The organism is Paenibacillus solani (assembly GCF_001277345.1).
GTDB classification, from domain to species: Bacteria; Bacillota; Bacilli; order Paenibacillales; family Paenibacillaceae; genus Paenibacillus_AQ; species Paenibacillus_AQ solani.
On record NZ_LIUT01000003.1, the window covers coordinates 26614 to 84284 of the forward strand.

Annotated in this window: 40 protein-coding genes, 1 tRNA gene and 7 pseudogenes (1 of these 48 running past the window's edge); 4 read left to right on the plus strand and 44 right to left on the minus strand. The window is 49.5% G+C overall.

Annotation, left to right across the window (positions count from 1 at the left end; genetic code table 11):
• The 14 genes and pseudogenes from AM231_RS30495 to AM231_RS17515 all read right to left on the minus strand — a co-directional run.
• A partial coding sequence (locus AM231_RS30495; protein ID WP_423212931.1) for a non-ribosomal peptide synthetase occupies positions 1-521 on the minus strand: 521 nt, incomplete at its 3' end.
• A gap of 120 nt (positions 522-641) precedes the next feature.
• Positions 642-1004: pseudogene (locus AM231_RS30500) on the minus strand (AMP-binding protein); the annotation flags it as partial.
• Position 1005: 1 nt separating this feature from the next.
• Positions 1006-3342: pseudogene (locus AM231_RS30505) on the minus strand (condensation domain-containing protein); the annotation flags it as partial.
• The coding region (locus AM231_RS29150) for a condensation domain-containing protein (RefSeq protein WP_242615225.1) at positions 3239-4546 on the minus strand (1308 nt) is incomplete at its 5' end. The pseudogene AM231_RS30505 and the gene AM231_RS29150, both read right to left, overlap by 104 nt.
• Position 4547: 1 nt before the next feature.
• A pseudogene (locus AM231_RS30510) lies at positions 4548-4924 on the minus strand (AMP-binding enzyme); the annotation flags it as partial.
• Positions 4925-4947: 23 nt separating this feature from the next.
• Positions 4948-5408: pseudogene (locus AM231_RS30515) on the minus strand (AMP-binding protein); the annotation flags it as partial.
• 1 nt (position 5409) lies between these two features.
• Positions 5410-6558 (minus strand): annotated as a pseudogene (locus AM231_RS30520) (non-ribosomal peptide synthetase); the annotation flags it as partial.
• Positions 6559-6645: 87 nt separating this feature from the next.
• A partial coding sequence (locus tag AM231_RS29650; protein ID WP_242615226.1) for a condensation domain-containing protein occupies positions 6646-8250 on the minus strand: 1605 nt, incomplete at its 5' end.
• A gap of 1 nt (position 8251) precedes the next feature.
• A pseudogene (locus AM231_RS30525) lies at positions 8252-12767 on the minus strand (amino acid adenylation domain-containing protein); the annotation flags it as partial.
• A 1-nt stretch (position 12768) separates the two neighbouring features.
• Positions 12769-14565: pseudogene (locus tag AM231_RS30530) on the minus strand (condensation domain-containing protein); the annotation flags it as partial.
• A 1097-nt stretch (positions 14566-15662) separates the two neighbouring features.
• The gene (locus AM231_RS17500; RefSeq protein ID WP_054403830.1) at positions 15663-17957 is read right to left on the minus strand and encodes a preprotein translocase subunit SecA; all 2295 of its coding nucleotides are present in this window, start codon (positions 17955-17957) and stop codon (positions 15663-15665) included.
• 1262 nt (positions 17958-19219) lie between these two features.
• Complete coding sequence (locus tag AM231_RS17505; RefSeq protein WP_054403831.1) at positions 19220-19933, minus strand: ABC transporter permease subunit; 714 nt, start codon at positions 19931-19933, stop codon at positions 19220-19222.
• On the minus strand, positions 19930-20775 hold the full coding sequence (locus AM231_RS17510) for an ABC transporter ATP-binding protein (RefSeq protein ID WP_054403832.1): 846 nt from the start codon (positions 20773-20775) through the stop codon (positions 19930-19932). Before AM231_RS17510 ends, AM231_RS17505 begins: the two co-directional genes overlap by 4 nt.
• A 138-nt stretch (positions 20776-20913) precedes the next feature.
• On the minus strand, positions 20914-21849 hold the full coding sequence (locus tag AM231_RS17515; RefSeq protein WP_054403833.1) for a LytTR family transcriptional regulator DNA-binding domain-containing protein: 936 nt from the start codon (positions 21847-21849) through the stop codon (positions 20914-20916).
• A gap of 734 nt (positions 21850-22583) precedes the next feature.
• Between AM231_RS17515 and AM231_RS30535 the strand changes: the two genes are divergently transcribed.
• Entirely contained in the window at positions 22584-22787 is a 204-nt protein-coding gene (locus AM231_RS30535; protein ID WP_423212932.1) for a tyrosine-type recombinase/integrase, read from the plus strand.
• Between the two features lie 148 nt (positions 22788-22935).
• On the opposite strand, the gene AM231_RS17525 is transcribed toward AM231_RS30535, so the two are convergent.
• Together AM231_RS17525 and nrdR are read right to left on the minus strand one after the other, a co-directional pair.
• Positions 22936-23008 (minus strand) — tRNA-Ala (locus AM231_RS17525).
• Between the two features lie 167 nt (positions 23009-23175).
• Entirely contained in the window at positions 23176-23655 is a 480-nt protein-coding gene (gene nrdR, locus AM231_RS17530) for a transcriptional regulator NrdR (RefSeq protein WP_053492023.1), read from the minus strand.
• 148 nt (positions 23656-23803) lie between these two features.
• Here nrdR and AM231_RS17535 point away from each other — a divergent pair, with 148 nt between their 5' ends.
• Entirely contained in the window at positions 23804-24031 is a 228-nt protein-coding gene (locus AM231_RS17535; RefSeq protein ID WP_053492022.1) for an alpha/beta-type small acid-soluble spore protein, read from the plus strand.
• Positions 24032-24099: 68 nt separating this feature from the next.
• Here AM231_RS17535 and AM231_RS17540 read toward each other — a convergent pair whose 3' ends face one another.
• The 15 genes from AM231_RS17540 to AM231_RS17610 form a co-directional block, all read right to left on the minus strand.
• Positions 24100-24666 carry a lytic transglycosylase domain-containing protein gene (locus AM231_RS17540; protein WP_054403835.1) on the minus strand — a complete coding sequence of 189 codons (567 nt, stop codon included), beginning with the start codon at positions 24664-24666 and terminating at the stop codon, positions 24100-24102.
• Complete coding sequence (gene coaE, locus AM231_RS17545) at positions 24663-25262, minus strand: dephospho-CoA kinase (protein ID WP_054403836.1); 600 nt, start codon at positions 25260-25262, stop codon at positions 24663-24665. Before coaE ends, AM231_RS17540 begins: the two co-directional genes overlap by 4 nt.
• Before the next feature lie 11 nt (positions 25263-25273).
• A complete protein-coding gene (gene ytaF, locus AM231_RS17550; RefSeq protein WP_054403837.1) occupies positions 25274-25975 on the minus strand; it encodes a sporulation membrane protein YtaF in 702 nt (233 codons plus the stop codon).
• Between the two features lie 117 nt (positions 25976-26092).
• Positions 26093-26926, minus strand: coding sequence for a DNA-formamidopyrimidine glycosylase (mutM, locus tag AM231_RS17555; protein ID WP_054403838.1), 834 nt, complete (start codon positions 26924-26926; stop codon positions 26093-26095).
• A 145-nt stretch (positions 26927-27071) separates the two neighbouring features.
• Positions 27072-29732 carry a DNA polymerase I gene (polA, locus tag AM231_RS17560; RefSeq protein WP_054403839.1) on the minus strand — a complete coding sequence of 887 codons (2661 nt, stop codon included), beginning with the start codon at positions 29730-29732 and terminating at the stop codon, positions 27072-27074.
• A gap of 150 nt (positions 29733-29882) precedes the next feature.
• Positions 29883-30542 carry a phosphate signaling complex protein PhoU gene (phoU, locus tag AM231_RS17565; protein ID WP_053492017.1) on the minus strand — a complete coding sequence of 220 codons (660 nt, stop codon included), beginning with the start codon at positions 30540-30542 and terminating at the stop codon, positions 29883-29885.
• Between the two features lie 55 nt (positions 30543-30597).
• Positions 30598-31353 (minus strand): phosphate ABC transporter ATP-binding protein PstB, encoded by a 756-nt coding sequence (gene pstB, locus AM231_RS17570; RefSeq protein WP_054403840.1) that lies wholly within the window; start codon positions 31351-31353, stop codon positions 30598-30600.
• A 50-nt stretch (positions 31354-31403) separates the two neighbouring features.
• Positions 31404-32279, minus strand: coding sequence for a phosphate ABC transporter permease PstA (gene pstA, locus AM231_RS17575; RefSeq protein ID WP_054403841.1), 876 nt, complete (start codon positions 32277-32279; stop codon positions 31404-31406).
• Positions 32280-33173: a phosphate ABC transporter permease subunit PstC gene (gene pstC, locus AM231_RS17580; protein WP_423212933.1), complete on the minus strand. Its 894-nt coding sequence runs from the start codon at positions 33171-33173 to the stop codon at positions 32280-32282. It abuts the gene before it with no gap.
• Between the two features lie 99 nt (positions 33174-33272).
• Complete coding sequence (locus AM231_RS17585) at positions 33273-34274, minus strand: PstS family phosphate ABC transporter substrate-binding protein (protein WP_053492013.1); 1002 nt, start codon at positions 34272-34274, stop codon at positions 33273-33275.
• A 128-nt stretch (positions 34275-34402) separates the two neighbouring features.
• Positions 34403-35602, minus strand: a complete 1200-nt coding sequence (locus AM231_RS17590; protein ID WP_053492012.1) for a methyl-accepting chemotaxis protein — start codon at positions 35600-35602, stop codon at positions 34403-34405.
• Between the two features lie 161 nt (positions 35603-35763).
• A complete protein-coding gene (locus tag AM231_RS17595; RefSeq protein WP_053492011.1) occupies positions 35764-36495 on the minus strand; it encodes a response regulator transcription factor in 732 nt (243 codons plus the stop codon).
• A gap of 70 nt (positions 36496-36565) precedes the next feature.
• Positions 36566-38380, minus strand: a complete 1815-nt coding sequence (pnpS, locus tag AM231_RS17600) for a two-component system histidine kinase PnpS (protein WP_054403842.1) — start codon at positions 38378-38380, stop codon at positions 36566-36568.
• A 25-nt stretch (positions 38381-38405) separates the two neighbouring features.
• Positions 38406-39377 (minus strand): bile acid:sodium symporter family protein, encoded by a 972-nt coding sequence (locus tag AM231_RS17605; protein WP_054404260.1) that lies wholly within the window; start codon positions 39375-39377, stop codon positions 38406-38408.
• 174 nt (positions 39378-39551) lie between these two features.
• The gene (locus AM231_RS17610) at positions 39552-41102 is read right to left on the minus strand and encodes a fumarate hydratase (RefSeq protein WP_054403843.1); all 1551 of its coding nucleotides are present in this window, start codon (positions 41100-41102) and stop codon (positions 39552-39554) included.
• A gap of 218 nt (positions 41103-41320) precedes the next feature.
• Here AM231_RS17610 and AM231_RS17615 point away from each other — a divergent pair, with 218 nt between their 5' ends.
• Complete coding sequence (locus AM231_RS17615; RefSeq protein WP_054403844.1) at positions 41321-41692, plus strand: hypothetical protein; 372 nt, start codon at positions 41321-41323, stop codon at positions 41690-41692.
• A 121-nt stretch (positions 41693-41813) separates the two neighbouring features.
• Here AM231_RS17615 and AM231_RS17620 read toward each other — a convergent pair whose 3' ends face one another.
• The 5 genes from AM231_RS17620 to citZ all read right to left on the minus strand — a co-directional run bounded on the left by AM231_RS17620 (position 41814) and on the right by citZ (position 46963).
• Complete coding sequence (locus AM231_RS17620) at positions 41814-42680, minus strand: SDR family oxidoreductase (RefSeq protein WP_054403845.1); 867 nt, start codon at positions 42678-42680, stop codon at positions 41814-41816.
• A 199-nt stretch (positions 42681-42879) separates the two neighbouring features.
• Positions 42880-43305: a hypothetical protein gene (locus AM231_RS17625; RefSeq protein ID WP_054403846.1), complete on the minus strand. Its 426-nt coding sequence runs from the start codon at positions 43303-43305 to the stop codon at positions 42880-42882.
• A 150-nt stretch (positions 43306-43455) separates the two neighbouring features.
• Positions 43456-44397 (minus strand): malate dehydrogenase, encoded by a 942-nt coding sequence (gene mdh, locus AM231_RS17630; RefSeq protein ID WP_054403847.1) that lies wholly within the window; start codon positions 44395-44397, stop codon positions 43456-43458.
• A 14-nt stretch (positions 44398-44411) separates the two neighbouring features.
• Positions 44412-45704, minus strand: a complete 1293-nt coding sequence (icd, locus tag AM231_RS17635) for an NADP-dependent isocitrate dehydrogenase (protein ID WP_054403848.1) — start codon at positions 45702-45704, stop codon at positions 44412-44414.
• Between the two features lie 146 nt (positions 45705-45850).
• The gene (citZ, locus tag AM231_RS17640; protein ID WP_053492003.1) at positions 45851-46963 is read right to left on the minus strand and encodes a citrate synthase; all 1113 of its coding nucleotides are present in this window, start codon (positions 46961-46963) and stop codon (positions 45851-45853) included.
• A gap of 380 nt (positions 46964-47343) precedes the next feature.
• On the opposite strand from citZ, the gene ytvI reads away from it, so the two are divergent.
• A complete protein-coding gene (gene ytvI, locus AM231_RS17645) occupies positions 47344-48462 on the plus strand; it encodes a sporulation integral membrane protein YtvI (RefSeq protein ID WP_054403849.1) in 1119 nt (372 codons plus the stop codon).
• Between the two features lie 151 nt (positions 48463-48613).
• On the opposite strand, the gene AM231_RS17650 is transcribed toward ytvI, so the two are convergent.
• The 8 genes from AM231_RS17650 to AM231_RS17685 all read right to left on the minus strand — a co-directional run.
• Complete coding sequence (locus AM231_RS17650; protein ID WP_053492001.1) at positions 48614-49006, minus strand: FxsA family protein; 393 nt, start codon at positions 49004-49006, stop codon at positions 48614-48616.
• Positions 49007-49010: 4 nt separating this feature from the next.
• Positions 49011-49526, minus strand: a complete 516-nt coding sequence (locus AM231_RS17655; RefSeq protein ID WP_054403850.1) for an acyl-CoA thioesterase — start codon at positions 49524-49526, stop codon at positions 49011-49013.
• A gap of 95 nt (positions 49527-49621) precedes the next feature.
• The gene (gene pyk / locus AM231_RS17660; protein WP_054403851.1) at positions 49622-51049 is read right to left on the minus strand and encodes a pyruvate kinase; all 1428 of its coding nucleotides are present in this window, start codon (positions 51047-51049) and stop codon (positions 49622-49624) included.
• A 114-nt stretch (positions 51050-51163) separates the two neighbouring features.
• Positions 51164-52147 carry an acetyl-CoA carboxylase carboxyltransferase subunit alpha gene (locus AM231_RS17665; protein ID WP_054403852.1) on the minus strand — a complete coding sequence of 328 codons (984 nt, stop codon included), beginning with the start codon at positions 52145-52147 and terminating at the stop codon, positions 51164-51166.
• Positions 52147-53040: an acetyl-CoA carboxylase, carboxyltransferase subunit beta gene (gene accD, locus AM231_RS17670; RefSeq protein WP_053491997.1), complete on the minus strand. Its 894-nt coding sequence runs from the start codon at positions 53038-53040 to the stop codon at positions 52147-52149. Before accD ends, AM231_RS17665 begins: the two co-directional genes overlap by 1 nt.
• Positions 53041-53130: 90 nt before the next feature.
• Complete coding sequence (locus AM231_RS17675; protein WP_006212044.1) at positions 53131-53319, minus strand: hypothetical protein; 189 nt, start codon at positions 53317-53319, stop codon at positions 53131-53133.
• Positions 53320-53474: 155 nt separating this feature from the next.
• Positions 53475-53969 (minus strand): phosphatidylglycerophosphatase A family protein, encoded by a 495-nt coding sequence (locus tag AM231_RS17680; RefSeq protein WP_053491996.1) that lies wholly within the window; start codon positions 53967-53969, stop codon positions 53475-53477.
• A 146-nt stretch (positions 53970-54115) separates the two neighbouring features.
• Positions 54116-57671, minus strand: the 3' portion of a protein-coding gene (locus AM231_RS17685) for a DNA polymerase III subunit alpha (RefSeq protein WP_054403853.1). The gene runs 149 nt beyond the window's last position; only the last 3556 of its 3705 coding nucleotides appear in the window; its start codon lies off the right edge, out of view; it ends in the stop codon at positions 54116-54118.

Below are 57671 nucleotides of genomic sequence, written 5' to 3' on the forward strand. Positions count from 1 at the left end.
ACCAGCTGCGTCGCTTTGAGCGAGTGGCCGCCCAGCTCGAAGAAGTTGTCCCGGATGCCCACCGGCTGCGAAAGGCCAAGCACATCCTGCCAAATCTCCGCCAGCTTTGCTTCCGTCTCGCTTCGCGGCGCCACGTATTCGCTTCCCGCCTGCACCAGCCCTTGCGGCTCCGGCAGCGCCTTCCGGTCCACCTTGCCGTTAGCCGTCAGCGGAATCCGCTCCACTTCTACCAGATACGACGGCACCATGTACTCTGGCAGGCTGCGCTTCAAATGCGAACGCAATTCAGATGCATCAAATGTACCGCAGCTCACCACGTACGCACACAGGTAAGCCTCGTCTCGCTCGTCCTTCCGGGCGACGACCACCGCTTCCTTCACGTCCGCGTGCTGCAGCAAACGGTGCACGATTTCGCCCGTCTCAATCCGGTACCCCCGGATTTTCACCTGCTCGTCGATCCGCCCCATGTACTCCAGGTTCCCGTCCGGCAGCCATCTTGCCAGGTCTCCCGTCCGGTACATCCGCTCGCCAGGTTCAAACGGATTGTCCACGAACTTCTCCGCGGTCAGCTCCGGACGGTTCAAGTAACCGCGCGCCAACCCGTATCCCGCGATGCACAGCTCCCCCGGCACCCCGATCGGCTGCAGCTTGTTCGCCCGGCCAACGACATACGTACGAACGTTCGGCAGCGGTTTGCCGATTCCAGCCTTCTCCGTATGCGTAGTAACCGCCTCTTGCGTCGCGTAGATCGTGGCCTCCGTCGGCCCGTAGATGTTCTCAATTCGGGCATGCGGCCACTGCTGGCAAGCTCGCCGTGCCATCTCCGCCGGGAACGCTTCGCCCGCGATAAACAGGTACTGCAACGATGGAGCTGCTCCCCCGCTCGTTTCCGCCTCCGCCATGAACAGCTGCAGCATGGAAGGTACAAAGTTGATATGCGTCACCCGGTTATCGCCAATGATCTGGAGCAGCTCCCGTGGATCTCTCTCGGCGTGCCGCCACGANCACTTTCCCTCCGCCTGGTATCCAGCCGAACAGTTCCGTCAAGGACACGTCGAACGTATAGCTCGTCTTCAGCAAATAAGCTTCCTCTTCCCCGCAAGGATATTTGCTATGCAGTGCAACCATCATGTTCGTTAAGCCGCCGTGCTCGACCATGACCCCTTTCGGCTGTCCCGTCGATCCCGACGTGTAGATGACGTATGCCAGATCGCTTGGCCCGCTTGCCGCTGGCAAGTTCGCGGTGTCGCCTGCGTACAGCGACGCGTCCACCAGGTTCAGCACCTCTCCTGCAAACCCAGACGGCACTTCCGCATTCCCACCGTATACAAGCAGAAGATCGGCGCCGCTGTCTTCCAGCATGTACGCGATCCGATCCGCCGGGTACGCCGGGTCGATCGGCAAGTATGCACCACCTGCCTTCAGAATCGCGAGAATGCCCACGACCATCTCAAGCGAACGCTCCGCCATGATCCCCACAACCCGGTCCGCTCCGACGCCACGCGAACGCAGCGCTTGCGCCAGTTGGTTCGCCTTCTCGTTCAGCTCCCCGTACGTCAACCGTTCAGACTCGAATACGACCGCCTCCGCTTCCGGCGTTCGCTCCGCCTGCTGCTCGAACAGCGCGTGAATCGGTTGGTGCTTCGGATAGTCCGCCTTCGTGTCGTTAAACGTCTCCAGCAGCTGACGCTTCTCTTCTTCCCCGACTAGCTCGATCTCGTCCAGCCGTATGTCCGGCCGTGCCGACACTTGCTCCAGAATGGTCTCCAAATGGCTGATGAATCGTTCGATGTTATCCCTGCGATGTTCCGACGCATTGAAATCGATTTTGATGGCGAGCCGGCTCGCATGTACATGCATCGTCACGCTTAATGAATAATTGGTATGCTCGAACATTTGAATATCCGTGATCTGAAAATCCTGATTCTCGGATTGCCCGCTTATTTCGTAAACTTCCGGATAGTTCTGAAAGATAAACAGATGGTCGATCAAGTTTTGTTTCAGATCCGATTGCGCTTGAATCTCGGCCAATGAAATGTAATCGTATTTCTCCGAATCCCTCGCTCTTTGCTGTAACCGTTTGACCGTTTCGATAAACGTGTCCACACGTTCATTCGGGCTTAGTCGAACGGGCAGCGTGTTGATAAACAGCCCAACCATATTCTCGACGCCCTCGATTTCCGCAGGACGCCCAGATACGACCGCACCGAACACCGCGTCATCGATATTATTGTAGCTGCGCAGCAACATGCCCCATGCCGTCTGCATCACGCTGTTCATCGTAACCTGATGGCCTTTGCTCAATTTCGTCAAACGCTCGGTCAATGTCTCCGAGAACGAATGATGAATTTCTCCCAGCGCGTACGGGTCATTGCTACGACTTCCGCTTGCAGGGATCGCCGCCCGATGCTCGTACCCCGACAAGTAATCTCTCCAGTAGCCCAGCGCTTCTTCGCGATCCTGCTCTTCCAACCACTCGATGAAGTGGATATAGGGCTTCACGGCAGGCAAATCTATCGATTGGCCGCTGCAAAGCTGCGTATACATATAGAAGAACTCTTTCAAGACGATGCCCATGCACCAGCCGTCCATCAGGATATGATGGTGGCTCCAAACGATCTCGTACCGGCTCTCTCCCGTCTTCAATACAGCAAATCGCAACAACGCATCTTTCGTGAGATCGAACCCTTGTTCCCGATCCGCTCGTTTGAACCGCTCCACGCTGATCTTGATTTCATCCTCCGTTAACCCTGTGTAATCTTCGAAAACGATCGATGGATTGCGCTTTTTGATTACGATCTGCAACGGCCTTTCCAATTCCTCATACATAAACACCGTTCGAAAAATATCGTGCCGTTCCAGCAGAAGGGAGAGGCTCTTCTCCAGATAAGCTTCATGCAGCGACCCTTGAATCACAAACGACATTTGTTCGAAATACGCGGACGACTGTGGCTCCCTTAACGCTTGGAACAGCATGCCTTCTTGCATCGGAGACAGCGGGTACATGGAAACCATCTCGCCGCTGCCGCTACTTGCCAATTGCTTGCGAAGTGTATCGAAAGTGACTAGCGGCATTGATACGCTGCCCACATCGCTCGGAGTCAGCTCAGTTTCGGTTTGCTGCATGCAATGCGCGACAACCGAAAGCAGTTGCTTCTTGTAATTGGCCATCAATGCTTGCATCGTGCTTTCGCGGTACTCCTGCTTGTCGTACGTCACGCTCAGCGTCAGTTTTCCGTCAATCACGTTTCCTACAATGTCCAGCGCACAAGCCCGTTCCGCTTGCAGACTCACCTGAACCCCAGTGGGTAGACCAGACATCGACATGGCCCCGGCATCCATTTCCCGATCCCATTGTCCCAAGTAGTTGAATTTCCGGCAACATTCCGCTTCCAATGCCGCTTTTCTCCGCAGGCGTCATATACTTCAGCACGCCGTATCCCACGCCCTTGTTCGGAATTCGTCTCAGCTTCTCCTTGAACGATTTGACCCAGTAGGATATCCCTTCCGCCTTGTTCAATTCGAAGACCACGGGATAAATACTCGTAAACCAACCTACCGTTCTCGTCACGTCTACGTCATCCAATACTTCTTCCCGGCCATGGCCTTCCAGGTGAACGGCCAGCGTCTCGTGCCCCGTCCATTCCTGCATGGCCAAACCGAGCGCTGCGAGCAGCACGTCGTTTATTTCGGTCTTGTACGCATGGTGCGTTCCCATCAGCAGGTTTTTCGTTTCCGTCTCGCTTAAGCTAATCGCTGTGTTTGTGCTGCTCGCCCATGTACGGGCTCCGCCGCCTTCCCCGTCCTTGGGGAGCGGTTGTACGTTGGCGCTTTGCTCCTGCCGCCAATATGCAGCTTCCCTCAGCAGTTCACGGCTCTGTGCATAGATCCCCATCCGCTCCGACCACGTCCGGTACGAATGCGTTTTGCCCGGCAAGGCGACAACCTCGCCCCGCAGCCGCTGCTCGTATCCCGCTGCGAAATCCTCCAACAAAATTCTCCAGGACACCCCGTCTACGACAAGGTGATGAATCGCGATCAGCAGATGATCGCCGCTGCCTGTCCGGAACAATCCAAGCTGCATCAACGGACCGGTTTCCAGATTCATTGCCTGCTGAACCAGCGTCGCCTCGCGCTCGACCGCCGCGCTGACGTCCGCTTCCGCTGAGACGTCAAATACATGCAGGCGGAATGCTTGGCCTTCCGTCCCCCGATTCATCTGCACGATTTCCCCTGCTTCCTGCCTGTACACCATCCGCAACGCGTCGTGGTGTTCCGTCAGCTTGACCGCGACTTCCTCCACGAGCGCTTCCCGGAAACCGTCCGCGCGGTACAGCATCATCGCCTGATTCCAATGATGGCTTTGTGAGATACGTTGCTCGAAAAACCAACGTTGGATCGGACTAAGCTCGACCTCGCCCTCCACAGTCCCTTCTTCGGCTGCTGCCTGGGTCGTGACCTGAAGATATCGGCTGACTTCCTCGATCGTCGGATGCGTGAACATATCCCGGACCACTAGCTTTAGGCCTTCCGAGCCTGGACACGANACGATCTGGATCGCTTTGATCGAATCGCCGCCCAGCTCGAAGAAGTTGTCTTGGATCCCAACTTGTTCGATTCGGAGCACGTCCTGCCAAATTGCCGCCATCTTCGCTTCCGTCTCGCTTCGCGGCGCGACGTATTCGCTTCCCGTCTGCACCAGCCCTTGCGGCTCCGGCAGCGCCTTCCGGTCCACCTTCCCGTTAGCCGTCAGCGAAATCCGCTCCACTTCTACCAGATACGACGGCACCATGTACTCCGGCATGTTAGCCTTCAAATGCGAACGCAACTCGGATGCGTCGAATTCTCCCACGCTCACCACGTACGCGCACAGGTACGCTTCTCCCCGCTCGTCTTTCCGGGCGACGACCACCGCTTCCTTCACGTCCGCGTGCTGGACGGTGCACNGCCCCGGATTTTCACCTGCTCGTCGATCCGGCCCATGTACTCCAGATTCCCGTCCGGCAGCCATCTGGCCAGGTCTCCCGTCCGGTACATCCGCTCACCAGGTTCAAACGGGTTGTCCACGAACTTCTCCGCCGTGAGCTCCGGACGGTTCAAGTACCCGCGCGCCAAGCCGTCTCCCGCGATGTACAGCTCCCCCGGCATTCCGATCGGCTGAAGTTGATTCGATTGATTCACCACATAAATCCGTACGTTCTGTATCGGCTTGCCGATTGAAGGAATCCCTTCTTCGGCTTCTACCCAGCCACTGGTCGCAACCACCGTATTCTCCGTTGGTCCGTAATTGTTGGATAACCGATACCCGGATCTCTTTGTTTTCCCTAATGTGTCACCGCCGGTAAGCAGCGCGCGAAGAGAATGGCCGGGTTGCTCCGCGAACTGCTCGTATACCGGCGTCGGCAGAANGTTCAAGTACCCGCGTGCCAAGCCGTCTCCCGCGATGCACAGCTCCCCCGGCACCCCGATCGGCGCTAGCTTGTTCGATTTATTCACCACATAAATCCGTACGTTCTGTATCGGCTTGCCGATTGAAGGAACCCCTTCTTCGGCTTCTACCCAGCCGCTGGTCGCAACCACCGTATTCTCCGTTGGTCCGTAATTGTTGGATAACCGATACCCGGATCTCTTCGTTTTCCCTAATGTGTCGCCGCCGGTAAGCAGCGCGCGAAGAGAATGACCGGGTTGCTCCGCGAACTGCTCGTATACCGGCGTCGGCAGAAACGAGACCGTAATCCCATTCTCCTGGTAAAACCGGCTTAACGCCTCGAGATCCATACGAATATGCGGACTGACCAAATAGATCGCCGCCCCGCTCACGAGATAAGGGAATATTTCCCATACAGCAGCATCAAAGCCGAATCCCGCATACTGCGCCGCGCGGTCCGTATCCCTCACTTCAAAGTAACGACAGTGCCATGTCGACAAATTCACCAGCGAAACATGCTCGACCATGACCCCCTTCGGCTGTCCCGTCGATCCTGATGTATAGATGACATACGCCATGTCGTTCGGCCCGCTTGCCGCTGGCAGGTTCGAGGTGTCGCCTGCGTACAGCGACGCGTCCTCCAGATTCAGCACCTGTCCCGGATACCCAGGCAGTACTTCCACGTCCCCATATACGAGCAGTAGTCTTGCGCCGCTGTCTTCCAGCATATACGCGATCCGATCCGCCGGGTACGCCGGGTCGATCGGCAAGTACGCGCCTCCCGCCTTCAGAATCGCGAGGATCCCTACGATCATCTCCACCGAGCGCTCCGCCATGATCCCCACGATCCGGTCCGCACCGACGCCACACGAACGCAGCGCTTGCGCCAACTGGTTCGCCTTCGCGTTCAGCTCTCCATACGTCATTCGCGCAGACTCGAATATGAGTGCCGCAGCTTCCGGCGTCCTTTCCGCCTGCTGCTCAAACAGCGCGTGGATCGTCTTGTCCCTCGGATAGTCGGCCTTTGTATCATTAAACGTCTCCAGCAGTTGACGCCTCTCTTCTTTCTCGAGAAAATCGTCGCTTAGGATCGTCCTACTCGAACCTATGGTCATTTTACCCGCAGCCATTCTCAACTCTCCCTTCACTTTGGCATAAGCATTCCGCTAGATTGACTACTGACAAGACAAATCTTTCATATTGAATATTCAGAATAACTACTCCTCTGCGTGCAAATTTCCTAGCTCAGCTGCCATCATACGTAATGCTCGCTCAAAATACTGAAGCAGCTTGAGGACGACCTCTTCCGGATAGAAAGATACGATTCTTAGCGCCAGCCCATTGAAGGTGGTCGATACGGAAAAATCCAATTTGGTATTCGTACGCTCATAGCTTAATCCCGGCGGACCATTCGAGATGATTGACGTTTCCTGCAAAGATTCGTAAATATGAAAATCAACAAAATTGAATATCGTGTCAAAAAACGGGTTGCCATCATCAGACGTCACGCCTGCTGCGCGCATAATATCCCGCAGCGGATATCTTCCGAAGTTTTTCATCTCCATGCATTTGGCGTGAACGTTCTGAATCCATTCCAACCATGTCATTTCCTCATCGATCTTCATTTGCACCGGCACCGTATTTAAGAAACAGCCCAGTATTTTATCGCCGTCTTCACGAACAGGCCGTCCATTTTCTACGAGTCCGGTTAATACTTCATTGTCGTAGGTAAACATAGACAGACTGTACAAATACGCCGCAAAACAGATGGAACGCAGGCTTGTACCGCTATTCCTCGCCGAATACTTGAGATCTTCCAGCAACCCGTTTTCCAAGGCGTGCGTATACACACCGTTCTGTTTCAAGCCTGATTGTACCGCCTCCGGGAGTTCCAGCCGCTTGTACTCCCTCAATTCCTCCTGCCAGAACGTTTGGAAATCGAGACGATTTTTGACCGCGAGCTGTTCAATCACATAATCCTTATACGTGCTCTTCAAAGCGGCCTCTGCATGCCGGTCGAATGTCCCGGCGCCCAGCATCCCGTATACGTTCAGCAGCTCCGTCACGAACGACGCGACGCTCCAACCGTCCAAGATGGCATGATGGAAAATCCAGCTTAAATACAAGCGGCCCCCGCCGAGCAAAAAGACCTGCATCCGCCAAAGTGGCGCCGTCCCGATGTCAAACGGACGCTTGCGATCTTCCGCCAGCCAACGCTTCACAAAATCGTCTTGATCGTTCCCGCTCAGTCCGGATAAATCATCCAGCCCGATGCAGGCCTCCACGTGCTTGCGCACGATTTGAACGGGATAAGCATCTGTCTCCAGATAAAAATCGGTTCGTAAGATCGGATGCTTCCGGATCATAAAACGCAATGCTTCCCGCAATCTCTCCAGTTGGAAGCCTTCGTCCTTGAGCCCATATACAAACTGATCGTGATATACCGCTTCCTCGGATTGCATGAGGGTATGGAAAATCATCCCTTGCTCAATATCGCTCATCGGATAGAAGTCCTCAACTTCGCCCGCCAGCGATGCGGGGCCGGACAAGATTCGGTCCCGCAGCTTCTCCATATCGGCCGCTAACGCCCGTTCGGCAGCCGCGAGGTCCAAGTGATCGCTCGTGGAAAGGTTCGCCAAGAAGGACTCGATCGTCGGATATTGGTACAGATGATGGAGATTTGTTTTTTGCCCAATCGCTTGCTCCTTCCTCGCGATCAGACGGAGAGCTCGAATCGAGTCCCCACCCAGCTCGAAGAAGTTGTCCCGGATGCCCACCGGCTGCGAAAGGCCAAGCACGTCCTGCCAAATCTCTGCCAGCTTNACCGCCGCCACTTCCAAATACCCCGCAAGCTCCTCTACTGTCGGGCTTGCGAACACTTCGCCCAGCGGCACACTCGCATCCAATTGCTTCTGGATACGCGACACCAGCTGCGTCGCTTTGAGCGAGTGGCCGCCCAGCTCGAAGAAGTTGTCACGGATGCCCACCGGCTGCGAAAGGCCAAGCACGTCCTGCCAAATTGCCGCCAGCTTCGCTTCCGTCTCGCTTCGCGGCGCCACGTATTCGCTTCCTGCCTGCACTAGCCCTTGCGGCTCCGGCAGCGCCTTTCGGTCCACCTTGCCGTTGGCCGTCAGCGGGATCCACTCCACTTCCACCAGATACGAAGGCACCATGTACTCCGGCACGCTGCGCTTCAAATACGAACGCAGCTCGGACGCATCGAATACTCCCACGCTCACCACGTACGCGCACAGATACGCTTCGCCCCACTCGTCTTTCCGGGCGACGATCACCGCTTCCTTCACGTCCGTGTGCTGCAGCAGACGGTGCACGATTTCACCCGTCTCGATCCGGTACCCCCGGATTTTCACCTGCTGGTCGATCCGCCCCATGTACTCCAGGTTCCCGTCCGGCAGCCATCTGGCGAGGTCTCCCGTCCGGTACATCCGCTCGCCAGGTTCAAACGGATTGTCCACGAACTTCTCTGCCGTGAGCTCTGGACGGTTCAAGTAACCCCGCGCCAAGCTATCTCCCGCGATGCACAGCTCCCCCGGCACCCCGATCGGCTGCAGCCAGTTATAGCGGTTCACAATGTACAAAGCTGTATTCTTAATAGGCGATCCGATTGGCGGCAGAAGCGAATAGCCGTTGTCCGCGCCCATCGTATAGGTCGATACGACATGGCTTTCTGTTGGGCCGTAATGGTTATGGACAAGCACATTCATATGGCGGGCCGTCTGAACGAAATCATCGTCCAAAACGAGCTGCTCTCCGGCGACAACGAGATGTTCTATCGTTTCCAGCAAATCCCGACACAAATTCCGGTCGGAAATGACGTACTTCAAATAAGCGGTCGGTAAAAAGACGGTACGGATTTTATGGGTGCGAACGTACTCGATTAATCGATGCGGATTGCGCTTCATTTCTTCATCCGTAACAAACAGCGTGCCGCCGGACAGCAAGACGGAAAACAGCTCCTGCGCGCAAACGTCAAAGCTGAAAGCGGCAAACTGCAACGTACGAGCAAACGCCAGCGCCGTTTGGCTCTTTTGAGATTCCAGCAAATTAACGATGCTTCGATGCTCCATGACAACCCCTTTCGGAGTCCCCGTCGTGCCCGAAGTATAGATGACATAAAGCGCATGGCAAGATGTCGACGACGGCGGTAGGCTGGAAGTATTCGCATCATATAAGCGGGAATCCGCAAGATCGAGCACCGCGCCGGCATACCCGGCCGGTACGGTTTCGCAGCCGAATGTCAGCAAAACATCGGTACCACTGTCTGCTAACAAATACGCGATTCGCTCCGCCGGATACGACGGGTCAATCGGTAAGTACGCGCCGCCGGCTTTCAAAATCGCAAGGATCCCCACAACCATCTCAAGTGAACGCTCCGACATGATCCCCACGATCCGGTCTGCTCCGACCCCTCGGCCGCGCAACACCCGTGCGAGCCCGTTCGCCTTCGCGTTCAGCTCCGCATACGTCATTCGCGCAGACTCGAAAACGACTGCCACCGCTTCCGGCGTCCGCTCTGCCTGTTCCTCAAACAGCGCGTGAATCGTTTTGTCCTTCGGATAATTCGCCTTCGTGTCGTTAAAAAGCGTCAGCAGCTGACGCTTCTCTTCTTCCTCGAGGAGATCGATGCTTTGGATCATTCGATTTGAATCGGCCATCATCGTGCGTAATGCTCGCTCAAAATACAGCAATACACTATGCACGTCCTCTTGCCGATAGGAGGATCCGATCCTTACCATCAGTTCGTTGAATGTGATCGATACGGTGAAGTCCATTTTGGCATTCGTGCGATCATAGCTCAAATTCGCCGAAAGCTCAGGAATCAACGACTCTTCAGGTATGGACTCATAGATATGAAAATCAATAAAGTTAAACAGGGTGTCGAAAAACGGGTTGCCACTATCAGTCCTTTCTCCCGCTGCGCGCATAATGTCCTGCAACGGGTATCTTCCATAGTTTTTCATCTCCATGCATTTGGCATGAACGCTCCGAATCCACTGCAGCCAGGACATCTGCATATCGATCTTCATTTGCACCGGCACGGTATTTAGGAAACAACCCAGTATTTTATCGCCGTCTTCACGAACGGGACGTCCATTTTCTACGAGACCGGTTAAAACTTCATTGTCGTAGGTAAACATCGAGAGACTGTACAAATACGCCGCAAAACAGATGGAACGCAGACTTGTTCCGCTGTTTCTCGCAAAAAGCTTGAGGTCTTCCATCCTAAAATCATCAAAAAAATGCGTAACATAATGATTACGGCTCTGTGCTTGACCTGATGCTATCGGTTCAGGGAACTCCAGCCGTTTGTACTCTCTCAATTCCTCTTGCCAAAACGTTTGAAAATCGAGGTGATCTTTATCCGCGAGCTGTTCGATCACGTAATCCTTGTACGTGCTCTTCAATGCGGCCACTGCATGCCAGTCAGATGTCCCGGCCCCCAGCGCTCCGTAAACGTTTAGCAGCTCTGTCATGAACGATGCGAGGCTCCAGCCGTCCAAGATGGCATGATGGAAAATCCAGCTCAAATACAGGCGGCCACCGCCTAATAAAAAAATGTGCATCCGCCAAAGAGGAGCCGTCCCGATGTCAAACGGACGCTTGCGATCTTCCTCCATCCAACGCTTCACGAAATCGTCTTGATCGTTCCCGCTCAGTCCGGTCAAATCATCCAGCCCAATGCGGGCTTCCACGTGTTTGCGCACGATTTGAACGGGATAAGCATCCGTCTCTAGATAAAAATCGGTTCTTAAGATCGGATGCTTCTGGACCATAAAACGCAATGCTTCCCTCAATCTTTCCAGTTGGAAGCGCTGGTCCTTAAGCCCATATACAAACTGATCGTGATATACCGCATCCTCCGATTGCATGAGGGAGTGAAAAATCATCCCTTGCTCAATATCGCTCATCGGATAGAAGTCTTCGACCTCCCCCGCCAGCGATGCGGGGCCGGACAAGATTTGCTCCCGCAGCTTCTCCATATCCGTGGCCAGCGCTCGTTCGTAAACCGCCAAATCCGGCAACCGCTCGCCGGATAAAAGATTAGCCAGGAAGAGCGCGATCGTCGGAAACTGATACAGATTGTTGATGTTCAACTTTTGACCGATCGCCTGTTCCATCCTTGCGATCAGACGGATCGCTTTAATCGAGTCGCCTCCCAATTCGAAGAAGTGATCCTCAACTCCAACCCGTTCAACTCCCAGCACGTCCTGCCAAATTGCCGCCAGCCTCGCTTCCGTCTCGCTCCGCGGCGCGACGTATTCACCTCCCGCCTGCACCAGCCCTTGCGGTTCCGGCAGCGCCTTCCGGTCCACCTTGCCATTGGCTGTCAGCGGAATCCGCTCCACTTCTACCAAGTACGACGGCACCATGTAATCCGGCAACGTCTTCTTCAAATATGAACGCAATTCAGATGCATCGAATGCTCCGCTAACCACGTACGCGCAAAGGTAAGCCTCGTCTCGCTCGTCCTTCCGGGCAATGACCACCGCTTCCTTCACGTCCGCGTGCTGCAGCAGACGGTGTACAATTTCGCCCGTCTCAATCCGGTACCCTCGGATTTTCACCTGCTCGTCGATCCGCCCCAGGTACTCCAGGTTCCCGTCCGGCAGCCATCTGGCCAGGTCTCCCGTCCGGTACATCCGCTCACCAGGTTCGAACGGATTGTCTACGAACTTCTCCGCCGTCAGCTCTGGACGGTTCAAGTATCCGCGCGTCACGCCTGCCCCGGCTACGTACATTTCCCCGGCTACGCCCAGAGGGGCAAAGCGTCCATTCTTGTCTAGAATCATGACCGACAACGTAGGGATCGGTTTGCCGATATTGCTGATGTTCGTCCGGATATCCTCGGCGGTAATTTCCTTGTACGTGACGTGCACGGTCGTTTCCGTAATGCCGTACATGTTGATCAGAAGCGCATCGGGATACGCCTTCGCCCACGGTTCCAGTTGCGCGGGAGACAGCGCTTCCCCGCCAAATATCACTTTACGGACAGATAGATTCCGCTTCGTTTCCTTGTCGCACACTTCATGGATCAGACTGTAGAACGCCGTTGGCGTTTGGTTTAGAATCGTCACACATTCGCGTTCCAACAGCTCGGCAAACAACCGCGGTTCCTGGGCCGTCTGTTTCGGCACGATAACCAGCTTGCCCCCGTACAACAGCGCGCCGTACATTTCCCATACCGAGAAATCGAAGCAGAACGAATGGAACATCGTCCAGACGTCGCCCGCGCCGAAATCGAACAGGCTGCGGTCGTTAAAGAGCAGCCGAACGACGTTGCGATGCTCGATCATGACCCCTTTCGGCCGTCGATCCTNATACGCCATGTCGTTCGGCCCGCTTGCCGCTGGCAGGTTCGAGGTGTCGCCTGCGTACAGCGACGCGTCCTCCAGATTCAGCACCTGTCCCGGATACCCAGGCGGTACTTCCACGTCCCCGTATACAAGCAGCAGATCAGCCCCGCTGTCTTCCAGCATGTACGCGATCCGCTCTGCCGGATACGCCGGGTCGATCGGCAAGTACGCCCCGCTGGCCTTGAGGATCGCGAGTATCCCCACGATCATCTCCACCGAGCGCTCCGCCATAATCCCCACGATCCGATCCGATCCGACGCCACGCGACCGCAGCGCTTGCGCCAGTTGATTCGCCTTCGCGTTCAGCTCCCTATACGTCATTCGCGCAGACTCAAATACGACCGCCGCTACATTCGGCGTCCGTTCCGCCTGCTGCTCGAACACCGCGTGGATAGTTTTGTCCTTCGGATACTCAGCCTTCGTGTCGTTAAAATCGATCAACAATTTTGTTTTTTCTTCGGAAGTAATCATATCGAGTTCATCAATCGATTGATGGGGATCTTGGATAATCTGTTGGATCAGATTAGAGATATGGGAATACATCAGGGTAATATCATCGTCGGAGAATAAAGCGGTGTGATAATCGAAGTCCATTCTTAAATGATTTTTTGATTTCGTATGCTGCACTCTGACCAATAGTTCGTTCTCTTCGTGACCTCCGAAAACATGATCCAGTTCATACTGGAATAAATCGTTCGCAAAAATAGAAACTCTTCGGAATTCCATCGCTGCACGAAACAATGGATTGGTGTGCTTGTAGTTTTGACGAAATTCATGAACAAGCAGGTTAAAGGGATATTTCTGACGCTCGGCGATAACGTTTTTTTTCTCAAAAACAGCTTGAATAAAGGACAATACGCCTTTCTTGCCCTCAATAGACATTCGAAACGGCACGGTACTTACAAACATGCCGAGCATTTCTTGTTCATTGGCAGTTGTTCGATTGGCATAGTACGTTCCGATCACTTGATCATTGTTCGAGGTCACTTTATGCAGGTATAAGTGCAATGCCGAAAAAAACATAGTAAAAGTAGTAATCTTATGTTCATCGCAAAATCTTCTGATGTCATCATACATCTCAGGCGCAATAGAAAAAGACTTTCTTACGCTTGCTGTGCTTGCAGACCGTTTGCCATATCGAATATCCTGACTGTCGTTGGAAAAGGATTCTAATTCCTGCAGCCAGAATTCTTTATCCTGAACAAAACGATCGGAATTTTCATACTCCAATTCACTTTTGATAAATTCTATGTAAGATGGCCTCGTTTGATAGGGAACGCTACCTCGCAATAACCCGCCATAAATATCCATGATTTCCTTTGCAATCAGTTCCATCGAATAACTATCGCTAATAATATGATGCATTCGAATCAGAATGACACATTCAACTTGACTTATTGCAATCAATTGAAATTGAGCTAAATCTAAGTTTTCCAAAGTCATTATTTTTCTAGACTCTGCCAGAGTGTATGAATCAACATCCATCGTTGATCCATCGATCACTTTCAAATCGGCGACTCCAGAACTTCGAACATACTGTTCAGGCTCGTTTTCTCCAAAGACTTGGGTGTGAAAGATAGGATTTCGTTCAATCAGAAGAGAAATTGCATTTTTCAACAGCCCATAATCTATGGAGCGAGTTTTAGATTTTAATTTCAAGGAGAACAAAAGGGCACTTAATCCTGTGTTAGGTAGTAACTTTTCGGTATTCCAAATTCTCTTCTGCGCGTTCGTTAATGGATACTTGGTTGAATCTAACATGAATGATTTCCCCCTGAAATATTTATTGAATGGATTTACACTGCCTATACCGTTTCTTGTTTCTTGGTGAGCAAGGAATAGAACAACCCCGACTGATCCATCGATTGCTGGCAGTTGCCTTTCTCCACGACTTCCCCACTAGCGATGCATTTACATACTCAATAAACTATCATTCTGTTATTTACAATATTTATATATATCAATTGGCTTGAACTGTTAAATGTCCCCCCTCTCAAGTTGGCGCGCTAGACTATCGTACTCATAAAATGGTTTATTAGTTCTGCAACGCTCTTGTTTATTGAGCCCCAACTACAACAACATTAATCTCTAGAAGAAATGTCCTTGCACCTTTCAGCTAATGAGCAACTTCAGCGGATACTATGGATCAGAGAGCATAAGCGCTCCACAGCTATCACGAAAATTAAAAAATATCCCTATAAACAGCCTGCATTGTCTGTTTATAGTTTTCGACAATTTACAACTATTAATTTCAAACGATTCCTGTTTCCATGTTATGGGGCAAACCTCATCATGGTACAATATAGGCAATATTATACAACAATATGTAGTTTTTTGGAATAAGAGTTATTCATAAGGGTAATCAACCTTCATACGGAAAATAAACCACTTATTCTATATAGATCGTAGAATTGCTTATATAGCTTCGTTTTTAATTTGTACCGATGCTTAAACCTTATTTGCTTCTCCGCTTGCAAACTCATCCTCTTGCTCACTTGAAGGAAGAGCCGAAGTAATAACGAGTGGATGATGCAAAGGTGGTTACAGTCTGTCTTCAGATGTTGCTTGTTGCCATCGGCGTATAAATCCCCCTCTCAAAATGAGTGCAAAAAAACCGCCAGAGCTTTGGCGGCAGTGGTTGGTATGTTTATACCGATTATAAAATTGAGAAATCCAAGCGGACAAGATAAATAATCAGATTCAAATTAATTCAAAGTACTTCAACTTTAAATACAGCGCAATAGGACCTGTATGTCCTTGCGATGTATTTTTTATCGTCCGAAATCAACCCGGCGTCAACTTCACTTCTACATCTTCAGCGCAGGATAAACCCGAGCATTCGCTCATATTCGTCCCGCTCAGAACTTTGCCCATCCGAAGATCGGCCTCAACATCTTGCGAATCCAATAAGCGATGATCGTCCCTGGGGTCCATGAACCGCGATTCTGCAAGTACTCCAAGTATTGATCGTTGATGATATAAGTCCGAGTGGAAGTAGGGTTCTTCAACCCGAACTTTTCCCATATCGTCGGATCATTCGAACCCCCGAGCTTTTCGAGCATATTTGCCGATGCGTTGTTGATTTTTGCCGGAATTTGTTCAAAGGCTTGGATGATTTGCGCATGAAATTCGTCGATCGGATTGCGGTTAACAAGGCCCGTCAAATGGATGCTTTCGCGAATGTAAGATACGTATTCTAGATGGTCAGCCCAGAACTTGTCGATATAATAAAGCCGTACCCGTTGCTCCGAAGGGCTCATCAGCGTCTCGCCTTTCAAAATGCCAAGCCGCTGCTCGTATAGAATCCGCCGCTGTTCCTCCACCATATCCGAATAATGGTTCAGTTCCTGGCGGATATGGAAGTTTTGGCCCATCATAACGCGCTGAATATGCGTGATTTTGCTAATGAGCACCGACTCTTCGAGAGCCTCATCCTGCCTGAGACCGCGATAGGCGTTCGGAATCACTTTATCGATGCCGAACCGAAGCATCAACTCGTCTTCCAAGCTTACGAAAAATACAGAAGCGCCCGGGTCGCCTTGGCGGCCAGAACGCCCGCGCAGCTGGTTGTCGATTCGCACGCTTTCGTACACATGCGTACCAATGACGTACAACCCGCCCAGCTTTGCGACAACTGCTGCTTGCGTGGGATTACCGCCGCCGAGCCGAATGTCGACGCCTCGCCCCGCCATGTTCGTAGACACAGTCACGGCACCGATTTCTCCCGCTTTGGCGATGATCTCGGCTTCTTCTGCGTCGTTCTTCGCATTCAGGACATGGCAAGGTACGCCCGCAGCAGCTAACGCCTCCGCAAGCATGTCAGACTCCTCGACGCTTGATGTACCAATGAGAATCGGACGTCCCGTCCTATGTACAGACGATATTTCTTGTACAAGCGCCTTAAGTTTGGCTTCTTTATGAGTATAAATCCGGTGCGGATGGTCGATCCGTATGTTAGGCCCGTTCGGCGGAATTTGTAGGACCTGCAGCGCATAAATTTCTTCGAATTCCATTGCGGAAACGTGCGCGGTAGCCGTCATTCCGCATATCTTTGGATATAGGCTAAGGAAATGTTGAAGGGTAATCGTACCGAGAATTTTCCCGCCAGCTACGGACTGCAGTCCTTCTTTGGCCGCAAGCGCCGCTTGCAGCCCGTCCGGCAAATGCCTATTCTCCGCCACGCGGCCGGTGTATTCGTCAATCAGCTCGATCTTATCGTCCCGAACTATGTAATCGACGTCTTTTTTCAGTAACGATTCCGCCTGCAACGCGCAATTTAACGACGATAACAAATGACTGTTATGGCTTTCGTACAAATTGCCGCATCCCAGCAGCTCTTCCGCTTTCGTAGCGCCCGCTTCATTCAAATAAACATTCCGCTTGAACTCGTCGAAGTCGTAATGCTCATCTTGCTTGAGCTGCCGAGCCACTTCTGCGAAACGAATGCTGTCGCTTTTAGAAGAGTCCGGCTCGCCGGCGATGACTAGCGGTACCCGTGCTTCGTCGAGCAGAAGCGAATCCGCTTCGTCGACGATGACGTAGTGGAAAAGACGATGCACGGTATCGGCTTCACTCAGTGCGATCGTGTCGCGCAAATAATCGAACCCTGCCTCTTTGGCCGTAACATAAGTGATATCCGCAGCGTACGCTTCCCGTTTCTCGGACAAGCTCATCCCCGCTTGCACCGATTGTACCGTCAACCCAAGGAAACGATAGATCGGCCCCATCCACTCCGCATCTCGATTTGCCAAATAATCATTAAAGGTTAGTACATGAACGCCTTGGCCGGTCAGCGCATTTAGATAAGCAGGCATTACCGCAGAGAGCGTTTTTCCTTCGCCGGTATATTGCTCGATCAAGAATCCCTCGTGCAGAGCGATGCCAGCCATGATCTGGACATCGTAGGGACGTAATCCGAGCGTTCTATTCGCTGTCTCGCAGACTAGCGTATAGGCATCGACAAGTAGCTTGTCTAAAGGCGCACCCGATTTTGCTTCCTTTTTCAGCCGGAGGGATTCCGCTTGAAGCTGTTGATCGTCCCATGCTTCCAAATTCCGTTTCCTGATGAGCTCCGCTTTGTCCTGATAGACTTTCAACTTATTCTGGGTATCACGGCCTTTGAATTTTTGCATCAACTTAACGGCTAAATTCATCGGAATTTGATCCCTCCTAGGTATAAATACGCGATTCTATAGTAGCTACTATAATTAAACTTTATAGCAATGGAAATATTTAGAACAAGAGTAAACTCCCTTTGTTTCATTAACGGTACACTTGCACTCTTAGCCGCTGACAACCTTCACTGTAGCACCACGACGTGCCGAACATCGGATAATCCATGTAAGGAGCGGCCTAAATCATAAGAACGTATTCGCCAAATTGACCTAACAACGCCATATCTGGCAGCTCATATGGCTTTTTCGGCGGCATCCATTCCGTATATCCGTCCGTGACGAGAAAGTCAACAATTCAAATCTGCTAATCAACCGTTCAACACAAAATCAACACTTTTAGTGATTATACTCGAGCAAAAGAGCAGTTAAATCTCCAATGTCTGTGATTACCGGTTTATTTAATTGTTGTTGGGTAAACAGCAGCGTAACTATCTAAGGCAAGGAGACTAGTCAAGTTGTGATGAGTTGCAAACAATATACGACAAACTGCAACAACAGAGTTCCGCTCCCCTTTACCCTTTAGGCTCATCACTTTACTTCACTTGACCTTTTCGTGGCGGTCCGTTCGGCTTGACTTAGCCACAGGTGGATGACTTCTCTCGGTTCTGCTGGGCGTATTGGCAGCCGAATCTGATGAAGAAATAGTATCATGCCAGATGCCTCCACCGTACGTATTCATCAACACGACGAGGGGGCAAAGGGGGCGCATTCCAGGCCGTTGTGGGCGGTCTTGGCAATCCCCTTGCGCCTTTGTAGTCACTGTAGGCAACATTAAAGTTGGAAGAGAAACAAGCTCGATCCGTCATTCTAAGTAAGAAGAATCGATCGTCTCAGCAACGTATACTTCTCATTCAGCAGATAATACTTTTTGTAAACGCACCGCATCCATGCTTCTTTTGTCTTTGTCGGAAAGACTCTGGAACTGGAGCTTCTTGGCGTCGTGCACTGACAGAGCCAACTGCCCGAGATACGGAAACGAATCGACGAATCCATAAGCAGGTTCGGCTGTTATCCTCAGTCACGAAGCTGATCATCGTATTCCCAGCCGCACTCCGGAATCGTCCCGTCCGCCGAAATACTCGTAGATCTGGGCCGAATTACCGGGGAATTCTTTGAAGTGATGGACATGACGCCGACTTCGCTAATTACCGATGGTTATCGTCTTACTGGTCGTGCCATAGATTCCCGAATACTGCAGCACGGACTTCCGCATAAAGTCAGATACTTCTTTGTGTTTTTTTCTACTCATCCTTTAGCCGTCGTTGATACAAAACAACAGATACAATCGTTAATACAACCGCCCATGCCAAAATAATGAGGAGAGGTTTTAATAAGTCTCCCGTCGTAGAGGCTGTATTGCTTATATTTAGCAAACGCACAAGTTGAATATTTGGTGCATATTCCAGCACTTTGAAAATCGGAAAATCATCCGCTAGTAACATTCCTGCATATGGCGCCCCAGTGAATACGATGGATACGGGAATTATAGATAATGATGCTTCAAGCAACGTCTTAGAGAATAAACCACATATCGTCCCTGCTGCGGTGTATAGAATAATTGAAAACATGATTGCTGCCACAAACGCCCATATACCTACTGGCTCATAGCCATATATATACGTAGCAATAGCCAGAACAACAGCAGACATGACAAAGACTAAAGAACTTTTACCGATTAAAACATCCATTGTTGTAGCCGGCGTCATCATTAATGATCGTAAAGTGTTACGCTCCTTCTCTTCCGCAATCAAGCATGCTTGTGCAAAACTCGTTAGTATCACAAACGAAATATTTAAAACTAAACCGAAGGCTCCAACCAAAGACGGGCCTGTACCTCGAAGAAGAAATGCGAAGATAATTGGAAAAATCAACATAATGGAGACCGCATAATTGCGTGAAAATTCTTTATAATCCTTCACAAATATCGCGCCGGCACGTTTTAATGAGATACTCATAGTAACTCACTTCCTGTCATTTTAATGAAAATATCACCTAGACTTGGCTCTTTTGTTTCCAATCGATCAATTAACCCTCGTTTCATCCAAGCGGCTATTTGATCCGCCGTCCCCTCATCGATCGGGAGCTCGCAGGTTTCCCCATTTATTAATTCAACACAAACTACGTTTTCTCGATGCTGTTTTTTAAGCTCCTTGGGTGAGCCGATGGTTTGGATTTGTCCTTGATACAAAATCGCTACACGGTTACATATCAATTCTGCCTCAGCCATATCATGCGTAGTTAGAAAAATCGTTGTCCCGTTCTGATTTAAGTAGCGCAAACCTTTATAAATATGTGCTGAGTTTACTGGATCTAAAGCCGAAGTAGGTTCATCTAAAAATAATAATTCTGGCTCATGGATCACCGCGCATGCCAACATAACACGCTGACGCATCCCTTTCGATAAGAGACTGACTTTCTTTTTGCGTTCTCCACTTAAGTTTACAAACTGTAGCACCTTATCGATCGAAGATCTAGGAAGATCATATAATTGGCGATACAGCTCTAGATTTTCCTCAATAGTTAATCTTTCATATAGACCACTGTTATCCGTCAAAATGCCAAACCGCATCTTCTGTGCAGACTGATGCATCATCTCCGCTGGCTGGTCGAATACACTTGCCTGTCCGCTTGTCGGATTTATTTGCGCTGTTAAAATCTTTATTAATGTCGTTTTTCCCGCGCCGCTCGGACCCAGGAAACCAAAAATTTCCCCTTTCGGAATTGAAAAGGACACGTCCGATAACGCATCCTTATTTCCAAATCTCTTTCGAATATGTTCTACTTGGATAACATTCATGGACACCACTTCCTTAGAGTTGATGCTTTAAATATATAAAGATTGCATGCTCCCAGCCATCAAAATCCGCCGAAATGTAGCTGTAACCGCTTGAATAGTACCATGGAAGGCTTGATTGGTTCGATATTTCCCCGGAAATTAAATATTAAGAAGTGCTTTTAATTCATGCAATTTTGAACGAGATAACGGAACTACGGCATCTTTACCTGTATTTAATCGCAAGCTGTAGCTATTCTTCGTCCATGTAATAATTTCTCTTACTTTTTGCAGATTAACGATGTAGGATCGATGACACCTAAAAAAGCCAAAATTTAACAACCTCTGTTCAAGCTCTGTTAGCGTTAAAGCACAGTCATAATTCTCTCCACCTGCATGAACAAGGATCGAACCATCTATACTTTCTATAAAATCGATTTCAGGCGGATTAAATAAAATCATCTTGTCATTTCTTTTTGTAGATATCTTCTGCAAGGTTATATTGGCCTCATCTTGTTTCAGTACTTCATGCTTATCCTCTTCGGAGTCACGAATATCCAATTGATGAAATCCGAATTCGTTCAACCGATAAATAGCATCACAGGAAATAAGGGCATCCTCTAAATTTGAAGTTAAAATTAATACTTGCTTTTCTTTCAAAAGGTCATCTAGAATCCGTTTAAATTGACGGCGATCTTGCTCTTCTAAGTAAAAATAGGGTTCCTCCAGTACAAGTGTAGGCTGATGCGCAAAAAAGACACGCAGCAATGTCACGTACATCCTTTTTGATGAGCTTAGATCCTTGATTTTTACCTTTCGTTCTTCTTTTAAGGAAAAATAATCCATTAACAAATCGACATGCTCATTCCTCTCCGTTACTTTGATCAGAAAAGTGATGAGCTCTTCCACGGTTAAACGCATATACTCGCTTTGCCCAGCTCGAAATAAATAATATTGGGAATGATTCACTAATTGATTCATTAAAAACTGCTTTCGCTTTAAGTCCGTTATAATGCCAATCGATTGGCTCGATCTCATATTTAATTCAATCTTCGGTACAATTAATTCCCCATCATAATACATTGGTTGAAATTGCATGGAGTGCCGTCCTCCCGGTCAGTGCCACTATAGTATATATATTACAATTATAATGCCTGGATACTTTTTTGTCAGTTTTTTAAATATATCTGTTTCTCTAAGCCATATCAGCAAGAAATCGTTTTATCATATACTTAATATCCGAGTCCATCTGTCAGGCTATATCGGAAGCTGCTGGTCGTTACCGAGTGACAGTAGGTTAGTTTATGCTATCAGGTATGCTTGATCCACTTGTAGGCTATATCAATTTTTTCCGATAAACTGGGTTCTGCCTTTTTAGCAGTCACGAAGTACAGCAACTCCGAGTCCTTCTCACCAAGTGTTCTTTGATCTACTTGTTCTCGCCTTCTAAACAATGAAATTTTTGGGTTATGGCGCATAAAAAGCCCGCCTCATTTAACATTAAGGCGGGTCTTGTTATGGGTTATCAGAAGTACTCAAAGTAACGTTTCTCAATACCTTCTAAGTTCATAATTTTAATACTGATAGTATCTCTTAATTATGGTTTGACAATACTTTGTGTATAGAACTATTAGAGGTGATAATCAATGGCTAGTATAGAAAAGAGGGGCAAAAATTCATACCGATTAATTGTTGAAGCTGGATATAGCACCGATGGTAAGCGTATAAAACGCTCGCAAACAATTAAAGCATCAGGAATAAGATAAGCTGAAAAAGAATTGGCAAAATTCCAGGTTGAAGTCGAAGCTGGCGAATATATCGCTCCAGAAAAAATGACTTTTAACAAATTCGTTAAGGAATGGAGGTATATATACGCTAATAAACACTTGGAACTCAAAATCATTGAAAATTACTCACATATGTTAAAAAATCATATTGATCCAGTATTTGGAGGTAGGCGGTGGGACGAGATAAAACCATTATATCATTCTTATTATTTTAAGTTGACCGCTATTCAGCACAGCGTTAGGCAATAATAAATTATGGTTTTACTTCTTCACAGTAATCAATTCTCCATTAAGAACAGGGAAGAATACAGATACTTTATTTAGCCCAACATTTCACAAAAAATCATACTGTGACCAAACCTGTGACCATGGATCAATCAAAAGGTTTCTTTAGTTATGGAGCCTAGGGGGATCGAACCCCTGACCTCATCGCTGCCAGCGATGCGCTCTCCCAGCTGAGCTAAGGCCCCGTAAGCGACTTCTATATCATATAAAATTTTAGCAGGCATGTCAACATTTTTTTGCAATATTCGAGACGTGCTGCAACTCTTTTACTTCTCTATATAATGTCACTTATCCTGATGAGGCTTGCTTAATCGAGCACCCGAAGAGCACCTTGATCGTGGAACCGGTGCTCTTAGAGTTCCTGACTGTCCGTATCCATATCTTTGGACAACAGACTCTTCAGTTCCTTCATAAACATATTGATATCCTTGAATTGCCGATATACGGACGCAAAACGAACATAAGCGACCTCATCAACCGGATACAACCGCTCCATGAGCAGCTCTCCGATCTGGCGGCTCTCCACTTCAGCTGCTGCGGTATTACGCAGTGCTTTTTCCACATCCGATACGATCATATCCAGCTGATCCACAGAGACCGGACGTTTCTCACAAGCCCGGATCAATCCACGGAGTACCTTCTCGCGGCTGAATTCTTCGCGGCTTCCGTCTTTTTTGACCACGATAAGCGGCGTTTCCTCCACCATCTCGAAGGTCGTGAATCTCTTGCTGCACTGCTCGCATTCCCTGCGGCGGCGGATGGATTTATTCTCGTTAGCAGGCCTAGAATCCAGCACTTTGGTTCCGGCATAACTGCAATATGGACACTTCATACGATACTCACTTCCTTTTGTTTCAAGCGTATTTAGCCGTTAATTGAACGGCCAGAATAATTTACCAGTCAAACTTTGTTTCTTGTTGTTATGAAAATGCGAAACCCGAGACATAATACTTTTACCAACCCAAGGAGGTGAACTACACATGGCACAAAGCAACAACAACTCCAACAACCTGGTTGTTCCTCGCGCTAACGCTGCTCTTGAGCAATTGAAGTATGAGGTGGCTCAAGAACTTGGTATCTCCATTCCACAAGACGGATACCAAGGTAACATGACTTCCTACGAGAACGGTTCGATCGGGGGATACATCACTAAGCGTCTTGTAACCCTGGCCGAGCAACAATTGGCTGGTCAATTCTCCGGTCAATAATTGATTCTTCATTAAAAAAGGAGTGTTGGCGGCTCGAGGTAAGAGCCTTCCAGCGCTCTTTTTTCACATTAAAAACCATCCTTGTAGACATCCGTATACTGATTATAATAATAAATCACGCGCTGGACATAGTGACGAGTCTCCCCGACAGGGATACTCTTCACATTCTCGTAGGTGCCATCCCACATGCCTTTATTGATCCAATTCTTAACATTCCCGGGCCCTGCGTTATAAGCAGCTATGGCAGCAATCGGATTGCCGTCCATTTCCTTATGCAGGCTCTGTATGTACCATGTGCCGAGCTGGATATTCGCATCCACTTCATTCTTCACATTCAACAGATTCACCGAGGGCAGCTTGGCCATATCCATCGCCCAATTGGCTGTGTCCGGCATCAGCTGCATAATGCCAAGCGCGCCTTTCTTGGACTCCTTACCCGGTTTAAAGTTCGTTTCCACCCGAATGATGGAAGCCACCAGGAATGGATCAACCTTATAATGTGCAGCATGCTTTCTGATTTCATCTTTATAATAAATTGGATAGAGCAGCGTCATCCAGTTGGAGCTTAAGTACAGCAGCGCTACAAAAGAAATAAACAACAGGAGCAGCACTCTTTTTTTACGGAGCCACTTCATTGCAGGACCAACCTATGCCACAGCTTGTCCACCTGCTGCTGTGTATCAGCCAGGGTGCCGCTGTTATCGATGAGGATATCCGCCAAAGCCTTCTTCTGTTCGATATCCATCTGACTGCTTAAGCGCGCCTCTGCCGCTTCTCGGGCAAGATCATCTCGCTCAATCAAACGCTTCAGTTGAAGTTCCCGCGGAACATACACAACAACGATCTCATCCAGATAGGGATACTGTTCCCTTGCCTCAAGCAGCAGCGGAATATCCACCACCACCAGCCGATCGGGATACTGAAGCTCGAACGCCTCCGTCCGTTCCCGGATTTCCTGGCGGATCGCTGGATGCGTAATTCCGTTCAGCACTACCCGCTCTTCCGGGTTATTGAAGATCAATTCCCCGAGCTTCTTACGATCCAATGTGCCGTCCTCCAGCAGGATCGCTTGTCCAAAATGCTCGGTCACTTTGCCCAGCACCGGATGACCCGGGAGCATCACTTCCCGGGCGATAACATCCGCATCGACGAGAAGCGCTCCCTTCATGGCCAACATAGAGGACACGGTGCTTTTGCCTGTTGCAATTCCTCCGGTTAAACCGATATTCATGACACTTCACCTCATAACAGCTTCATTATACCCATGATGATTAACATTAAAGCAGGCAGATATGAAATCAATCGCATACCGCCTTTAGCTGCAAAACGCAAACCGATCCGTATCCCGAGCATTAGGAATATTCCGCTGAACAAGGCAACAACAGCTGCGGTACCGAGCGGCGAGAAGCCCAGCATGGCTGCGCCAAGCCCCGCTCCGAACGCATCCAGCGACAGCGCAATACCGAGCCACATCGCCTCCCATGGCGAGATGCTGCCGGAATCGTCCAAATCGGCCTTCGCCGGGCTGCGAAGAATTTGAATGACAATCCCGACCTTCGGTATCTCAAGCGAGAATACCGCGCGTTGAAGCTGCTCTTGACTTGCCATGCTTACTTCACAAGGCGGATCCCCTGCTTTTACACCCGTTTGCGTTTCTTCTTCAGTTTCACTTCTTCTTCGTATCTGCTGATATAAAGACCATAAGCCCAGCAGAATCAAAATAGCGGCACCAATCACGGACGCCACAGATGGGGATAAGAACTGCTGGAGCAGCGCGCCGGCCTGCATGGAGACGCCGAGCACCAGACCCGAGCAGAGCGAGATGATTAATACAGACAGCAGCGGTATCCTTGTTTTGCGCAGACCGTATGTAACCCCCGCCCCGAATCCATCCAGGCTTAATGCCATGGCCAGCAGTACAGACGAGAAAACATGACTGAGCACCCTATTCCCTCCTCGACAAGCTCCACATCAAACTGCCCTAGAAAAAGCAGCATCATGCGCTCCACATATGTTTTCACATTATATGTGTGAGGAGAGGAAGGGTGCATGCCTATTGGATCACTTCTTCACAGGTTGACACTTCGGACAATAATGGGTCCCTCTTCCGCCGACTACGATCTTATGGATCGGTCCGCCGCAAGTAGGGCAGGGCTTGTCCTTCCGGCCGTATACCTGGTGGCTGTGCTGGAACATCCCCATTTCGCCCTGGCCGTTAACATAGGATTTGATGGAGGATCCTCCTGCATTCACCGCTTCGGACAACGTGTCTACGATCGCCTGATACAGTCGCTTAAGTTCGGCATCCTTCAAACTGTTAGCATTGCGCTCCGGATGGATCTTGGCCCGGAACAAAGCCTCATCAACATATATATTGCCGATGCCGACCACATATGCCTGATTCAACAGCACGGCTTTAATTTTCGTTTTCTTGCTCCCGATGACTTCCTTAAAAGTGCCGAAGGTAAAGGTCTCATCGAGCGGCTCGTATCCCAGTTTGGCAAGAGGAGCATGTTTAAACTCTTCCCCCGGTGCAAACAGATGCATCGTACCAAACTGGCGTACATCCTTATACCGCAGCTCCGTACCATCCGAGAAATGAAAGATAACGTGAGTGTGCTTCTCCACCGGATCCCCAGCATGATACAGTCCATAACGGCCTTCCATCCGAAGATGAGAGACGAGAACCAGTCCGTCCAGCAATATCCGTAGAAATTTGCCTCTGCGCTCTACGCCTTCGATCGTATGATCCTTCAGCATAAAAGCAAATGCCTCAATATCGTCAGGCCGCTGAATAATCCGCGGCAGATGTACAGATACGTGATCTATATGCTTACCTTTAATCAATTCATTAAGTGTTCGTTTAACCGTTTCTACTTCCGGCAATTCCGGCATAATGATTTCACCTCATATCCATTATACCGGAAGATGGAACAGAGCGGGACCATGGTTTTTGTGGAAAAAGAGTGCATCTGCTGCCCCATCTTCACCCATGATCCCTCATATAAAGCACCTGCCTCAGTTGACACTCATTACGGCTTTATTTCGCTTCGTACCAGTTCTCTCCATAACTGACTTCCGATTTCAGCGGTACGGACAGTTTCAATGCCTGACTCATCACTTCCGGCACCAACTTCTTCATGATCTCCAGCTCATCCTCCGGCACTTCAAACACCAATTCATCATGTACCTGAAGCAGCATGCGGCTCTTCAGTTGATGATCATACAGCGCCTTGTCCATATGGACCATGGCCAGCTTGATAATATCGGCTGCCGTCCCCTGAATCGGCGTATTCATCGCCGTCCGTTCTGCAAAAGAGCGCAGATTGAAGTTGCTGGCATTGATCTCAGGAAGATAGCGTCTGCGTTCGAGCAGCGTTTTCACATAGCCATCTTGTTTCGCCTGTTTGACAATTTCGTCCATATAGCGCCGAACGCCCTGGAATACTTCAAAATATTGGTCAATAAACGCTGCGGCTTCCTTCCGGGTAATGTTCAGATTCTGGGACAGACCATAATCGCTGATGCCATACACTATGCCGAAGTTGACCGCTTTGGCGGAACGGCGCATATTGGAATCCACTTCATCCATACTGACGCCAAATACATCCATGGCCGTCTTGGTGTGAATGTCCATGTCATGCACGAAGGCTTCCTTCAGCCGCTCATCATCGGAAATATGCGCAAGCACCCGCAGCTCGATTTGGGAATAATCTGCCGCCAGAATGCTCCAGCCCGGCTCGGACGGAACAAACACTTTGCGCAGTTTGCGCCCTTCCTCCAGGCGGATCGGAATATTCTGCAAGTTCGGGTATTGGCTGCTTAAACGGCCCGTTGCAGCAATGGTTTGACGATAGAAAGTATGGACTTTGCCTGTCTCGGTCGAAATCTCCTTCAACAGACCTTCCACATAAGTGGATTGCAGCTTGGCCAAAGTGCGATACTGCAAAATCAGACGGACAATATCATGATAAGGCGCCAGCTTCTCAAGCACTTCGGCATCCGTGGAATAACCCGTCTTGGTCTTCTTGATGACCGGCAGCTCCAGTTTGACAAACAGAATTTCGCCCAGCTGTTTAGGCGAGTTGAGATTGAATTCTGTTCCGGCGATCTCATAAATCTCCTGAACGAGCTTCTTGATCTGCCCTTCAAACTCGCTACCCAGTTCCTTCAAATCCTCCGCATTGACAGCAATACCCTGCTTCTCCATGTCAGCCAATATGCGGGACAACGGCATCTCCAGATCATGAAATAGCGGCAGCATTTCATTGGCAGCTAATTCCTTCTCCTGAACGGGTACCAGCTCGGATACAGCCAGACATTTTCTGGCCATGTGCTCGCTGAGCTTATCTTGTTCTGGTACCTTGTATTTGGCCCCTTTGCCAAACACGTCCTCATCCGCTTGAAGATACGCAAGTCCGTACTTGGAGGCCAGTCCGCTAAGCGTTTGGTTCGATTCCGTCGGATCCAGCAGGTATGCTGCCAAATGAACGTCAAATGCTGCTCCGGCAAAAGCGATGCCCTGCCAATGCAGTGCCAGGTCAATACGATGCAGGTCATACCCGCGTTTAGGGATCTCGCTATTAGCAAGCCAAGCGCGGACAGGTTCCGCTTCTTCTGACTTCAGCACGTCAAAGGGGATGAAGAACTGCCGCTCTTCCGTAGCAAGTGCCAGCCCAATAACATCAGCATGATGAGGATTATCCCCATGCGTCTCAACATGGAGCACGTTCACTTGCTCCAGATGATCCGCTACTTCGGCAAGCCCCTTCACGTCCACGAGGATCACATCGATCTTCGCTTCAGGCTTTGACTCAGATGAAGCTCCAGCGGCACCGCTTGTGCTCAGGTTCAATCGTTCAATGAGCGATTTAAACTCCAGCTTTGCCAGTGCGGGACCAGCTGTTTCTTCATTCAGGCCCGTAAATGCCATCTCATCCAGTGATTGCTCAAGCGGAACTTCGCGGTAGATCGTAGCCAGCTTCTTGCTGAGTATCGCTGAATCTGCATGCTCCACGATTTTCTCCTTCATCTTGCCTTTGAGCTCATCTGTCCGTGATACCACGGCTTCAACAGAGCCAAACTCATGAAGAAGCTTCAGAGCAGTCTTCTCACCTACGCCTGGAACCCCGGGAATATTATCGGAAGCATCACCCATGAGCCCTTTCAGATCGATAATCTGCTCAGGGGTCAAGTCATAACGTTCCTTGATTTGTTCCGGTCCATAATATTCAATATCAGTAACGCCCTTACGGACCATGGCAATCGTGGTATGCTCTGAAGCCAGCTGCAGCATATCTTTATCCCCTGATACGACCATTACCTTGCGTCCAGCCTCGTCAGCTTGACGGGAAATCGTACCGATAATGTCATCGGCCTCATAACCGCCAATCTCAAACTGGGCTACACCCAAGCCCTTAAGCAGCTCTTTCAGCAGCGGAAATTGACCTGACAGCTCAGGAGGAGTCTTCTGACGGCCACCCTTATAATCCTGATAATCCGCATGCCGGAACGTTTCCTTGCCAGCATCGAACGCGACCATCATATGTGTCGGTTTATGCTCATCGATTAAGCGAAGCAGCATGGTTGTAAAGCCGTAAACCGCATTCGTCTGCTGTCCGCTGGCATTGGTCAGCGGCGGCATCGCAAAAAATGCACGGTAAATGATATTATTTCCATCAATCAAAATCAGCTTGTCCATAAAACACCTCGCACCTATATTACTTCCTTTCCACATGATAACATACGTCACCGCGATTTCCGAACCATCCATCCGATTCCTGGTAAATTTCAAGACTGTCCACATAAAAACGCCGGCTTTCGCCGGCGTTCAAGTTGAACTTGCATCTATTTATTGATTGAGGTCTGGACGATGGCCCGTCACCAGATACACCGTGCTTTCACCAATATTGGTGGCATGGTCAGCGATCCGTTCAATGTAGCGCCCCACCATGATCAGCAGCATGGCTTGGTTTGCCGAGTCAGGATCAGAGGTCAAATGAGTGTATAAATCCTGTAAAATAACGCTATATAAATGATCGACCTGATCGTCATCCTGGGCCATTTTATAAGCCAGATCCGTGTTTTCCGTCAGATAGGATTCAATGGACTCTGCAACCATAACACGCACCAAGTCCGACATGCGCGGAAGATCTACCAATGGCTTAATCAGCTTCTGGCCTTGCAGGCGAATCGTAACTTTTGCGACGTCCCGCGCGAGATCCCCCATCCGCTCCAAATCGCTTGCAATCCGGAACGCAACCAATATACGGCGCAAATCCTTCGCCACAGGCTGCTGGGTCACGATCAGGCGGGAGCCGATGTCCATAATCTGCTCTTCCATTGTGTTTAACTGCACATCGTTCTTAATAACCGCCTGCGCTTGCTCCGCATCCAGAGCCTGGAGAGACTTCACACTGTTTGCGAGTGCCTCCTCCGTATGCTTGCCCATATCCTGCAGCAGGGTTTTCAGCTCATTCAGCTGCTGATCAAACTCAATTCTCCGGATCATATATGATGCTCCTCCTATCTACTTTTAAGAAAGATCATTTGTAATCGCGAACATATTAGCCAAATCGGCCCGAAATGTAGTCCTCGGTGCGAGGATCTGACGGTGTAGAGAACAGCATATCGGTATTAGCAGATTCAACTACTTCGCCGTTCAGGAAAAATACCGTCTGCCCGGATACGCGAGCGGCCTGATGCATATTGTGCGTAACCATAACGATAGTGTAATTGCTCTTCAGTTCCTGGACCAGCTCCTCAATTTTGAGCGTTGAAATCGGGTCCAGCGCAGATGTGGCTTCGTCCATGAGCAGGATATCCGGCTGCACAGCAAGGGCCCGTGCAATACACAGACGTTGCTGCTGCCCCCCGGACAAGCTAAGCGCAGAACGCTTAAGATAATCTTTGACTTCATCCCATAAAACAGCCTGCTTCAAGCTCTGTTCGACGATTTGGTCAAGCTCTGCCTTATTCCGAATTCCGTGCAGTCTTGGCCCATATGCAATATTGTCATAAATCGATTTGGGAAACGGATTAGGCTGCTGGAATACCATCCCAACCTGCTTGCGCAAGGCTTCCACATGGACCTCCTCGCTGTAGATTTCCGTTCCGCCGATTTGGACGCTGCCTTCGATTCTAGTGGAAGGAATCATGTCATTCATGCGATTCAGCGTCCGCAGCAGTGTCGATTTCCCGCAGCCGGATGGTCCGATGAACGCTGTCACCGTTTTTTCGGGAATGTTCAAATCCACATTTTTAAGCGCATGGTACGTATCGTAGTAAAGGTTCAATTTCTCAATTTGTATGATGGATTCCATATCTTATTCATGTCTCCCTTTTTTCACGGATAGAATCTGCGTTGCGTCTCTTAGATGTTCTTCGAATACTTATTCCGGATCCATACGGCTGCAATGTTCATAATAAATAACATGATGAGCAGCAGGATAATACCCGAAGCTGCGAGCTCGTGGAATGCCTCGCTTGGTCTTGATACCCAGTTGAAGATCTGGATCGGCATGACTGTAAACGAATCAAGCAGATTTTCCGGCAAGAAGGCCACGTACGTTAAAGCACCAATCATGATAAGCGGTGCAGTTTCGCCGATTGCGCGAGACAGGGCGAGGATAACGCCGGTCATAATTCCTGGAATCGCTGACGGAAGCACAGATTTGGATACCGTTTGCCATTTCGTTGCTCCAAGCGCATACGAAGCATCCCTGCGATTCTTAGGAACGGCACGAAGGGCCTCCTGAGCAGCAACGATGATAATCGGCAGTACGAGCAAAGTCATGGTTAATACCCCGGACAGCAGACTGCGTCCAAGATTCATCCCCCGCACAAAAATCGCAAGTCCCAAGATACCATATATAATAGAAGGAACCCCTGCAAGGGTACTGATATTCAGTTGAATCAGCCGAACCCAGCGGCTGCGTCCCGCATACTCTTCAAGAAAGATCGCTGCACCAACGCCTAGAATGAAAGACAGCGGCGCCATGAGCAGCAGCAGGTAGATCGTACCGACAATCGGTGACTTCAAGCCTGCCCGGTCCGCGATACGTGACGGATAGTTAGTGAACAGATCAGGTGAGAGTCTATGAATACCATCCATTACGATCGTTACAATCAGAGCCATTAATGCTAGAATCCCGATACTGGTACAAGCCAGAAAAATAATATGCAGTGTCTTGTCACCAAGGCGTCTTCGGTTAATGCCTTTACTGTCCCCCAGGTTCAATTGTTTCATCTAGTATTCCTCCCTGAAGCGGCGAGCGACCCACTGCGCCAGTATGTTAAGCAAGAAGGTGATGACGAACAAGGTCAGACCCACTGCAAAAATCGTGCCATATTCAATCGTGCCGCGTGGAACATCACCCATACTTACCTGCACAATATAAGAGGTCATGGTCTGAATGCTATCCAGCGGATTCAGTGTCAACTGCGGAGTAGCACCGGCCGCAACCGTTACGATCATCGTCTCACCGATCGCACGAGAGAAAGCAAGCACGAAGGAGGAAACCACACCGGATAGAGCAGCAGGCAGTACGATTTTAAGGGCAACCTCAAATCGGGTTGCTCCCAGTGCATATGCCCCTTGTCGCAAGCTTTTTGGAACTGCGCGCATGGCATCTTCGCTCAGTGACGAAATCATAGGCAGAATCATAATACCCACGACGATACCAGCACTCAGCGCATTGAATATTCCCATGTTAGGGAATATCTTTTGAAGGAACGGCGTTACCGTTTCAAGCGCAAAATAACCATATACAATGGTTGGAACGCCGGCCAATACTTCCAGCACTGGCTTAACAATCCCCCGAACCCGGGCAGGTGCGTATTCATTGAGATAAATAGCGCAAGCCAAGCCGATAGGCACTGCGAATAGGATCGCAATGCCTGTAATCAGCAATGTGCCGCCCAGCAGGGGCAGCACGCCGAATTCTTTTGGAGGGAGAATAGGACTCCATGTCGTTCCCGTGAGGAAAGACCATACCGGTACTTCCTTGAAGAAGATCACGGATTCCTGTAGAAGCGTATATACAATACCGATAGTTGTAAACACCGAGAGTATGGCACACAAGCCGAGCAGGATTGGAATGATTTTGTCTGAAGTGCGAGTTTTGCTGCGACGGAATGTCATACTCTTTGTGTTTACCGCCAGGGGTGAAGTTTTGTTCATTCTCCTCTTCCCTTTCTATGGGATGCCCGAAAGGATATCTTTCGGGCATGTCGTCTTAAATTATTTAGCCAACTTGTCTTTTTCTGCTTGATACTGGTCATCTTGAAGTGGTACGAAACCAACTTCGCCAGCAAGACTAGGGGCGTTCTCCAGGTAGAAGTCCATGAATGCTTTTACTTCTGGACGCTCAAGCTCTTTATCATTAACATAGAGCAACAGCGGACGGGACAATGGAGCATAGCTGTTATCCTTAATCGTCTCCATGCTTGGAGCTACGGTAGCCGTTCCGTTATCAATCGGAACCAGCTTCAGCTTATCCTGGTTCTCTTCATAGAAGGAGAACCCGAAATATCCGATGGAGTTCTTATCACCAGCTACCCCTTGAACGACTGCGTTTGTATCCGCACTAAATGTAATCTGGCTATCATTTCTGCTTGCCTGTGCTTCACCGTTAATCGCTTCTGTAAAGTAGTCGAATGTACCGTGGTCTGTACCCGGTGAATAAATTTTGATCTCTTGCGCCGGCCAGCCTTCACGAACATCAGCCCATGTCTTTACCGTGCTGTTCGGCTCATAAATTTTCTTAAGCTCATCTACGGTCAGTTTATCTACGAAATCATTGCTAGGGTTTACTACGACAGACAATCCGTCATATGCTACCAAAACTTCGTGGTATACAACTCCATTAGCCTTCGCTTCTTCTGCTTCTTTGTCTTTAATTGGCCTTGAGGCATTGGAAACGGCAATCTCGCTGTTGTTAAAGCGTTTGAATCCAGCCCCTGTTCCGCCTGTTCCGATTGGAACACGCACATCCGGATTAGCGGCGCCGAACTCCTCAGCCACTGCTTCGGTTAATGGATGAAGTGTACTAGAACCGTCAATTTCAATTGTTCCTGTCAGAGCTGCTGTGGTATTTCCTTCGGTTTGCTGTGCTGAACCGTTATCTGTATTTTCTCCTGAAGCACTGCCGGAGTTTCCTCCTCCGCATGCTGCCAAAAGCGTGCTCAGCATCAACACCAATACGAGAATACCTGCTGGTTTACGACCCCTTTTTCTAAACAAACGAATCCACTCCTTCAAAATGGTTGTTGTCTCTATTTCGTACTCACAATATTGATATTAAACCCGGAATGTAATAGCAGTTTTGTAGAAATGTAAACGCAATGTAAAATATGTAGCTTGATGTAGAATTATAGAGTTGATTCGTCTTCAAATGGTTGCTGCTTGGCAGAGTTAATGCCTGCGAGATCATCCTTGACCCTGTCCACACGTCTCCCTGTCTCTTCAGCGAGATGATGAACCTGGTTGCCGGACTTCTGTACCTCTTGAACGGCATTCTCCATTTCATGAAACATACGGGCACCTTCCATAACGAACCCCTCACAGGCTCGAAGCTCCTTCAGCGAAGACACTGCTCCCTTGGCTGTATCTTCTGCCAATCGCCGAATATGCTCTAGCAGCTTCGAGATATTTCCAGATAATTCGTGCGTTTGTTTGGCAAGTGACTGCACTTCCGCTGCAACCACTTGAAACCCTCTTCCATGCACGCCCGCATGTGCGGCTTCGATCGAGGCATTCATCGCCAGCAGACTGCTCTGATTCGCAAGCTCGGTAATCTTCCCGGTTATGGATAGAATTTGGCTGGCATCCGATACAAGCTCGAAGGCCTGTCCCTCCCGCTTCGTCATATCTTCCACAAGTCCAAGATAGGACGTTTGCACAAGGTCCAGCTTGGCCTTCCCGGTCTGGGACCACTGCCTCATCCGGATACATTCCGAGCTTGTTTTTGCAGCTGCCGACCGCACCTCGGTTAATGAGTGTTGAATGTTCCCCGTATGGCGGTAGCTTTCCTGCAGAATCAGCTCCCGCTTCTCTTCCGCTTCCCCCTGGAGCACGTTCGATAGGCTCATGAGATCCCGGACTGTCAGTATACCCTCCAACCGGCCGGCACTCGTAAGGAGAACACAATCGTAAAATTTCGAATCCGAGCGTTGCAGCGCCAGATTCAGCAGTGTTCCCACCTTCTCGAATATGTCGATCTTCATGAATTGTTGATCTGCAAACTGGAAGGCTGGCTTCGAATAGTACAGATCGACAGCAAACCTGCCCATCATTCTCTGATAAAAAACATCCCGCATAATCAGACCAGTCGGCTGATCATGTTCATCACAATAAACCACACAAGGAACTCGGTCATCCTTAGCAAACATATTCAGCACATCAAGACACGACTCAATTTCACGGATTACGGGAACTTCTCTTATGTATGGCCGATAATAAGCGCCTTCTTCTGGCTTGTGGGCTGGTTGCCCTGGATATTGGAATGTAACCTCTCCTGCTAATGCTAGGTTTCTCTCTGTCTGAATCGGTCTGGTTTGAAGCAGTGTCATGCGCCCTCACCCCTTCTTCATCTGGTTCTTTAGACGCATCTTAACGGACCAGTGTTAAGAGAATATATTCGATTAATCAAAGGTGCGTAAACATGGACGAATGAATCTGGTCATAAGAAGCATTTACCTGCCATAAGACCTAAAAAAGACTCCTCATCATTTCAAATGGAATGATGGGAGCCTTTTTTAGGATTTACAACAAGTTTATAACCCACTCCTCGAATGGAGTCGATGTGTACGGATTCAGGGTCAAGCTCGAGCTTTTTTCGCAGGGAACTCACATGTACATCAACGGTACGTTGCCCGCCGATATAATCGAAACCCCACACCACATTCATCAGATCATCTCGAGTTAACACAACGCCCGGTTTCTTCGCCAGGTAGAGCAGCACCTCAAATTCCTTCGGACGAAGATTGATGGATTGCCCTCCAAGCCGCACCTCATATTTCTCAGGGTATATTTCCAATTGCCCAAGTGAGATGACATTCCCTTGATGTTCGGTCTTCCTGACATCTTCAGGCTGCCCGGAAACCCGGCGCATGACGGCTGACACGCGGGCCAGCAGCTCCGACACGCCAAACGGCTTCGTAATATAGTCATCCGCGCCCATCTTCAGGCCCTGAACCACTTCTTCCTCAGCGTTCTTCGCGGTCAGTATAATGATCGGCGTAGTGATTCTATTACTTCGAAGCTTCTCTAGAATCTGAAAACCATTCATCCCCGGCAGCATCACATCCAGTAGAATTAAATCATAGGAATTATGTGCTGCTTTCTCGTAACCTGCGGTTCCATGTTCTTCTACCTCTACTTGAAAACCTTCCTGCGTCAGATTGTACGATAACAGCCGAGAAAGCGTCGGCTCATCTTCGATAACAAGCATGCGTTGCGTCAAGGTTACCCCCGCCCTTATCTTGAATATTGGACTGCTTAAGCAAGTATATCAACAGAATGTTAACGCAGTGTTAACTCTCCTCAGCGTCCGTTTCCTGCAAGATCGGAAATTCCATAATGAAGGAGCTGCCGATGCCCAGCTCGCTCTCCACTTTAATGGTACCGTGATGAAGATCCACTAAATGCTTGACAATGGATAATCCCAGCCCTGTTCCACCTGACCCGCGCGAACGCGCTTTGTCCACCCGATAGAACCGTTCGAATATTCGTGGCAGGTCTTTTTTCGGAATACCGATTCCCGAATCCTGTACGATAAATTCTACCGTATCATCCGCATCCCCTGCATGATGCCGTTCACGGGCTGTTAGATGGACTCGCCCGCCCTCTTGCGTATAGATGATTGCATTCGAGAGCAGATTCATGAAGATCTGGCGAAGCTTGTCCTCATCCCCCTCCATAAACAGCTCTTCCGGAATATCCAGCTCAAGATTAATTCGCTTCTTCTCTGCTACCGTGCGCATCATTTCGGATATCGTATCAAAAAATGTCGCCAGATGAACTGGAGAGTATTCCATCTGAATTCGTTTGGATTCGATCTTGGACAGCTCCAGAATGTCGCCGATCAGCCGATTGAGCCGCTCGGACTCGTCATAAATAATCTGGAGGAAAGAGCGCGAGGTTTTCTCATCCTTAACTCCGCCGCCAAGCAAGGTTTCGGCAAATCCCTTCACCGCAGCAAGCGGGGTCTTCAGCTCATGGGATACATTGGCCACAAATTCGCTTCGCATCCGTTCAAGTCGCCGAATATCACTCACGTCCTGCAGCAGGAACAGCATGCCCCGATAAGTGTCTTGTTCCTCCTCCTGCATCATGGTGACCCCGTCCAGCAGGATAATCGCTTCCTTCGGATAATATATATTGCGCTCCTCATGGAAACTGTTTCTACTCTCAAGTCCCTCTTCCATCAGCTTCATAAGCTCGTAATGCTGCTTGAGCTCACGATACGATTTGCCCGTGATGACTTCGGCTTGAATGCCGAGCATTCTCTCGGCAGCCCGGTTCACAAGCATGATATGACCCGCGCCATTCACCATCACAATGCCACCTGTCATATTATTCAGAACGCTTTGCAGCAAATCTTCATTGTCCCGAATCGTTCGCAGCTGGGTCTGAAGGCTATCGGCCATCCCATTAATGGCTTGAGCCAATTGGCCGATTTCATCTTTACGGTGAATATTCACCCTGGCATCATACTCCAGACGCGATATTCGCCTGGCCACACGCGTAATTTTCTCAAGTGGAGACGTTAAGCCTTTGGCCACACGGTAACTTACAAAGGCTGCAATCAGGAATAACACCAGCAGACCTATTCCCATGACGATCCAGCCTTGCTTGACACCTTCATCCACTTCCTTCAGGCTGACGGATAATCGGATGAATCCGTCGAAGTTCACTCCGGCCTGGACCGGGAGAGCAACGTAAAGCATATCCTGCTGAAGCGTATGGCTGCGGCGTATGGTGATCCCTCTGCCTTCTTTCATGGCTTGGACCATTTCTTCGCGATAGGCGTGATTATCCATGGTCAACGGATCACTCTCCGAATCCCCAATCACTTTGCCGTCTTTCAGAATGAAAGTTACTCTCGCATCGGACACTGCTTCAAGCTGCAAGGATCTGTCCGTATAATACGCAACGGCATCCGTGCCGGTCGTATCCGGAAATTCCATCATGGTCTGCAGAAGCCGAATCTCCCTAACCATGTTGTCCTCCAGCAGCTGAATATGGGACTGCTTGAACACCGTCACCATGGCCAGGCCTGCTGCCAGCATGGATAGCCCGATTAGGGTAAGCATAATCAGAGTCAAACGGTTACGATACTGCCTCATGGTCTCTCCTCTTTCTGCCGCGTGATCATTTTGGATATATTACCGCCCGGGTGCGCTTTCTATGAAACAACGCATGAATTACCGTAGCCCCAGGCTGTTGAAACATGATACCCAGTACCACCGGGATGGAAGCCTGCGGTGAGAAATATGTAGTCGCAAGCACCATTCCGAGCGATATATTTCGCATACCCGATGCGTATGTAAACGTAACTTGCATGTCAGGCGACGGTCGCAGCATCGCATAGGAGCCGAAGAACCCCAGCAAATAGCAAATTACAATCAGAGTTATGACAACCGGGATAACAACCAGCATTTCCTCTTTCATGTCTGCTGCATGGGGAGCAATCGCAGCAGCGTTCAGCATAACCACGAGCATAAAAAACAGCTTGGAAATCGGCTGTGCTACGGGAGCGGACCATTCTTTAATTCTCCCCCGTGAAACTTCGTACAGCAACACTCCGATCACCGTAGGCAGTACCACCATGGTCAGCAAATCCGTAATTAATCCGGACGCATTCCAAGTCACCAACGCATTCCCGATAAACATATCCATCAAAGCTGGCACAACAAGCGGACTCAGTATGGTATCGAGCGCAACCACTGCCAATATGAATGGAATGCTTCCCCCGGAACTTCCGACCCACATCACCGAGGATATTCCTAACGGAATGATCGCAAACAGCAGCAAGCCGATCGTATAATCCGAGTCTGCGCCAAATACGGCTGACCCCAGCCCATATGCAATAATCGGAGCGGCCGCATGGGCTAGAAACAACGTCAACAGAACGGCATATGGGCGTTTAAGGACTCCATGCAGATGACGAATACCGCAGCCTAGCGCCATGACCAGCGTAATATAACCGAACAGATACGGAATCAAGGTTACATAGTCTTCCAAGACATCCGAGAGCAGCCAGCCTACCACCAGTGAGCCGGGAATCAAGAGAAAAGTGTACTTTTCAAACCAAGATGCAAAGGCCAGTCCCAAACTTCTCACACTTCTCACCTGTCTCCTCCTCATGACTGAATAAACGTATTTGCCTTTCATCATAAACTGGAGCGATCCGATCTGCAACGATATTCCAAAATACGGACTTCGATCCTGCGCTATGCAAAAGAGCACCGACAGGCATATTTCTGCCTTTCGATGCTCTTGAATCATCATGTTTTTTTAAAATACAGGCTCTTTAAACATCGCCAGCTTGTCAGCCGAATCCTTGCTCACATCGGCATGTAGGCTGTTTCCATGCGAATCCATCGTGACGATGGCGGCAAAGCCATCCACTTCCAGATGCCACATGGCTTCCGGAATGCCAAATTCCATGAAATCAACGCCGTTCACTTTCTTGATACATCTCGCATAATACTGGGCGGCTCCGCCGATGGCATTCAGATATACGCCGCCATGCTCCTGCAAGGCTTGAAGCGTCTGCGGCCCCATTCCGCCTTTACCGATCACGGCGCGAATACCGAATTTTTTCAGAATATCGCCTTGATACGGCTCCTCGCGAATACTTGTGGTCGGGCCTGCTGCCTTGACATGCCATCCCTCTTCATCCTTCATCATGACCGGTCCGCAGTGATAGATGACGGCTCCGTTCAGGTCGATAGGTGCATCATGATCCATCAGATATTTATGAAGGGCATCGCGTCCGGTATGCATTTCGCCACGGATAACTACGACATCCCCTACACGCAATGAACGAATCTGGTCCTCGCTAATCGGCGTCTGAAGCACCACTTCACGGCCTTTGACCTCGTCTGAATCGGAAGACTCGACTTGAGAAGCAGCCGTTTCGGCATTTGCCTCCATATGCACTTCACTGCCTGCTTCATAGAGCCAATCCGTAATCTCTCCGGTTGACGGCTCAATCAATACTCCCTGACGGCGGAAGGCCCAGCAGTTATACGCAACAGATACGAAAAAGCTTGCCGGCAGGCGATTCATCGCACCTATCTTACAGCCCAGCAGCGTGACTTCTCCTCCGAAGCCCATCGTGCCGATTCCCAGCTTGTTCGCATTTTCCATTATGTAGTCTTCTAGCTTGGCCAGATCTTCATGCGGATTCACATCATCCACATGACGGAACAGCTGCTGCTTGGCCAGATCATAGCCAGTGGTGCGGTCGCCTCCGATGCCTACCCCGATAAAGCCTGCGCTGCAGCCTTGCCCCTGGGCTTGATATACGGCATGCATAATGCATTTACGGATTCCGTCCAAGTCGCGGCCAGCCTTTCCGATCCCCTCCAGCTCTGCTGGCAGGCTGTACTGGATGTTTTTGTTCTCACAGCCGCCTCCCTTCAGAATCAGACGGACATCCACCTTTTCTTGTTCCCATTGTTCAAAATGGATGACAGGTGTGCCCGGCCCAAGATTATCCCCGCTGTTAGCTCCCGTCAACGAATCTACCGAATTCGGACGCAGTTTCCCATCCTTCGTTGCGCGGATCACGGCTGAATAAATGGCCTTCTTCATCTCGATCTGATTCGCGCCGACCGGCGTATGTATGATGAATGTTGGCATGCCGGTGTCCTGGCAGATTGGCGATACTTCCTGCTCGGCCATCTCGATATTCTGAGCGATCGTGGTTAGTGCCAGCCCAGCCCGCGTAGCGGCATCCTCTGAAGCTCTTCCTCGATTGACCGCCCTTCTAACATCTCCGGGTAAATTCGTGGAGGTTTCTACAATCAGTCGATACATGCTCTCTTCAAATAACTTCATCACGTAAGTAATCTCCTCTCTTTCATCACCCAAACATAAGAGCAAACAAGAATCATTATAAACTGCCAATAATGTAATCATATCATATCATTCTGCACTTGAAAGGGTTTACTTCAAAAAATGAAAGAGTAGAGAAAATGTGTGGATATTCCCCGTTTCATTGACCATACCAATCTATAAGTCTCGCATATATTGGTTAAGGAAAGGAGGTGATTACGATGATGAAAGCCTCAATCTCACAGGTTCTCTTCCCAAGACTTGCCCTGTTTAGAAACGAGTTTTATAGAGGACGCCGTTTTGTAGTACGCGGGAATGTGGGTATCCGCAATCTCGAAAGAGCTTTTGGTGAAATTGAAAGCTTGAGATTCTTCTCTACCAACCCCAATGCAACCCTGGTTCTGTTCTCGGAGCCGAATTTCAGGGGCAGAATCAGAGTATTTCGCGGTAACACCAACATCGGAGATCTCGATGATATTATTCGTGGCGAAGAGCCGGAATCCATTATCAGCTCCAACCGTCGTCTGACACTCGCCCAAATCAGAGAAATCCGGAATACCGGCGAGCTTCCAAACGGTTTTAGAACCATCTGATTCTGTGCAACTTCACCCTTGATACAAATAGCGGACATCGGGTCAAAAACCCGATGTCCGCTGTATTTATTTCCAGCATATCAATTGATTTTCGTACAAATCAAGGCAGCAGCCTTCCTGCTTATCCGTTTATCACTTCGCCGCCGTTGACATGGATCACTTGACCGCTCACATAGGAGGAGTCTGTTGAAGCCAGATATACATAGGCTGGTGCTAACTCTTCTGGCTGCCCCGGACGTTTCATCGGCTGTGTTGCACCGAACTCGCTGACCTGGTCCGACGTGAATGTGGAAGGAATGAGCGGGGTCCAAATCGGTCCCGGTGCTACGGCATTCACACGGATGCCCTGTTCTGCCACATTCATCGATAACGAACGAGTGAAGGCTACAATCGCCCCTTTTGTGGATGAATAATCCAGCAGCTGCGGGCTGCCTCTGTATGCCGTAATAGACGCTGTATTAATGATGGTGCTTCCCTTGGACAAATGCGGCATTGCCGCCTTCGTCATAAAGAACATGCCAAATATATTCGTACGGAAGGTCCGTTCCAATTGCTCTTTGGTAATATCCTCAATCTTCTTCTGCGGATGCTGCTCCGCAGCATTATTTACTAGAATATCAAGCTTCCCAAGCTTCTCCACGGTTTCACCAACGGCATCACGGCAAAATGCATCGTCCCCAATGTCCCCGGCAATCAGCAGGCATTTACGGCCTTCCTGTTCCACCTGGCGTTTGGTCTCCTCCGCATCCTTATGCTCGCTTAGATATACAATGGATACGTCTGCGCCTTCTTTCGCAAAATGCACGGCAACTGCACGTCCTATTCCGCTGTCACCTCCGGTAATCAAAGCAACTTTCCCCTTTAACTTCCCGGCTGCTTTATACTCGCTGCTCTCATACTCCGGCTTCGGGTGCATCTCCGATTCGGTTCCAGGTCTGTGATCCTGATGCTGGGGCGGCAATGTTTGTTTCTGTTGATCTTGTGGCATCTGAACATTTCTCCTTTCAGGTCAGTATCTCAAACAACCATTCATAGGATGCGTATGACACGGCTCATTATACTTATAAAAAGCCCTTCGCTATTGTTTTTACCCAGATTAAAAGCCACCAAACGCAGAGGTTTTGTTTCGCAGCAAAAAAAGAAGCCCTCCGATGAACGGAAGGCTTCTTAAGTTACACGTATTTCTCTTAGATAATGTGGTTGAACACCATGAAGAAGATCATAACCAGAAGCAATAAAGAGAGAAGTGCGCTAAGCGTACCTAGCTTGCTGGTTTCTTCCTTTACTTCGCGCTTCTCGCGAATACCCGCAAGAGCATTCTTCAGTGGCTTGCCCATGATACCGCCAATTGCAAACATAGCCAGCAGCAGAATGGTTACGATGATCATCCAAGGAACCGAGTAATCCTTTTGAGACATCAAATACCCGCCTGTCAGCAGCTGAAGAACCAGACCGTATTGAGCGAATCGGTTCACCACACGAATTGTGTTAACAGCTCCTTCTTGAGCACCGAGAGACAGCTTCTGAATACCGCCAACAACAAACGGCAGGATCAAGTAAAATCCTAGCGCCGCCGTACCGACCATATGCAGAAAAAATGTTACATTCCACATAAACTATTCCTCCAACATCGTTAGTGTGATTTATATTACATTAAGTCATTGTCTCTTATTATACTGGACAGATCATCCAATGAAAAGCAATCCCGCCCCGAATAACGGGACGGGATTGTAGGATAAGACAAATTTGTGAAGTCGATTCGATTACAGCTTGATGACCGAGGTCACATTCCGCACGGATTCCGCGGATTTATCAAGAGCTGCTTTCTCTTCGGATGTCAGCTCAAGCTCGAATATTCTTTCGATGCCGTCACCGCCAAGAATGGCCGGCACACCCATAAACAGCTGTTCGTAGCCATATTCGCCTTCCAGTAAAGCGATGACTGGGAGGATTCGTTTCTTGTCCTTCAGAATCGCTTCCGTCATCTGAACCAGGGAAGCCGCTGGCGCATAATATGCGCTGCCGTTTCCGAGCAGGTTTACGATTTCACCGCCGCCCACACGGGTACGCTGTACAATCGCTTCAATGCGCTCAGCCGGAATCAGCGTATCGATTGGAATACCGCCTACACTGGAGTAGCGCACGAGTGGAACCATGTCATCCCCATGGCCGCCCAGAACAAACCCGCGGACATCTTCAACCGATACATTCAATTCCTGCGCTATAAAGGTGCAGTAGCGTGCCGTATCCAGGACACCGGACTGGCCGATTACGCGGTTTTTGGGAAATCCGAGCGTGTTATATGCCACATAGGTCATAGCATCCACCGGATTACTCAAGATGATCACCGTAGAATTCGGCGCTTGAATCTTCACGTTCTCACATACGGATTTCACGATCCCTGCATTGGTATTAACAAGATCATCGCGGCTCATGCCCGGCTTGCGAGCTACTCCCGCTGTAATGATTACGATATCGGAATCGGCTGCATCTTCATAGTTGGATGTACCAACAATGTTGCTGTCAAAGCCTTGAACGGGACTCGCTTCGAGCATATCCAGCGCTTTACCTTTGGTCGGGTTCTCAAGCTGCGGAATATCCAGCAGCACCACATCACCAAGTTCTTTCTGAGCAAGCATGAGCGCGGTAGTCGCTCCTGTAAAGCCAGCACCTACGATTGTAATCTTCTTACGGGTAATTGCCACGGTAGATCTCCTCCTTACAGGTTTTTAATGATTTCGTCTGCGAACTGGGAGCATTTCACTTCAGTAGCGCCATCCATCAAGCGAGCGAAGTCGTACGTCACGGTTTTGTTGTTGATAGCTGTTTCCATACCTTTATAAATCAGGTCAGCCGCTTCCTGCCATCCGAGGTGCTCAAGCAGCATAACGCCGGAGAGGATAACGGAGCCAGGGTTTACGACGTCTTTGTCTGCGTATTTCGGTGCAGTACCATGAGTCGCTTCGAAAATTGCATGTCCTGTAACATAGTTAATGTTAGCGCCCGGAGCGATACCGATACCGCCTACTTGTGCAGCCAGCGCGTCAGACAGGTAGTCGCCGTTCAGGTTCAATGTCGCGATAACGTCAAAGTCGGTTGGGCGAGTCAGAACTTGCTGCAGCGCGATGTCGGCAATGGCATCCTTAACGATGATTTTGCCAGCTTCTTCAGCCGCTTTTTGAGCAGCGTTAGCCGCGTCTACGCCATCTTTTTCCTTGATGACATCGTATTGAGCCCAAGTGAATACGTTATCGCCAAATTCAGCCTCAGCCACTTCATAACCCCAGTTTTTGAAGGCACCCTCAGTAAACTTCATGATGTTGCCTTTGTGTACCAGAGTAACGGATTTGCGGCCATGCTTGATTGCATATTCAACTGCTGCACGCACGAGACGCTTGGAACCTTCGGAGGATACAGGCTTGATGCCGATACCGGAGGTTTCAGGGAAACGAATTTTGTTTGCTCCCATTTCGTCCTGAAGGAATTTAATGACTTTCTTCACTTCTTCAGAACCTTCTTTGTACTCGATACCAGCATAGATGTCCTCTGTGTTCTCACGGAAAATAACCATGTCAACCAGTTCTGGGCGTTTCACCGGGGACGGTACGCCGTTAAAGTAACGAACTGGGCGCAAGCAAGTGTACAAGTCAAGCTCTTGACGAAGAGCAACGTTCAGGGAACGAATACCACCGCCGATTGGTGTAGTCAGAGGTCCCTTAATGGCAACGATGTACTCGCGAATCGCTTCAAGCGTATCATTCGGGAGCCACTCGCCATATGTATTGTATGCCTTCTCACCGGCAAATACTTCATACCAGGCAATCTTCTTGGAACCGCTGTATGCTTTTTCTACAGCTGCATCAAGAACGCGTTTGGAAGCTTTCCAGATGTCACGGCCAGTACCGTCACCTTCAATGAATGGAATTACAGGGTTGTTAGGCACCTGCAAGCTTCCGTTATCAATCGTGATTTTCTCACCTTCGGTTGGTAGTGCGAATTTTTCCAATTTCATAAGTATGAGTTCCTCCTTCGTATTGATGTTGCTTGTCTCTTGCTATTCTCAAAAATCCCCTGTGAATAGGCACAGAGAAATCCGCCACCCGTGATTCACTCACGTATGAGCGGTTCCCTAGCCTATTGTACACGAATGCCGGTCACTTAGCGAAGCTCGATCGGCACATATTTTTGATCAGTCATCCCTGTATACTCTGCGCGCGGACGAATGATACGGTTGCCTTCGTACTGTTCCAGTATATGGGCCGTCCATCCCGATACGCGGCTGATGGCAAAGATCGGTGTAAACAACTCCTGCTCGATACCGAGCTGAGTATAGACCGAAGCGGAATAAAAATCAACGTTTGGCTTCAGCCCTTTTTGGTTGGTAACTGTTTCGTCGATCAGAACCGACATGTCATACAGCGTCGTGTCGCCTTTCATCTTTCCAAGCTCACGCGACATCTTTTGCAGATGCTTCGCTCGTGGATCACCATTCTTATACACACGGTGTCCAAAGCCCATGATTTTTTCACGGTTGTCCAGCTTTTCCTGAATATAAGCCTGCGCCCGATCAATCGAACCGACTTCGTTCAGCATTTTCATAACAGCTTCATTCGCACCGCCGTGTAGAGGGCCTTTGAGCGCGCCAATAGCAGAAGTAACGCCTGAATAAATGTCAGACAGGGTAGCTACGGTTACACGCGCAGCAAACGTCGAAGCGTTGAGCTCGTGATCCGCATGCAATACAAGTGCCTGATCCAAAGCCTTGATGGAGGTCTCGTCAGGATCTTCGCCTCTGAGCATATAGAGGAAGTTCTCTGAGATGGAGACCCCCGCTTTCGGAGCTACCGGTTCTTTGCCTTGGCGGATTCGCGCGATGGCAGCGACAATTGTAGGAAGCTGGGCCTGAAGCTTAATCGCTTTCTTATCGTTTGCTTCACGGCTCATGTCGTCGCCTTCGGCGTCATACAGAGCAAGTGCGGATACAGCCGAGCGAAGAGCAGCCATCGTATTCGTATCCTTCGGATACAATTTGATTTGCTCGATAAGCTCATCCGGAATGGCAGCATAGTCACTCAGATCTTGCTGAAGCGCCTTCAGCTCTTTTTCATTAGGGAGCTTTCCAAACCAGAGCAAATAGGCTACCTCTTCAAAACTTGCATGTTCTGCGAGATCGTCAATATCATATCCACGATAAGTCAGAACGCCATCAACGATCGAGCTAATCGTGGAGGTGGTAGCTACAATGCCTTCCAAACCCTTGGTAGCTGTCATGCATCATCTCTCCTTTATGATCGGGATAAACTGAACTATTTTGACAATCATGAAAACATTTTCATGAAGTCGGATTAAAAAGAAAAGCGCACAAAAAAAATGCTATGGTCTAAGTCGCAAACCTTCTCATATCATACTGGATTTTGTCTGATATGTGAACAAGAGCATGGATATTCGCTGCATTAAAATGTTTTATCGCAACCATAAACCATTTTTTTTGAAATCACTTACAATTCCATTATACCTATGATAATTCTCATTGTCGAATCACGTGAAGCTGTTTTTTCAAACACTTATCCTTATATTAACACTCCCTGCATACGTATAGAATAATCCACTTTGCTCGTCCCTAGAATGCAGCTAACAAGGAGTGTGATGCTATGGATCGTTTAATGCTCAAACGTTGTGGCAGGGGAATATGGGTAATGGCATCTTTCTGCCTCATCGCCTATCTGATATATGTAACGCTGCCTCTGCTCTATCCCTTCCTTCTGGCCTGGATCATTGCTTATGCGATGAATCCTTTTGTCAACCTGCTGCAGAAAAGCCTCAGAGTGCCGCGCTGGATAGCTGTAATCGTGTCCTTATTGCTATATTTCGGCGCAGCCCTAACGATTCTTACCGCGGCCATCAGTAGGCTGGTCAAGGAACTGATCGCCATGACCCAATCCTTCAATTTGCATATCGATACCTGGATGAATTGGCTAACGTCCTGGACTCAGAGTGACAGCATCCAGAATATCGTATATGAAATCAGCCGCTTCTACCAAAACAATCCAAATTATCATGATACCATTAATCAGAATATCACCCGCACAACACAAACGATAGGCACCTTCGTTACCGATCTGGTTACAGGGATTTTCAACGGTATCGTGCAGGTTATTTATTATCTGCCGAACTTAGGCACGATTCTGATCGTGGTATTGCTGGCTACATTTTTCCTCAGCAACAGCTGGGAGCGTCATAATCGCGCTCTTCTGCGCATCGTCCCAGGAGTCATCCATAAACCTATGATCTATATTTTTTCGGATTTAAAAAAAGCACTTCTTGGCTTTGCCAGAGCCCAATTAATTCTTATCTCTATCACGGCTTTTATCGTCATGGTCGCACTTTATGCGCTTGGGGTTCATTCCGCGTTCTCGATCGCTCTTCTCATCGGCTTGGTGGATCTGCTGCCTTATCTTGGCGTCGGGATTGTCCTGATCCCCTGGTCACTGTATGCCTTCATGTCCCATGATCTGACACTCGGAATAGGTTTGACTGTTCTGTACAGCATCATTCTGATCGTCAGACAGATCATGGAGCCCAAAGTGCTTGCCAGCAGCGTGGATCTTGACCCGCTTGCCGCCCTGCTGGGCATGTTCGTGGGTCTGAAGCTGTTCGGAATCTTAGGATTAATCATCGGCCCGGTTTCGCTGGTCATTCTGGATGCATTTCACCGCGCCCATGTATTCAAAGACCTGAGGAATTACGTGATTGGGGGAAGGTTCAGGTAATCACTCAGCGCTCGGACAAACTTTGTTCTTCTTCGCATCTGCCTTCATCCGCTAAAGGGTTAACGAAACAGCACCGCGTTGAATATATCGGGATCTCCACATAAATAGACCGGTCGCTAAGCGGCCGGTCTTCTTGTTGATTCGTATGCTGTTATCTGCGAAATATCGTAATTTTTCCATTTTTCATATTCTTTTTCATCCATTTCCACAGCAAGAGTCGATACAGCGGACGGGTCAATGGAAAAATGAGTGTAAATCCGATGATGTCCGTAACAAAACCGGGCAGAATGAGAAAGATTCCTCCCAAAAATATACATAGGCCATCGGCCATCGAAGGCCCTTGAACCATGCCAGAGTTCATTCTCCGTTTGGCATCCTCCATTGCTTTGCGGCCTTCAAACCTCATCATCGCGACGCCCACCGCAGAAGTCAGCAACGTTAACAGAAATGTATTCATACCGCCTACGCGATCCGCAACGAATTGAAATCCTAATATTTCAATAGCAGGCACAAAAATAATCGCTGCCAGCAACCATTTGAACATGAATCTACTCCTTCCTCCCTAAAAGGGTGTCCTTCAAAGCATGATACAGCTTAGGCGCACATTTATCCAGTCGGGCCGGTTTCCACTCCTGATTCAACCATACATGGCGTGTCGAACCATTCGTTAGCAGAACACCGGGTAGATCAGCTTGGGAGGATTCTTCATTCAGTTCCAGACCAGCCTGTTCCTGTTCGCTAAGCAAACGTACCTCATACTCATAGTGTATTCGAAGGGGGGAGAAAGCAGTCATTCTCGTAAATACTGTGACCAGATCATCATAACGGGCAGGTTGCCGATATTTGATATCCAAATCCACCACCGGAAGCAGGACGCCTTCCGCTTCCATGCCCCGGTAGGTAAACCCCAGTTCCCGTATCATTTCGGTTCGGCCGATCTCAAACCAGTTTAAGTAGTTGGCATGATATACGACACCCATTTGATCGCTTTCCTGGTAACGAACCCGAAAGGAAGTCCGAAACCAGCGGCTTAGTGTTGATATGGATGGATCAGGCAACACCATCATCCCCTCATCTATGCAAAAAGCAATGGCCGACAATCTCGTCCATTGCTTGGTTGCAGTTATATTCATAATCCAACGGATTCTTGACTCTTGTATTATTGCTGCGCCGGAATATGATCCACTTTCAGCAAGTTAGTCGAACCGGAACGGCCAAGCGGCACACCAGCAGTAATGACAACCAGGTCGCCTTCTTTGACGAGTCCCGATTTCACGCCGCCTTGCAGTGCATAGTCAAACATTTCATCCGTAGAGGAAGCCTGTTCGCCTTTAACCGGCGTTACGCCCCAAGTCAGTGCCAAGCGTCTCATCGTTCTCTCCTGTGTCGTCACAGCAACGATAGGCGCCTCTGGACGGTATTTGGATACCATACGAGCGGTTTGGCCTGATTCTGTAGAGGAAATGATCGCTTTCGCACTCAGGTCAAGTGCCGAGATCGCTACAGATTGGCTGATTGCTTCCGTTACGCTGGTTTCTTGAGCGATACGCTGTTTCAAGAACATTTCGCGATAGTTCAGCGCGGATTCCGCTTTCTCAGCAATACGGGACATCGTGAGCACGGATTCCACAGGGTATTTACCTGCAGCTGTTTCGCCGGACAGCATGATAGCGTCAGTTCCGTCAAAGATCGCATTCGCCACGTCACTTGCTTCCGCACGGGTAGGACGAGGATTGCGCTGCATGGAATCGAGCATTTGTGTAGCCGTGATGACCGGTTTGCCAGCCACGTTACATTTTTCGATCATGCGCTTTTGCACCAATGGAACTTCCTCAGCCGGAATCTCTACGCCGAGATCGCCACGGGCAACCATCAAGCCATCGGAAACTTCAAGGATTTCATCCAGGTTGTCAACGCCTTGTTGATTCTCGATTTTGGAGATAATTTGAATGTGCTCGCCGTTATGCTTTTTCAGCAATTCACGGATTTCAAGCACGTCACTTGCTTTACGAACGAAGGAAGCGGCAATAAAATCGATGCCTTGTTCGATTCCGAAAATGATATCGTTGGCGTCTTTTTCCGTGATTCCCGGAAGGGAAATCGCTACACCCGGCACGTTCACACCTTTTTTGCTCTTAATCGTTCCGCCATTGACAATGCGGCATCTGATCTCAGTGCCTTGAATTTCTACAACGGTAAGACCAATCAGACCATCATCAATCAAGATGGTGGATCCAACCACAACATCCTGCGGCAACTCTTTGTAAGTGACAGACAAACGATTCTTATCACCAAGGATTTCCTCGGTAGTAAGGGTGACATACTCATCTTGCACTAGCTCAATCGGTTCCACTTCAAGTTTACCGGTGCGGATTTCTGGACCCTTGGTATCAAGCAGGATCGCTACCGTTTTGTTCAGCTCTTCGCAAGCTTGGCGGATGTTTTTGATCCGGTTGCCATGCTCTTCGAAATCGCCGTGGGAGAAGTTCAAGCGTGCCACGTTCATGCCAGCCATGATGAGCTTCTTGGTGTTTTCCAACGATTCACTGGAAGGACCGATAGTACATACAATTTTAGTTTTGCGCATTTGGGTTTCCTCCGTTTATTAAAAGGTTCTCTATATCTCTCCAACAATTAAATCTACTACAAAAAGTCTCATTTGTATAGGAATTTCGTCATCTTTCCTATACTCATCAGACTTTTACAGGGAAACGTCTTCCTGTTCTACCCTTGCAAAATCAAACTCCCCGATTTTGCGGAATTTACGGTACCGGTCTTCCTTCAGCTCACAAGCATCCATCAAAGACAGCTCTTTCAGATGACGGATCAGTGCACTTGAAATCGCAGCGGCCGTCTCTTCGTAGCTGCGATGCGCTCCGCCCTTAGGCTCCGGTATGATCTCCTCGATGACTTCCATTTCCAGCAAATCTTTAGCGGTGATCTTCATCGCTTCGGCAGCCTGGTCAGCTTTGGAAGCATCCTTCCATAGAATGGAAGCAGCACCGTTAGGAGAAATGGCGGAATAGATAGCATGCTCAAGCATAAGCACTCGATTGCCTACAGCCATCGCAAGAGCACCGCCGCTTCCACCTTCGCCTATGACCACACAAACAACGGGCACTCCAAGAGAAGACATCTCCCGCAAATTACGGGCGATTGCCTCGGACTGACCTCTTTCTTCAGCTGTATTACCCGGATAGGCGCCCTTTGTATCAATAAAGGTAATAATCGGGCGGTTGAATTTATTCGCCTGCTGCATGAGCCGGAGTGCTTTACGGAAGCCTTCCGGATGAGCGCTTCCGAAGAAACGGGCGATATTATCCTTCGTATCTTTCCCGCGCTGCTGTCCGAGCACTGTCACGGGAACACCATCAAGCTTAGCCAAACCGCCGACAACAGCAAGATCGTCCCCGTAGAGACGATCTCCATGCAGCTCGATGAAATCCGTAAAGATCAACTGGATCAGATCAAGCGAAGTCGGTCGCTGTTGATGACGGGCCAGATGCATTTTCTGGGAAGGTGAAATCGAAGAGTAGATTTCTTCTTCCAAACGACTATATCGTTCTTCAAGGCGGGCGATTTCATCCGTAAAATCAATCCCTTTTTCCTCTCCGAATTGTTTCAGTTCTTCAATCTTCTTGCGCATTTCGGCAAGTGGCTTTTCAAATGGCAATTCGCCTGACATTAGAATCCCCCTTTCACGGTATGCATCTCCAGCAGCTTACCTAGCATGGAGCGCATATCTTTCCGATGAACAACCATGTCAAGCTGGCCATGAGCCAGATTGAACTCTGCTGTCTGGAAATCGTCAGGAAGCTTCTGGCGAATCGTCTGTTCAATCACGATCCGGCCCGCAAAGCCAAAGACGGCTCCCGGCTCGGCGATATTGATGTCGCCTAGAGTCGCAAAACTGGCAGAAACCCCGCCTGTTGTCGGATCCGTGATCACAGATATATAGAGCCCGCCAAGTTCGTTGAACCGGGACAAGGCTGCACTTGTTTTGGCCATCTGCATCAAACTAAGTATGCTCTCCTGCATTCGTGCACCGCCCGAAGTGGAGAAAATAATAAGTGGTAAACGCTTGTCCGTTGCAAACTCAATCGCTCGGGTGATCTTCTCCCCAACGACGGAGCCCATGCTTCCCGTGAAAAAATCGAAACTCATGACAGCTACGACTACGGGCTGTCCTTGAATGGAGCCTTGTCCCGTAATTACGGCATCATGAAGACCCGACTTCATCTTTTGCTGCTCAAGCTTGGCTGCATATCCCGGAAACTTCAGCGGATCCACCGAGATCATTTCTGCATCGAACTCTTCGAAGCCTGTCTCATCCAGCGTCATGGAAATCCGCTCTACCGCGTTCAAGCGCATATGATGACCACATTCCTGGCAGACCTTCAGGTTCTTCTCAAGCTCTTTACTGTATTGAATAGTGCCACATTTGGCACACTTGTTCATCAGACCCTCCGGAATTTCCCGTTTCGGGCGTTCACCTTCCTGAGGCTGCCCTGTTGTCCCATATCGTTCCGATGGGATCGTTGCGTATTTCCTTTTTTTCTGAAACAAGTCTTTAAACACAACTACACCTCTCCAGCCGTAAATTTGAATGGCCGCCGCAATAACATATCGCCGATCCGTACACTTCTTCGCTATGTAACCCAGATAAAACTAGGGATGCAAGATCGAATTCAATACTTCCTGTACTTCCTCAAGCTCTCCGGAGGGTACCAAAATCTCAAACTGTTGTTTGGAAAGATTCACAGGACGGCTTTGAACCAAAAAACCTTCTTCCGTTAGCCTGGTCTTGATCATTTCCGCCACCTTTGCAGTTGGCGCAATATAGATTACCGTCCACATGCCTTTCAGATCCCCCTAATCTCGTCCCACAGGCATTTCCTGAGCCGATATAATGGATAATGATATCATACTTCAGTTTTTACCTCAACAAAGAGACAGGGGGCTGAAAACCATTTATATACCCTTATACAGCGATTCGACACGCCTCGTGCAAATCAGTCAGATCCCGCAGCATACTGGGCCGCATCGGGACTGCGATGTGCGATCCGCGATGAAGCCGCAGCGGCGATGCCTGCAACGAGATCATCCAGAAACACATGAATCCGGTCTGACTGTTCATTCAATATCTCAATCACACCTATTTTCTCTTTATCCAGATAGCCAAAGCTGGTCAGTCCGATCATACCGTATATGCTCGTAACACCCAGCGCCATCGTTTCATCCACTCCGTAAAGCGGTTCGTCATTCTCCAATATGGACTGCAGCGGCTCAGGCAGCAGCTTTTTCTCGGCCAGCTCATCCAGTGCAATGCCCGTGAACAGCGTATACTGCACCTCTCGCTTGCCGAGTACGGCCCGGACGCTTTCTTCACACTGCTGAATGGTTAGCTTGGGATGATAGCGCTGCTGAAGCTTAAATACGATATCCGCGATGGAGTCTACACTGACTCCTCTGCGGCTAAGCATGCTTTCTGCCAAGTCCGTTGACATCACAAATCCCTCCCGCGTCTTTGGCCGTTACTCTCCAGTTGCTGCTGTTATGAAGAGCTGTAATTTGAACAAAATACTCGGCCAACATTACCTGTAGTGTCCTAATTGTATGCGGGAGGGATGAAAAACGTTCTTAAATCTTCATATCATTTCACTTTAACCGTGTCTTTACCTAGCATGCTCTCAATTTCGGCAAATAGGTCCTGTGAAGGCTTGATCCGGTAAGCATCACTCAGCGCGAGCACCTTCTGGCTTCGCTCATAGAACAACACCGTTGCCATGGAGCCCGGATGCTGCTGCAGAAGCTCCTTCAGCTTCACGAGCAGCTCCGATCGCTCCGCATCAGCCGTTATTTTTACAAATACCCGCTGTTCAGTCTTAGCATTCGGTATCCCTCCGTGCGATTCCTTCTTGGATGGCTCATGTAACCCCGTTGTTTCCATTCGGCCAGGCTGCAGAACCTGATCTTGGGGAGCCGTGACGGACGATGGTTTGCCTGACAAAACTGCCTGTGCTCCGGTTCCGCTTGGTTTTCCGTTCCTGCCTGCTCCCTCGTTTCTCCCTCTGCTGCCTGAAGTTCCCCGGACTTTACTGCGCTGGATCAGTTGACCCAAAGTTTGCGCCTCGAGCGGCGCGACTTCTTCGGCCAGCAGCTTAAAGCCTTCGTCCTGCAGCTGGACCTTCGCCCGTATCGCGAGCAGCGCGCCTTTTTCGATCAGATGCGAGCTTCGCTTCCACACTTCCGGAAAGAGGACCACCTCACAGCGTTCGATCTGGTCCTCGCATTCCATGAAAGCCATTGCCTTCCCCTGTTTCGTCGTTATCGTCTTGAGCGTTACCACCATACCTGCGACCGTAGCCATCGAATCATCGGCCGCATCATGCAGATCCATTAACCGATCCGCTCCTAATTCCGTTAGCGTATCCTCAAATCCATCCAGCGGATGTCCGGATAAATACATGCCCAGCAGCTCACGTTCGAATTCCAGCTGCTGACTTGCGGTATACGGCGGGATGTCAGGATATTCAATATCCCAATTCGTGGTTTCCACAAAGTCAAAAAGCTGAATCTGGAGATCGTCCCGCTCCTTCCTCCATTTCACGGCTGCGTCGACCGTCTCGTCAAGCATAGCAACCAGCTGCGAACGATGGCCTTGCAGGGAGTCAAAGGCCCCCGCCTGAATCAGCGACTCGATCACACGCTTATTGCATACACGCAGATCGACTCGGCGGCAAAAATCAAGCAGACTTTCAAACGGTTTCTCCTGTCGTATTTCGACGATATTCTCCACTGCTTGCGTACCCACATTCTTAATGGCTGCGAGCCCGAAGCGGATCGCACCGCCGGCCTGAGAACTGGCCTGTTCTTCACTGCCCTCGGCAGCAAAGCGACTCATGACCGGCGTGAAATACGTTCCGCTTTCGTTGACATCAGGCGGCATCACCTCGATGTCAATGCGCCGCGCCTCCAGCACGTATTCAGCTACCTTCCGATGACTGCCCATCACGGCTGTCAGCATGGAAGCCATAAACGGAACCGGATAGTGCGCCTTAAGATAAGCTGTTTGGAAGGCCAGCACACCGTAGGCGGCAGCATGAGCTCGAGGGAAGCCATAATTCGCAAACCGGACGATCATATCGTACACGCGATTGGCCTCATCCTCGGTATAGCCCAGCTTCAGGCTGCCCGAAACAAAATGACTCCGCTCATGGTCGAGCACTTCGCGTTTCTTCTTTGATACCGCTCTGCGCAGCAAATCCGCTTCCCCCAGAGAGAAGCCCGCCATCCTGGAGGCGATCTGCATAATTTGCTCCTGGTAGACAATAATGCCATACGTATCGCCCAGGATCGGGATCAAGTCCGGATGAGGATATTCCGGCTCGATCTGGCCGTGCTTGGCCTGAATGAACTTCGGAATAAACTCCATCGGGCCTGGGCGGTACAGAGCATTCACGGAGACGATATCCTCGAACACTGAAGGTTTCAGATCCTTCAGCACCCGCCGTATACCAGCGGATTCGAGCTGAAATACGCCCGTGGTCTCCCCACGACTCAGCATTTCATAGGTCGCTTGATCGTCATCTGGCACTTGTTCAAAATCTAGCTCTCTGCCAGTCAATTCTTGTATCCATCTGAGCGTACGCTCGATAATCGACAATGTTCGCAGGCCCAAAAAATCCATCTTGAGGAGCCCCACGCTCTCCAGATTCTCCATAGAATACTGCGTAAGTGCCGTCTTCTCGCTGCCTTCCTGCAGCGGCACCGCATCCGTCAATGGCTCCCTGGAAATGACGATACCCGCCGCATGCGTTGAAGCATGGCGGGGCATGCCCTCGACCTTCATCGCCATGTCAATCAGCTCGCGTACCTTCGGCTTCGCTTCATACTGCTCCTTCAGCTGCGGACTCTGCTCCATTGCTCTCTCAATGCTGATGCCCAGATGGTTCGGGATCAGCTTAGCTGCCTTGTCCACATCTCCGAACGGCACATTCAGCGCACGTCCGACGTCACGGACTGCTGCCCTTGCCGCCATCGTACCGAACGTTATGATCTGGGCCACATGCCCTTTGCCATATTTATCCACGACGTAATCAATGACCTCATCCCGGCGTTCGTCGCTGAAATCGATATCGATATCCGGCATCGTAATCCGTTCCGGGTTAAGGAAACGTTCGAACAACAGCTTATATTTCATCGGATCCACATTCGTAATCTGAAGCGTGTAAGCAACAAGGCTGCCTGCCGATGAACCCCGGCCGGGTCCAACGGCGATGCCTTGGCGGTGGGCATAGGCGATAAAATCCCATACGATGAGAAAATAATCGCTGAAACCCATATTCTCGATGACGCCTAGCTCATAATCGAGACGCTGCTCCAGCTCGCTTCGCTGTGCCTCATCCTGCCACCGCACCGTACTACCATAACGTTCCTGCAGTCCGTTCAAACAGAGATCCCGCAAATATTCCGCAGCATCCTTCCCTTCCGGGAGCGAGCGGTATTCCGGCAAAATGGATTTGCCAAATTCCAGTTCCAAATTACACTGGTCTGCAATCTTAGCCGTATTCAATATAGCTTCAGGCACGTGGGGATACAGGCGCTCCATTTCACTGCCGCTCTTCAGATAGAGCTGGTTCGTCTGGATCTGCAGCCTGTCTTCGTCTTCCACCGTCTTTCCCGTTCCGATACAGATCAGAACGTCCTGTACCTCGGCATCGTTCTCGGTCAGATAATGAACATCATTGGTGGCTACTAACGGTATGCCCGTATCGCGGCTAAGCTGGATCAACTGGGGATTCACACGCTTCTGCTCTGGAATGCCGTGATCCTGCAGTTCCAAGTAATAATCATCTCCAAATATGGCCTGGTAACGAAGCGCTGCTGCTTTCGCCTCCGCTTCGCGTCCATGCATCAAATGCTGGGGAACCTCTCCGCCTAAGCAAGCGCTGAGGCATATGATTCCTTCATGATGGGCGGCAAGCGACTCCATATCAATTCGAGGTCTGTAATGATACCCCTCCAGATGCCCGATCGAGCACAGCTTCATCAAATTTCGATAACCGGTCTCATTCTTGGCAAGCAAAATCAGATGATAGATCGGCTGGTCTTTACGGCTTCCCCGCTCCTTGCGGGAGCCTGCCGTGATATAAGCTTCACATCCGATAATCGGCTTGATGCCTTGCGCTACACATGCTTTGTAAAAT

Excerpts from the sequence above, each read along its gene's own strand:
- AM231_RS17535 (WP_053492022.1), top strand. The coding sequence starts at position 23,804 with ATGGCACAAAGCAACAACAACTCCAACAACCTGGTTGTTCCTCGCGCT.
- AM231_RS17665 (WP_054403852.1), bottom strand. The coding sequence starts at position 52,147 with ATGTCAGGCGAATTGCCATTTGAAAAGCCACTTGCCGAAATGCGCAAG.
- AM231_RS17540 (WP_054403835.1), bottom strand. The coding sequence starts at position 24,666 with ATGAAGTGGCTCCGTAAAAAAAGAGTGCTGCTCCTGTTGTTTATTTCT.
- AM231_RS30535 (WP_423212932.1), top strand. The coding sequence starts at position 22,584 with ATGACTTTTAACAAATTCGTTAAGGAATGGAGGTATATATACGCTAAT.
- AM231_RS17650 (WP_053492001.1), bottom strand. The coding sequence starts at position 49,006 with ATGTTCAAATGGTTGCTGGCAGCGATTATTTTTGTGCCTGCTATTGAA.
- pstC (WP_423212933.1), bottom strand. The coding sequence starts at position 33,173 with ATGACATTCCGTCGCAGCAAAACTCGCACTTCAGACAAAATCATTCCA.
- AM231_RS17510 (WP_054403832.1), bottom strand. The coding sequence starts at position 20,775 with ATGAATGTTATCCAAGTAGAACATATTCGAAAGAGATTTGGAAATAAG.
- AM231_RS17505 (WP_054403831.1), bottom strand. The coding sequence starts at position 19,933 with ATGAGTATCTCATTAAAACGTGCCGGCGCGATATTTGTGAAGGATTAT.
- pyk (WP_054403851.1), bottom strand. The coding sequence starts at position 51,049 with ATGCGCAAAACTAAAATTGTATGTACTATCGGTCCTTCCAGTGAATCG.
- ytvI (WP_054403849.1), top strand. The coding sequence starts at position 47,344 with ATGGATCGTTTAATGCTCAAACGTTGTGGCAGGGGAATATGGGTAATG.
- AM231_RS17675 (WP_006212044.1), bottom strand. The coding sequence starts at position 53,319 with ATGTGGACGGTAATCTATATTGCGCCAACTGCAAAGGTGGCGGAAATG.
- citZ (WP_053492003.1), bottom strand. The coding sequence starts at position 46,963 with ATGACAGCTACCAAGGGTTTGGAAGGCATTGTAGCTACCACCTCCACG.
- nrdR (WP_053492023.1), bottom strand. The coding sequence starts at position 23,655 with ATGAAGTGTCCATATTGCAGTTATGCCGGAACCAAAGTGCTGGATTCT.
- phoU (WP_053492017.1), bottom strand. The coding sequence starts at position 30,542 with ATGATCCGGAGAATTGAGTTTGATCAGCAGCTGAATGAGCTGAAAACC.
- pstB (WP_054403840.1), bottom strand. The coding sequence starts at position 31,353 with ATGGAATCCATCATACAAATTGAGAAATTGAACCTTTACTACGATACG.
- pnpS (WP_054403842.1), bottom strand. The coding sequence starts at position 38,380 with ATGAGGCAGTATCGTAACCGTTTGACTCTGATTATGCTTACCCTAATC.
- polA (WP_054403839.1), bottom strand. The coding sequence starts at position 29,732 with ATGGACAAGCTGATTTTGATTGATGGAAATAATATCATTTACCGTGCA.
- coaE (WP_054403836.1), bottom strand. The coding sequence starts at position 25,262 with ATGAATATCGGTTTAACCGGAGGAATTGCAACAGGCAAAAGCACCGTG.
- AM231_RS17620 (WP_054403845.1), bottom strand. The coding sequence starts at position 42,680 with ATGCCACAAGATCAACAGAAACAAACATTGCCGCCCCAGCATCAGGAT.
- AM231_RS17625 (WP_054403846.1), bottom strand. The coding sequence starts at position 43,305 with ATGTGGAATGTAACATTTTTTCTGCATATGGTCGGTACGGCGGCGCTA.
- AM231_RS17615 (WP_054403844.1), top strand. The coding sequence starts at position 41,321 with ATGATGAAAGCCTCAATCTCACAGGTTCTCTTCCCAAGACTTGCCCTG.
- AM231_RS17515 (WP_054403833.1), bottom strand. The coding sequence starts at position 21,849 with ATGCAATTTCAACCAATGTATTATGATGGGGAATTAATTGTACCGAAG.
- AM231_RS17590 (WP_053492012.1), bottom strand. The coding sequence starts at position 35,602 with ATGACACTGCTTCAAACCAGACCGATTCAGACAGAGAGAAACCTAGCA.
- mutM (WP_054403838.1), bottom strand. The coding sequence starts at position 26,926 with ATGCCGGAATTGCCGGAAGTAGAAACGGTTAAACGAACACTTAATGAA.
- pstA (WP_054403841.1), bottom strand. The coding sequence starts at position 32,279 with ATGAAACAATTGAACCTGGGGGACAGTAAAGGCATTAACCGAAGACGC.
- AM231_RS17655 (WP_054403850.1), bottom strand. The coding sequence starts at position 49,526 with ATGGTGTTGCCTGATCCATCCATATCAACACTAAGCCGCTGGTTTCGG.
- icd (WP_054403848.1), bottom strand. The coding sequence starts at position 45,704 with ATGAAATTGGAAAAATTCGCACTACCAACCGAAGGTGAGAAAATCACG.
- AM231_RS17680 (WP_053491996.1), bottom strand. The coding sequence starts at position 53,969 with ATGTCAACGGACTTGGCAGAAAGCATGCTTAGCCGCAGAGGAGTCAGT.
- AM231_RS17500 (WP_054403830.1), bottom strand. The coding sequence starts at position 17,957 with ATGAATTTAGCCGTTAAGTTGATGCAAAAATTCAAAGGCCGTGATACC.
- AM231_RS17610 (WP_054403843.1), bottom strand. The coding sequence starts at position 41,102 with ATGAAGTTATTTGAAGAGAGCATGTATCGACTGATTGTAGAAACCTCC.